Source organism: Saccharopolyspora hirsuta (assembly GCF_008630535.1).
GTDB classification, from domain to species: Bacteria; Actinomycetota; Actinomycetes; order Mycobacteriales; family Pseudonocardiaceae; genus Saccharopolyspora; species Saccharopolyspora hirsuta.
On sequence record NZ_VWPH01000010.1, the window covers coordinates 169955 to 227625 of the forward strand.

Here is a 57671-nt window from a genome sequence, read left to right on the forward strand (position 1 = left end):
CGCGCTGTCCCTGCTGGCCGACGGGCTGCCGGTCGACCCGGTGCTGACCCACACCTTCCCGCTGTCCGAGGCGGTGGCCGCCTTCGACATCGCCGGGGACCGCACCGCCGCCTCGAAGGTCCTGCTGGACCTGACCGCGGGGTGAACCCGCCCGTTTCCCTGCGCCGGGGCGGCCGCTGGCCGAGAATTGCCAGCGGCCGCCCCACCGGCGCTCACCAGCAACCCGCAGGAGTTTCACATGGGCACCTCAGCGCAGATCGGCGTCACCGGGCTCGCGGTCATGGGCCGCAACCTGGCGCGCAACTTCGCCCGCAACGGCTACACCGTCGCCGTGCACAACCGCACCCCGTCGCGCACCCGCGAGCTGCTGGCGGAGTTCGGCGACGAGGGCGAGTTCATCGGCGCCGAATCCGCCGCCGAGTTCGTCGCCGCGCTGGAGCGACCGCGCCGACTGGTGATCATGGTCAAGGCCGGGGACCCCACCGACGCGGTGATCGAGGAGTTCGCGCCGCTGCTGGAGGACGGCGACGTGATCATCGACGGCGGCAACGCGCACTTCGCGGACACCCGGCGCCGGGAACGCGACCTGCGCGAGCGGGGCATCCACTTCGTCGGCACCGGCATCTCCGGTGGCGAGGAGGGCGCGCTGCACGGCCCCAGCATCATGCCGGGCGGTTCCGCGGAGTCCTACGAATCGCTGGGCCCGATGCTGGCGAAGATCTCCGCCAAGGCCGCCGACGGCGCGCCCTGCGTCACGCACGTGGGCCCCGACGGGTCCGGGCACTTCGTGAAGATGGTGCACAACGGCATCGAGTACGCCGACATGCAGCTCATCGCCGAGGCCTACCAGCTGCTGCGCGACGTCGGGGGCCGCTCCCCCGCCGAGATCGCCGAGGTCTTCCGCACCTGGAACACCGGTCGGCTGGACTCCTACCTGATCGAGATCACCGCCGAGGTGCTGTCCCACGTGGACCCCGCCACCGGCGAGCCGTTCGTGGACGTGGTGGCCGACCAGGCCGAGCAGAAGGGCACCGGCCGCTGGACGGTGCAGCTCGCCCTCGAACTCGGCGTGCCGGTCTCCGGCATCGCCGAGGCGGTGTTCGCCCGCTCGCTGTCGGGCCACACCGCGCTGCGCGAGGCCTCGCGCGGGCTGGCCGGGCCGACCGCCCGACCGCTCAGCGGAGCGGCGGCCGACGCGTTCGCCGACCAGGTGGAGCAGGCGCTGTACGCGTCCAAGATCGTCTCGTACACGCAGGGCTTCCACGAGATCGCCGCGGGCAGCGCCGAGTACGGCTGGAACATCGACCTCGGTGCGATCGCGGGCATCTGGCGCGGCGGCTGCATCATCCGCGCCGCGTTCCTGGACCGCATCCGCGCCGCCTACGACGCCCGGCCGGACCTGCCGAGCCTGCTGTCCGACGAGACCTTCGCCGCCGAGATCGCCGACGCCCAGCAGGACTGGCGCGAGGTGCTGGGCGCGGCCACCGGCCAGGGCGTGCCCACCCCGGGCTTCGCGGCGGCGCTGGCCTACTACGACTCCCTGCGCGCCGACCGCCTCCCGGCGGCGCTCACCCAGGGCCAGCGCGACTACTTCGGCGCCCACACCTACCGCCGCACCGACCGCGAAGGAACCTTCCACACCCGCTGGGCCGGGGACCGCTCCGAGGTGCAGATGTAGGGTCCACTTCGGACGACACCTGCGCATCCGGAACGAGGTCGGAAAACCTCATCAGGTCGCTAGGCGATCTCGTTGAGCGCTGCGACGGCCCGGTCGACCTCCTCGGGGAAGTGCACGATGCTCGTTCCGATGCGCGGGTACGGCCGCAGCCCCGGGGCGGTGCTGATCCGCAGGCCGCGATCGGCCAGGTGCTGCACCACCCGCTCCGCGTCCACGCCCTCGACTTCGAAGCAGGTGATACCGGCCGACATCGCGGGATCCTGCGGAGTGTGCAGGACGACCTTCTCGACACCGCGGAGCCCGTCCTTGAGCTGCTGGCTCAGCTGCGTGATGCGCTCGGCTGCGGCTGCCCGGCCGATCCGCTGGTGGAAGTCCACCGCGACCGGCATCGCGAACAGGTGGTCGAACTGGATGAACGTGCCCGGCGTCAGGTTGGCGATGGTGTCCTCGCGGAACACCGGCACGATGGTCGGGCGCACGTGCGGCCAGGCGTCCCGCGGGCTCCAGATCAGGCCGGTGCCGCGCGGCCCGAGGAACCACTTGTGCGTGCCCGCGACGACGAAATCCGCGCCCAGCGACGGCAGGTCCGCGTCCACGGCGGCCAGGCCCTGCACCGCGTCGACGACCAGCAGGCAGCGGTCCTCCTCCGCGCGCCCCGAGTTCGCCTCCGCGACCACGGCGGCGAGCTCCGCGACCGGCATCCGCACCCCGGTGGTCGACTGCACCCAGGTGACGCCGACCGCGCGGGTCTCCGGCCGGATCTCCGCCCGCAACCGGGAGGCGATCTCGTCCACCGTCGCGTTCGCCGAGTTCTCGTAGAGCTTGCCCATCCGGGTCGTCACACCGTGCTTCTCCCCGGCCAGCACCGCCGAGCCGACGTGCGCCACGTGGTCCTGCTCGGTGAGCAGGAACTCCTGCCCCGGCTTCACCTTCAGTCCGTTGTAGACGAAACCGAGCCCGGTCGTCGTGTTGTGGGTCAGCGCGAACTCGTCCGGTGCACCGCCCAGGAACCCGGCCAGCGCGGTCCGCACCCGCTCGTAACCGGTCGGCCCGTCCGGCAGCTCCAGGCCGTAGACGTCCATCGGGTTGGCGTCCAGCTGCGCGCCGAGGTGCTCGATGGCCTCCCGCAGCACGCGCGGGTGCGAGGTCAGGAAGAAGGCGCTGAAGTTCACCACGGACGGGTCCAGGCGGAACTGCTCGCGCACCGCCCGCCAGTCGACCTCCCCGTTCGCCGCGGTGAACTTCGGCGGCCGCGCGACCGCGCTCGCCGCTGCGGGCGCCCCGATGCCCAGGGCCGCGGCCGCACCAGCTCCCACCAGGAATCCACGTCGATCAAACCCGCTCATCCGCCCGAGCTCCCCACCGATCGCCGAACCGGCCCGAACCCGCTGGTACCACGCCGAAAACCGTCGGCGCGCGCCTGGATCCCGCCTGCGGCGAAGCGGTTCGGGCAACGAGGGAACACACGCTAACAGCGCGCCGCAGCCCCGTCACGCGACTTAAGAGGAGCGCGAAAAACCCTGCAAGGACGGTGAAATCAAGCCAGTCCCGCGTCGTGCACCAGGATGGCCGCCTGCACCCGGTTGGTCAGGTCGAGCTTCGCCAGCGACCTGCTCACGTGCGCTTTCACGGTGGTCTCGCTCATCGACAGCTCGCGACCGATCTCCGCGTTGGACAGGCCGCGCGCCACGCAGAGCACGACTTCGCGCTCCCGCGCGGTCAGCACCTCCAGGCGCGCCCGCGCCGCCGGTTTGATGTCGGCGAACCTGCTGATCAACCTCTTGGTGACGGTGGGTGCGAGCATCGCGTTGCCGGCCGCGGCGGTCCGCACCGCAGCGACCAGTTCGTGCGGCTGGGCGTCTTTCAGCAGGAAACCCACCGCCCCCGCCTTGAGCGCGCTGTGCACGTAGTCGTCCAGGTCGAAGGTGGTGAGCATAACGATCCGCGGCGGCGAAGGCTGCGCGCCGATCTCCGCCGCGGCCGAGATCCCGTCCAGCACCGGCATCCGCACGTCCAGCAGCACGACGTCCGGGCGGTGGCGCAGCACGGCCTCCACCGCCTCCCGGCCGTCCGCCGCCTCGCCGACCACCTCGATGTCGTCAGCGGGTTGCAGGATCATCCGCAAACCCGTGCGCACCAACGTTTCGTCGTCGACCACCAGTACTCGGATCACGCAGCCCCTCCGACGGCTGGAAGTGTGGCGCGACCGACTATACTGCCGGGCAATCAACGCCGTAGCCGCCCACGCGACGAGGTGAGCGATTGATCAGCCTCCGGCACCTGACCAAGCAGTACGGCACCACCACCGCGGTCAACGACCTCAGCCTGGACATCGCCGCCGGGAAGGTGACCGGGTTCCTCGGCCCCAACGGGGCCGGGAAGTCGACGACGATGCGCATGATCATGGGCCTGGACCGCCCCACCTCCGGCGAGGCGCGCATCAACGGCAAGCACTACGCCGAACTGCCCTACCCGCTGCGCGAGGTCGGTGCCCTGCTCGACGCCCGCGCGGTGCACCCGCGGCGATCGGCGCACGCACACCTGCTGTCCTTGGCCCGCAGCAACGGGATTCCGCGCGGCCGGGTCGACCAGGTGCTCGACGAGGTAGGCCTGACCGCCGTTGCCGGGCGGCACGCGGGGACCTTCTCGCTCGGCATGGGTCAGCGCCTCGGCATCGCCGCCGCGCTGCTCGGCGATCCGCACACGGTGATCTTCGACGAGCCGGTGAACGGGCTGGACCCCGACGGCGTGCGCTGGGTGCGCTCGCTGGCGCGGTCGCTGGCCGCGGAGGGGCGGACGGTGTTCGTCTCCAGCCACCTGATGAGCGAGATGCAGCTGACCGCTGACCACCTGGTCATCATCGGTCGCGGTGAGCTCATCGCGGACGCCGCCGTCGACGAGGTCATCGAGCGCAGCTCGACCCGGTGCGTCGTGGTGCGCAGCCCCGAACCGTCCGCCCTGGCGTCGCTGCGCGATCGCCTGGCCGACAGCGGTTTCCGCGCGGATGCCGACGGCGACGGGCTCCGGGTGCTGGACGCCAGCCCCGAGCAGGTCGGCGACCTCGCCCACGAGCTGGGCGTCCGGTTGCACGAGCTGCGCGACGAGACCCCGTCCCTGGAGGAGGCGTACCTGCGGTTGAGCTCCAGCAGCGTGGAGTACAGCGGTGCCGTGCCCGCCGACCAATCCCGGGAGGGAGCGTGACCGTGCCCACCTCGACCTCGCAAGCCCCGCCACCGCGAACGGGCAAGCTGGGCGGTGCCGTCGCCTCGGAGTGGACGAAGTTGCGGTCGGTGCGCTCCACCTGGATCTGCCTGGCCGGGGCGGCCGCGCTGGCCGCCGCCTACTCGCTCATCATGGCCGCCTCGGCGCGGTCCCTGCAGTCGGCCGGTGGCCCGAACACCGCGATCACCTCGGCGCTCGACAACGCCACCACCGGGGTCCTGTTCGTCGCCGACATCGCCGTCGTCACGCTGGCCGCGATGGTCATCACCACCGAGTACGCCACCCGCACCATCCTGCCCACCCTGCAGGCCGTACCGCTGCGCCGCCGGGTGCTGCTGGCGAAGTCCCTGGTGCTGCTGCCGATCCTGTTCGTCAGCGGGGTGCTGCTCACCGGAATCGGGGTCGCGGCGGGCTCGGTGGTGCTGGGCGAGTTCGCCGATCCGCTGGAACCGGCGGGCGTGCTGGGCCGGGCGGTGGCGGTCGGCGCTTATCTGGCGCTCAGCGGTGTTCTGGTCGTCGGGCTCGGCGCGGTGGTCCGGCACGTCGCGGGCACCATCGCGGTGTCGATCGTGGTGGTCTTCGGCGTGCCGATGATGCTGCAGGTCACCTCGATCCCGCTGCTGGTGTCGGCGGCCGAGCTCTTCCCCGGACCCGCTGGCATGGTGCTGGCGGGGGTCGCGGACTTCAACGCCTACGGTCCGCTGACCGCGCTGCTCGTACTGATCGGTTGGGCCGTCGCGGGCTACGCCATCGGGTTCGCGGCACTGCGCGCCCGCGACGCCCTGTGAGGCATCAGCCCTCGAACCCCTGCAGGCGCAGCAACAACTTCGCGACCTCCGTGGCGGACACCCGCCCGCTACGCTCGACGTGCGCCGGGATCTCCGGCTCCGAGCACAGCAGGACCGGCCCGTCCGCCGCCGAGTCCGGCAGCCGCCCGTGCGAACCGCGCACCCAGCTGGCATCGGTGGGCACCACGTCCATCGCGTAGCGCAGGCCCAGCTTCTTGCGCGCCAACCCGCACAGGGCGCGGGCCTTGGCCCACCGGTCCGCCGGGTCGAAGAACAGCTCCGCCGGGTCGTAGCCCGGTTTTCGGTGGATCTCCACGCCCCGCGCGAAGTCCGGTCGGCGCGCCTCGTCCGTCCAGTAGTAGTAGGTGAACCAGGAGTCGGGGTCGGCGACCGCGACCAGCTCCCCGGCCCGCGGGTGGTCGAGCCCGTACCGCTGCTGGCTGGCGCGGTCGAGGACCTCGTCGACCCCGGGCAGCGAGCAGACCAGCGACCGGACCCGCTCCAGATCCGCCTCGTCGGCCACGTAGACGTGCGCCACCTGGTGGTCGGCGACCGCGAACGCGCGCGAGGTCCACGGGTCCAGGTACTCCATGCCAGCCTGGCAGTAGACCTCCAGGAACCCTTCGGCGCGCAGCGCGCGGTTGACGTCGACCGGGCGGTGGACCGGCGCGATGCCGTACTCGCTCAGCGCCACGACCGCGGCACCCGCTTCCCGCGCATCCCGCAGCAGCGGGGCGACCTCGGCGTCCACCGCGCGGGCCGCCCGCACGGCCTGCGGTGACTCCGGCCCGCACCGCTGCAGGTCGTAGTCGAGGTGCGGCAGGTACACCAGGAGCAGGTCCGGGGCGTGCCGGGTGAGCACGTGCCGGGCGGCGGAGGCGATCCACCGGGTGGAGTCGATCGAGGCGGTGGGGCCCCAGTAGTGGAACAGCGGGAAGTCCCCGAAGCGGTCGGTGAGCTCGTCGTGCAGCGCCGGTGGGCGCGTGTAGCAGTCGGGGGACTTGCGCCCGTCGGCGTGGTACACCGGCCGCGGGGTCACCGTGAGGTCGGTCGTGGCGCCCATCGCGTACCACCAGCAGAGGTTCGCCGCGGTGTAGGACGGTTTCGCCGCTCGGGCGGTCTCCCACAGCTTCTCCCCCGCCACCAGCTTGTTGTGCTGGCGCCACAGGTGCACCTCGCCGAGCTCCCGGAAGTACCAGCCGTTGCCGACGATCCCGTGCTGGGCGGGCATCAGCCCGGTGAGGAAGGTCGATTGCGCGCTGCAGGTGACCGCGGGCAGCACGGTGCCGAGCTCGGCCCGCCAGCCCCGGTCGGCCAGCGCCGCCAGGTTGGGCATGTGCTGCAGCAGTCCCGGGGTCATGCCCACGACGTCCAGCACCACCAGCTGCTTCACCGGGCACCTCCGATGTGCATCGCCAGCGCGTTGTCGCGCACCCAGCTCAGCTCGGCCGCGATCCCGCGCACCAGGTCCTGGCGGTGCCGGTTCGGCAGCACCGACCAGGTGTAGGTCTCGACCTCCCGGTGCGGCGGGCGGTCCGGGAAGACTCGGTCGACCTCGGCCAACGCCCGCCGGGTCACCTCGGTGGTCGTGGCCAGCGGGCCTTCCGGCACCAGGTGCAGCGGCACGTGGACGTGCACCCGCCACGGGCCCCGCCTCGGCAAATCCGGTGCGGGCAGGTCATCGGCGAACCGCACCCGGTCCGCACCCAGCTCCCGGACCTGGTGGAGGTAGCGGGCCTCGGCGAACTCGGCCAGCGCCGCCCCGGCGGCCGGATCGGCGGGGTCGGCGACGTGCAGGGCCGCCGAGATCTGCACCTTGAACACGCGCAGCCCGGCCTCGGCGATCCCGGACACGGCCCGCTCCGGCTCGGCGAACCCGACCGCGAGGTGGCAGGTGTCCAGGCACAGCCCGACCAGGTCCGGGTCGACCCGGGCGCGCAACCACCGGGTGGTGTCGGGCAGTTCGTCGAGCACGCAGCCCGGTTCCGGCTCCACCGCGAGGCGGATCGGCCGCCCCGTCCGGTCGCGCAGGTCGGCCAGGAACTCCTGGGCATCTTCGAACGCGGCCGTCGCGCGGTCGTCGTCGACCGCCGTCCAGCCGGTGCGCCAGCCCAGCGGCAGCGTGGAAATGCTGCCGAACTCCACGTCGTCATCCAGCAGCCCGCTCAGCACGACGGCGCAGTCCTCGGTGTACCGCAGGCGTGCGGGCTCGGCCCACGTCGGCCGGTACACCGAGTGCTTGACCACCTCGTCGTGGAAACCGCGGTGCGGGAAGGCGTTGAGGCTCAGCACGGACAGGCCGCGCGCGAGCAGCTCGGCGCGCAGCGACTTCACCGCGGCAGGGTCCTCGGCCAGTTCCCGGGCGAGGTCGGCGGCCAGCCACAGGCCGAGCCCCAGCCGGTCCGCGCCCAGCCGTTCGCGCACGGGCACCGCGTACCGGTCGAACTGGGCCAGCACCCCGCGCAGGTCCTCGGCCGGGTGGACGTTGGTGCAGTAGGACAGCAGCTCGGTCATCGCGCCGCTCCCCGGCCGGTCGGCTGCGCGGCGGGCCCGCCATCGCGCAGCACCGAGTTGCCGGCGAACTCCTCGGCGCCCCAGTCGGCCCCGGGCAGCTCGTCCAGCACGAGCCGACCGCTGGCACCGTAGAAGGCCACCGGGTTGCGCCAGCACACCTTGTCCACTTCGGACTCGTCGAAACCGGCGTCGAGCATGGCGCGGGCTGCCCGCCAGGTGCGCAGCGGGTCGGAGCGGCCCCAGTCGGCGGCGGAGTTGATCACCATCCGGTCGGTGCCGTACTCCTGCAGCAGCACCACCATCCGGTCGACGTCCATCTTGGTGTCCGGGTACAGCGAGAAGCCCATCCAGCAACCGGAATCGGCGACCTCGGCCACGGTGATTTCGTTGAGGTGGTCGACGAGCACGTGTTCCGGCGCGATGCCGGACTCGCGCACCACGTCCAGGCTGCGCCGGGTGCCGCGGGCCTTGTCCCGGTGCGGGGTGTGCACCAGGGCGGGCAGCTCGTGCTCGACCGCCAGCGACAGCTGCGCGGCGAACGCCTCGTCCTCCGCAGGCGTCATCGAGTCGTAGCCGATCTCGCCGACGGCCACCACCCCGTCCTTGGCGAGGTAGCGCGGCAGCAGGCCGAGCACCGGTGTGCACCGCGGATCGTTGGCCTCCTTGGGGTTGAGCGCGATCGTGCAGTGGTGCCGCACGCCGAACTGGGCGGCGCGGAACCGCTCCCAGCCGAGCAGGCCGTCGAAGTAGTCGGTGAAGGAGGCGACGCCGGTGCGCGGCTGGCCCAGCCAGAACGCGGGCTCGACCACCGCGCGGATGCCCGCCGCGCGCATCGCCTCGTAGTCGTCGGTGGTCCGGGAGGTCATGTGGATGTGGGGTTCGAAGATTCGCACGTCGCCTCGTCTCGTTCAGGCACCGGTGGTCGCGGCCGGGAACCGGTGGACGTCGGCGGGCACCGAGCGCCCGGCCGCCCGGCGCTCGGTGGCGTAGTCGGCCACCATTCGCGCCAGCTCGGCGTCGCTGCGGCGCTCCAGGTCCGCCACGGCCTCCAGCGGGACTCCGAGGAACAGGCACTTCAGCACGCCGTGCCGCCAGCTGTGCTGGTCGAGCTCCGCGGCGGCCGGGCCGGACAGCGCTGCGACCACCAGCCGGGGGTCGTTGCTGCGCAGCGCGGATTCGAGCAGCTGCCGGGTCGCTCCGGCGATTCCGGGCAGGGCGGACAGCCCGCGCAGCACCCCACGCCGCTCCGCGCCGTCGCCGAAGTCGTGGAGGTCGACCACTTCCGCGGCAAGGTCGTCCGGCCGCGCTTCGGCGAGCACGGCCAGCAGCCGGGTGCGGGCGTGGTCGTCGGTCGTTCCGTGCACCAGCCCCGAGGGGTCCACCTCCGGGCGCAACGGGCCGCGCCCGACGTGCCGGCCGGCGGCCGGGAACAACGAGCGGATCGCGGTGGGGTCGGCGCCGATCCGCTCTTCCGCCGCGCGCACCCACGGGTGGGCGGCCACCGCGGCGGCGCGCAGCGCGCTCATCGAGCGGTCCGCGACAGCCGGTGCCGCGTGGCTGTGCCGGGGCAGTTCGACCGCGGCCACCCCGGTGTAGCCGATCTCGGTCAGGGTCGCCAGGGTCGCGACCAGGTCGACCTCCCCGGCGCCGAACTCCAGGTGCTCGTGCACACCGGTGCGCATGTCGTCGAGCTGCACGTTGACCAGGTGCGGGGCCGACCGCCGCAGGCAGCTGGCGATGTCGTCGGACTCCACCGCCACGACGTGCCCGACGTCGAGGGTGATGCCCAGTCGGTCCGGTTCACCGAGCTCGCTGCGCAAGCGGAACAGGTCGTCCAGCCGTTCCACGAACATCCCGGGCTCCGGTTCGAACCCCAGCCGCACCCGCCGCCGGTCCGCCTCCTCCAGCACCTCGGCGACGCCGTGCACCAGCCGGTGCCACGCCGTCTCGGGGGTCACCCCGGGCGGTCGCGCGCCGGACCAGAACGACGTGCACTCCGCCCCGAGGTCACCGGCGATGCGCACCGCACGGGTGAGCAGTTCCAGCCGCGGTCCCGGTTCGTCGCACAGCAGCGTCGGGTGGTGCTTGCGCCGCGGGTCCAGCAGGTACCGCGCGCCGGTCTCCACCACGCAGCGCAGCCCCAGGTCGGACAGCTTGGCGGCCACCCGGTCCACCTGCGCGGCCAGGTCCCGCGCGAACGGGTCGAGGTGCGGGTGGTCCAGCGTCATCGCCACCGCGGTGTAGCCGAGTTCGGCGATCACCTCCAGCGCGTCCGGCAACCGGTGGTCGGCGAACCCGTTCGTGCCGTAGCCGAGCGCGTACCCGCTCATGTCACCGGCACCTTCTTCCCGAACCGGGACGCCAGGCCCTGCAGCGCGGCGACCGCCGCGGCGAGCTTGGGCGCCCCGGATCGCGCGATCAGCGCGCTCTGCAACGCGATCGTGCCGTGGATCCCGGCCGCGGTCGCGGCGCGGAACGCCTCTGCCGTCGGGGTCGCGAGCGCGGCTGCCTGCCGAGCGCCCACGTTGAGCGCGTAGCCGACGGCCGCGAAGGTCGCAGCCGGGTTGCGCCTGCGACCGGTCGTCACCGCCCCGGTCACCGCAGCGGTGAGACCGAGCGTTGCGGCGGCGGTCCCGCGCCCTGCACCGCGCACCTCCCCGGCCGACCCGATCGTCACGCTGCAGGCGTGCGCGGCGACGAGTCCCGCCGTGCCCCGGGCGGCGTGCTTGTTCGGCCCGTTCGCGCCGAGCAGCACGTCGAGTCCGCGACAGGCCGCCATCCCCAGCGGCGCCAGCGGGGTCGACCGCAGCACCAGGTCGTAGGTCCAGATGCACCCGGCCAGCGTGGCCGCCGCGGGCAGGGCGGACCGGCCGCCGCCCGCCGCAGCCAGCGCCAGGCCCGCGGCGGTCAGCCCGGCTCCGGCGGCGAGCGCCCGGTTCGGTGCGATCTCCCCGGCCGGGATGGGGCGCTCCGGGCGTTCCACGGCGTCGAGGTCGCGGTCCGCCCAGTCGTTGAGCGCCATGCCCGCCCAGTAGAAGGCCGCGGAGGACAGCGGGAGCAGAATCGTGCGCGGTCGCCACGGGGCACCGGACGCGGCGGCCCCGGCGATGGCGTCGCCGAGCACCGTCAGCGCGGCCGGTGCGCGGACCAGCCGGAGCCAGCGGTTCATCGCCGTCCCCCGAGTTCCGCGGCCCAGTCGACGAGCATCCGGGCTTGTTCGGCGAGCCGGTGCTCCGCGCACCCGATCGGGTTCTTGAAGAAGAACGCCAGTTCCGCCTGCGGTCCCGTGCGGCCGGCCGCCTGCGCTGCCGCGAGCAACCGCGCCAGGTCCAGCACCAGCGGCGCGGCCAGCGAGGAGTCGTAGCCGTGCCAGGTCAGTTGCAGAGTCATCTCCGCACCGAGGAAACCCCGGAACAGCACGTGGTCCCAGGCCACCTTGCGCTCGCCGAGCTCCGGGACGTTGTCGATGTGCAGCGGGCTGGACACCGCGTCGCCCAGCAGCTCGGCCAGACCGCGCTGCTTGGAGTCCAGCTTTCCCGCTGCCCGTTCGGGATCGCCGAGGTTCGCACCGTCGCCGCCCCCCAACAGGTTCGTGCCCGCCCAGGAGCGCACCTCCAGCGCGCGGCTGGTGAACACCGGAGCCAGCGCGGTGCGCAGCAGCGTCTGCCCGGTTTTGCCGTCAGCGCCCGCGTAGGGCACTGCGGAGTGCTCCGCCCACTGCGCCAGCGCGGGCAGCTGGATTCCCGGCGACGGCGTGAAGTCCGCGTACGCCGCGCCTGCGGTCAGCGCGGCGGCGGCGTTGACCGAGCTCGGCGGCAGCACCTCCCGCCCGGGCTGGTGCAAGGCGGCCCGCAGCGCGTCCAGGTCCTCATGCTCGGGCAGCAGCGGCACGGGTTTCTCCGTGCTGGCCACGTTGATCACCACGACGTGCGACAACCCGTTGCGCAGCTGGAAATCGCGCACGTCGGTGGCCAGCCGCTCGATCGCGGCGGCCTGGGTGCGGTCGTCGCGCACCGCGCTGTACCCGGGGCGGATCTCCGCCTCCACCGCGCGCAGCCCCGGCTCGACCGCGGTCAGCACGTGGGGCGGGAGCACTCCTTCGTCGGCCAACCGCGCGGCCCGCTTCGCCAGCGGGACGTCGACGACGTCGTGCCCGCCGAGCTCGATCTCACCCCAGTCGGGCACCGGCGCTGTGGGAAACTCGGGGGTCTCGGTCACGCACCCCACCGGGCGCACCAAGCCGGCGCGCAGCGCGAGCAGCCCGCACACCGCCGTGGTCGCCACCGAACCTCGGGCCCCGGTCAACCACAGGCCCACCCGTACCGAAGGCAAATGCCCCCCTCTCGCGTTCCCCGCCCCAGGAATACGCCTGCGCGCAGTGCGCATTTCCCCGCAACTCCGCCGCGACAATGGCGGCGCGACCCGGCGGGCACTTCCGCCAAAACGAGAACGGGGCCGACACTAACCGCCGCCCCCGGACCGCGGCAATATCCGCCAGAAAAACTCGCCAGTAAATTGCGGCACCGACTGGAGACGAGAGACGAATGGACCACGCACTACTCCACTAGCACCACACCAAGTGGCGCTCATGCTGGCTCTTACCAGCAGATTTCATCTTACCTTAAAATGGTTGCACCACCGGATGGATGATGATGATACTCTCCCCTGCAGCTGATCATCGGATTGCGATCGGAACCGCTCTACCTATACGAACAGCATGATCCACCGACAATCGAATGACAGGCTGGGGGGGCCAGTGCTACGGATTCAGTTCTCGGACCGGGACTTAACGCGAATCCGGATGTTGGTGCCAACTTCTCCGGTTCCGGAAACACTCCTGGCCGCCCGGTTGCTCTGGCGCCGCCGGGGCGGTGCCCGGTTCAACCCGTGGCGCCACTACGTACGCGGGCAACTGGGCCCGCGCGCCCACTCGCTGACCAGCGCGGTCCAGTCCGTGCGGATCACCGCCGAACTGTTCACCAGCTCCTCGCAGGGCCTGGACGAGGAGCTGCTGGGCCGCGTGTGCGGCCCGGAAGAGATCGCCGCCGTCCAGCAGTTCGGCCGCGTGGCGACCATCCCGCCCTGGCGGCGCATCCGCACCTTCCTGGAGGCCGAGCGCTCCTCCCGCTGCCAGGACCTGCTCGCCGGTGGCCTCGAGGGCATGCTGAGCTCGCTGCACCAGAGCATGGCCTGGAACCCGCCGAACCTGGAGATCGCCGGCCACCCGGGCGGGCGGATCATCCTGGACTCGTCCGGACTGCTCATCGTCCCGTCGCTGTTCCTCGTCGACCAGCCCACGTTGTTCTTCGGCCACCGCGCGACGCCGTCCTTCGACCGCGTCGGCCCGGACACGCCACCGGTGCTGACCTACCCGGTGCCGATCAACTCGGCGTCCGCCAAGCTGCTGTGGAGCATCTCCAACCACAGCAAGAAGAACCTGGGGGCCCTGGTCGGCGCCACCCGCGCGGAGGCGTTGCACTCGCTGGTCGACTCCTCCAGCACCGGCGAGCTGGGACAGCGCCTGGGGATCTCGGCTGCGGCCGCCAGCCAGCACACCACGGTCTTGCGCAACGCCGGGCTGATCACCACCCGCCGCGGCCGCAACACCGTCTCGCACTCGCTCACCCGGCTCGGGCTGGCACTGCTCAACGGGGACACCTTCGACGAAACCCCGCCCCAGGCCAGCTAGTCCCGACCTCCGCCCACGCCAACCCCAGGGGATCCCTTGCCGCAGCACATGATCGAAGCGGAGCACGTCAGCAAGCGCTACGGGGCGGTCACCGCGCTCGACGACGTCAGCCTCCAGGTCCCGGCCGGTTCGGTGCTCGGCCTGCTCGGTCACAACGGGGCCGGCAAGAGCACCCTGGTGCACATCCTCAGCACGCTGCTGCCCGCCTCGGGCGGGACCGCGCGGATCGCCGGGTACGACGTGGTCCGGCAGGGCCACCAGGTGCGCCAGCGCATCGGCCTGGCCGGGCAGTTCGCCTCCGTCGACGAGCAACTATCCGGTTGGGACAACCTGGTGCTGGTCGCCCGGCTGCTCGGCGCGCGCAAGAGCGATGCCCGCCGCCGCGCCGACGAACTCCTGGAGCTGTTCCAGCTCACCGCAGCGGCGCACCGCCCGGCGCACGGCTATTCGGGCGGGATGCGGCGCCGACTCGACCTGTGCGCGTGCCTGGTCGGGCATCCCGACGTGCTCTTCCTGGACGAGCCGACCACCGGGTTGGACCCGGCCAGCCGGGTGGGGCTGTGGCAGATGGTGGAGACACTCGTCCGCGAGGGCACCACGGTGCTGCTGACCACCCAGTACCTCCAGGAAGCGGACCGGCTCGCCGACTCCCTGGTGGTGCTCTCCGACGGCCGGGTCGCCGCGGCCGGAACCCCGGCGCAGCTCAAATCGGAGGTCGGGCAGCGCACCGCCACCGCGGTGCTGGCCGATCCGGCCGACGAGCACCGCGCTGTGCGGGCCCTGCGCGACGCCGGGCTCACCCCGACCTACGACCCGCAGCAGCACCGGATCAGCGCCGCGGTGGTCGCATCGCGGGAACTGGCCGCGGTGGTGCGGATCCTGGACGAGGCGCAGGTCGAGGTGGCCGAGCTCGGGCTCGGCGAACCCACCCTCGACGACGTCTACCTCGCCACCGCCGTGCAGCCGCCGAACGTCGAGGAGCGCACCCGATGACCGCCGAGCCGGACCTGCCGCACCGCCGCTGGCGCGGCGCCGCCTTCCCCGCCCAGGTCTTCCTGCTGGCGCAGCGATCGCTGCGCGCACTGCTGACCGACCCCCGGATCCTGGTGTTCAGCATGCTGCAGCCGCTGATCATGCTGGTGCTGTTCGGCCAGGTCTTCGGGCAGGTCATGGCCGCCCCGGCCGGGGGCAACTACATCAACTACCTGATGCCGGCGATCCTGATCACCACCAGCCTCGGCGCCGGGATCCAGTCCGGCATCGGCCTCATCGCCGACATCCGCAACGGCGTGGTGGCCCGGCTGCGCGCGCTGCCGGTCAACCCGAGCTCCGTCCTGTTCGGACGCAGCGTGGCCGACCTGGCTCGCAGCGCCTTCCAGCTGGTCGTGCTGCTCGTGGTGGCCTGGCTGCTGTTCGGCTTCGCCCCGGCGGGCGGCATCGTCGGCGTGCTCGGTTCGCTGCTGCTGGCGCTGCTGGTCAGCTGGGCGCTGACCTGGGTCTTCCTCGCGCTGGCCAGCTGGGTCCGCAAGGAGGAGATCATGCAGAACATCGGGTTCCTGGCGATGTTCCCGCTGATCTTCGTCTCCAGCGCGTTCGTCCCGCTGGACATGCTCCCGGACTGGCTGCGCCCGCTGGCCGTGGTCAACCCGCTGACCTACGCGGTCAACGCCTCGCGCCGGCTCGCGCTGGGGCAGCCGCTGGGGCTCGAGGTGGTGCTCGCGCTGGCCACCAGCGGTGCCCTGTGCGCGGTGTGCATCGGGCTGGCGGTGCGCGGCTACCGCAGGCCGCTGTGACCGCAGGTCAGGCCTCGGCCGCGTCGCCGATCGCCTCGGCCAGCTCCCGCACGGTGGGCCGCAGGTAGAAGTCCCGCAGCGGCAGCCGGGGCAGTCCCCGCTCGTCCATCGCGGTCGCGATCCGCACCGCCAGCAGCGAGTTCCCGCCGAGCTCGAAGAAGTCGTCGTCGACCGACACCGGTGCGTCGAAGACCTCCCGCCACACCGCCAGCATTCCCTCGGCGAGCTCGCCCACCGGCTGCCCGGTGCGCTCCCGCCCGGCGGCCGCCGTCCCGGGGCGCGGCAGCCGGTCGAGGTCCAGCTTCCCGTTCGCGGTCAGCGGCAGCTCCGGCACAGCGGTGACCGTGGCGGGCACCATGTAGTCCGGCAGCATCCGCGCGGCGCGGCGGCGGATCCCGGAGGTCTCCCCCGCCCCGGTCACCACGACGTAGGCGTCCAACCGGTCGGCGGCCGCGTCCCCGGAACTCGACCGCCCCACCACCACTGCGGCCGCGGTGACCGCGGGATCTTCCAGCAGCACCGCGCGGATCTCGTCCAGCTCGATGCGGTAACCGCGCACCTTGACCTGGTGGTCGAGCCGACCGAGGTGCTCCAGCGAGCCGTCCAGCCGGAGCCGCCCCTTGTCGCCGCTGCGGTAGGACCGCCCGCCGGTGTGCGCGTCGGCGACGAAGCGGGTCGCGGTCAGATCGGGACGGCCGTGGTAGCCCAGCGCCACCCCCGCCCCGCCGACGTGGATCTCCCCGGCCACCCCCGGTGGCACCGGCCGACCTGCGGCGTCCAGGACCTGCACCTGCCACCCCGGCAGCGCGGGGCCCACCGAGCGGGACCCGGCCAGTGCGAGTTCGCGGTCCACGGTCTGCCAGGTCACGTGAACCGTGGTCTCGGTGATCCCGTACATGTTCACCGCGCGGCAGCGGGATTCCGGGTACCGGTCGAACCACGGCAGCAGCATCCGGGCGTCGAGCGGTTCGCCGCCGAAAACGACCAGCCGGACCGCCAGCTCCCCCGGTGCGGCCCGGTCCGCGGCCAGCAGCTGGGCGAACGCCGAAGGCGTCTGGCTGAGCACGGTGACCCGCTCGGTGCCGAGCAGGTCGCGGAACTGCTCGGGGGTCCGCGACACCCAGTGCGGCACGACGACCAGGTGCCCGCCGGTGAGCAGGCAGCCCCAGATCTCCCAGACGGAGAAGTCGAAGGCCGCCGAGTGGAACTGGCTCCACACGTCGGCCGGGCCGAGCGCGAACTCCTCGCGGACCGCGCCGATCAGGCTCACCACCGAGCGGTGCGGCACCACCACGCCCTTGGGGCGGCCGGTGGACCCGGACGTGTAGATGACGTACGCGGGTGAGCCGGGCGGGACCGGATCGGCGGCCAGGTCCGAGGCAGTACCGGCCGCCCGCACCTGTTCGGGCGTGCGCAGGACCGGCCCCTCCCGCACCGGGAAGTCGGCGGCCGCCGTGACCACCACGTCCAGCTCCGCATCCGCTGCGGTGTAGCTCAGCCGGTCCGGCGGGTGCGCGGGGTCCATCGGGACGTAGGCGCCGCGCGCCTTGAGCACGCCGAGCAGGGTCACCACCAGTTCCGCGGACCGCTCCAGGCACACCCCGACGCGCTGTCCACTGCGGACTCCGAGCGCGCGCAGCCCGCGTGCGATGCGGTCGGATTCCGCGTCCAGCTCGGCGTAGGTCAGCCGGGTGCTGCCGTCCGAAACGGCCACCGCGTCGGGCTGTCGTGCGGCGATCTCCGCGAACGCCCCGGTCATGCTGCGGTTGTCGGCCGGGGCGGCGCCCTGGTCCGGTCGGCCGAGCGCGAGCAGCTGTGCGATCTCGGCGTCGTCGAGCAGCTCCACCGCACCGACCGGTGTCGACGGTGCCGCGACGACCTGCTGGTGCACCCGGTCGAGGTGTCGCGCGAACCGCTCGACCACCGCCGCCGCCGCGCTCGCCGTCCGGTAGTCGCAGCGCACGCACGGCGCCCCCGAGGCGTCTCGGGCGATCGAGACCGTGACCGGGAACGGCGGCGCAAGGCACGGGCGGGCCATCGCGGGGGCGAACGAGCCGTCCGCCACGTCGTCGAGCAGGATGCCCGCGCCCGTGGTGATCGCACCGGCCCCGGTCGGCTGGGACGTCCACTTGCGACACCCGTCCACCACGTCCTGCAGGCTGCCCGCACCGAGCAGATCGGCGGCCGGGAGCGGCACGATCTGGCCGGAACCCGGTGGCAGCACCGGGAACACCGGTGGTTCCGGTTCGCAGCGCGCCAGCACCACGGCGAACGCGGCGAGCCAGGTCCCCGCGTCACCGACAGCACCGGAGATCGGGTGCTCGCAGCTCGCCACCGGCGCACCGGCGCGTTCGTCCGGCAAGCCCCACTCCACGGGCTCCTGCGCCGGAAGGCGCATCGCCCCGGGAAGCCGGTTCGGCGAAGGTGAATTCGCCGGCGCCTCGGTGAGCAGGTGCGCCGCGAGCTGCCGCAGCTCGCGGCGGTCGAACCGCGACCGGTGCGCCACCAGCACGAGTTCGGCGGAGCCGTCGGCGAACTCCAGCAGCACCGGGCGCAGCCCGGCGCTCTCGGCGACCGGCCGGGCCAGCTCGGCCTCGCGCCAGCGGTCCGCCGCGGGACCGCTGGACGCGGTCGGCGGGTGCTCGACCCACAACCGGGCCTCGATGCCCGCTGCGGCCAGCCTGTCGCGGAGGACATCGGCGAGGACGGGTTCGCCGAACCGGACGCACACCGAGTGGCACCGGGCGCGGAGGGCGTCCGGGACGGGAGCTGCGGACACGGTCTGGTTCCTCCTCGGGCTCAGCGAGCGGTGAATCCGCCGTCGACGGTCAGCACGGTGCCGGTGACCTGGCGCGCGTCGTCCGAGGCGAGGTACACCGCGGCGGCGGCGACGTCCTCGGCCGCGAGCAGCTCGTTCGTCGGCTGCGCCTGGACGAAGGTGGTCTCGTGGTCGGATACCGCGACGTCGAGCGAGCGGGCGATCTCGGCGAGCATCCGCCCCTCCAGCTTCGGGTCGTCGCGGACCGAACCCGGGCACACCGCGTTGACCCGCACCTTCACCGGCGCGTAGTCCAGCGCCGCGGACCTGGTCAGGCCGATCAGCCCGTGCTTGGCCGCGGTGTAGCCGGCGAAGTGCCGGTAGCCGACGAGCCCGGCCGTGGAGCTGATGTTGATCACGCTGCCGGACCGCTGCCGCACCATCGCCGGGCCGAACGCGCGGAGCACCCGCCAGGCACCGGACAGGTCCACGTCGAGCATCAGCTGCCACTCCGCCTCGGTGACCTCGTGCACGGGCTTCCCGGACGGCGCGGCGATGCCCGCGTTGTTGACCACCGCGTCGACCTGGCCGAACCGGTCGAAGGCCTGCTCGGCCAACGCATGGACGGCAGCGCCGTCCCGGACGTCGACCTGGGCGGTCGTGGTCGCGACCCCGCTGTCCCGGCACAGCCGGGCGGTGTGCGCCAGCTGGCTCGCCGAGCCGAGCGGGTAGGGCACCCCGGGCAGATCCGCGCACACGTCGGCGAGCACGAGCGAAGCACCCTCGCGCGCGAAGGCCAGGGCGCACGCCCGCCCGATGCCGCGCGCCGCACCGGTGATCACCGCGACCTTGCCGGACAACCGCATCCCGAACTCCCCGCGCCGCCCGCTCACCCGCGGACCGCGTTGCGGATCAGGTCCAGCAGCCGGTCCACCGAGTCGGTCAGGTACATGTGCCCGCCGGGCAGCTCCACCAGGTCGAACTCGCGGGCGGTGGCCTTCGACCACTCCCCGGCCCGCTCGGTGTCGACCAGCTCGTCGTCGCGGCCGCGGAGGGAGGTGATCGGCGCCGGCAGCGGGGCCTGCGCGCTCGGCTCGTAGTTCTCGTGCATCTCCACGTCCGCCCGCAGCGTCGGCAGGATCAGCTCCCGCATCTCCGGGAACCGCAGCGCCGCGTGGTCGTAGCCGGCGAACTCCTGGACCCGGGCCAGGAACTCGTCGTCGGGCAGCCCGGTCGCGCGGCGGCTCCGCTTCGTCCACGGGCCCGGGGAGCCGCTGACGAACAGCCTCTGCAGCGACGTCCCCGGCGCGGTGGCCAGTCGTTGGGCGAGCTCGAAGGCCAGCACCGCCCCGAGGCTGTGGCCGAAGAGCACCACCGGTTCCGAACCAGCGCGCTCCAGCGCCTCCGGGAGCAGCGCCTCGACGGCCTGCGCGACGTCCCGGAACGCCGGCTCGCCGATCCGGCGCTCGCGGCCGGGCAGCTGCAGCGGCGCGATCTGCAGGTCGGTGCCGGCGCGGTCCTCCCACGGCCGGAAGTGCGCCGCGCCAGCACCGGCGAACGGCAGGCACAGCACAGTGGTTCGCGACATCGTTGTTCCCCTCACCGTCGGTGCGTGGCCTCAGGCCGACGCGGTCCTGGTCCTGTCTGGCAGTCCCCACCGGTGGCCATCGCCGTCGGCGGGAACGTCGCGGGGTTCCGGATCGCCGTGGAAGTCCCGTGCGGCGACGACGACTTCCGCACCGTCGCGCGGGTGCAGCTCGACCACCCCCCGGCCGGGATGCCGCACCGGCACGGGACGTCCCCGCCCGTCGTGGACGCGGAGCGCGCCGGGGATCGAGTGGCGCAGCAGCACCGGCCGTCCGGTGCCCCCGCGGACCCGGACCCACCGCGTGCACCCGTCGGCGCGGTCGGCGTCGACCACCAGCCCGCCGGGCAGGCGCAGCGAGGCCACCGAGGCGTCGCGCCAGTCACCGGGTGCGGCGGGGAACAGCGCCACCTGAGCGCCGTCGGCGCGCACGAGCATGTCCAGCAGCGCGCCGCTGGCCGCGGCGCCGACCTCCTGGTCGGCGGCCCGACCCGACCGGTAGAGCGTGTTCGCGAGCACCTCGGTGTCGGCTGCGACACCTCCGGTGAGGAAGCTGCGGAGGTGGTCCCGGGCTTCGTGCGGATCACCGATCAGCGCGGACATCGACGCGGCCGAGACGTGCGAATGCCCTTGCCAGGCCTCGCGCATTGCCGTCCAGTGCGCCAGGCTGCGCACCGCCACGTCGCGGCTCACCACGGCATCGCCCTCCGCAAGCGGGTGCAGCCACACCAGGTGCGACGGGTGCGGGTGGGAGGTGTGCAGCGGGGTTCCGGCGCCGACCAGCACACCGGATGCGCCGGTGTGGTACCGAACCAGGCGTTCCAGCAGGTCCGCCCATTCCGCGTGCCGCGGGTCGGTCAGCTGCAGGTGCTCGTCGGCCTGCAGCAGCCGCCGGGTGGCCCAGCGCAGCAGGGCGAGGTCGTGCGTGCTGTCGGCGACGTCCGCGTACGCCGGGGAGTGGGTGACCGGCAGGTGCAGCATCCCGTCGGCGCCCTCGACCAGGTGCTGCCGGTAGTAGGCCACCGCGCGCCGCAGCGCCGGGCGCACCGACTCGCGCAGGAGCTCGTCGTCGCCGAGGTGCTGCCAGGCCGACCACGCCGCTGGGATGTCGCGCGCCACCACCAGGTTCTGCGCGCGGCCGCCCTTGGACCCCACCCCCGGCAGCGGGACCGGCGCGTCGGACCGCCCCACCGCGAGGCCGAGATCGGCGTGATCGGTCCTGGTGAGCAGTTCGTGCGTGCGCCCGTCGGCCCGGTGCCCGCGGCGGGTGGTGGACGCCGCCAGGTAGAGCTGGGCGAGGTGGAAGCGCTGCACCGTCTTGTCCGGTACCGAGGTGAACCCGCGCCCGTGGAAGTCGTGCCACCACCGGCGGTGCTCGGCGACGAGCTCGTCGAGGTCGGTCGCGAGGACCGCGTCGCGGTCCTCGGGGGTCCCCGCGACCGCGACCAGCCGGTGCGTGCCCGTCCGCCGTTCCCGCCAGCACAACTCGCCGCCGGTGCCGTCCACCCACCCCGCGGCGTCCTCGCCCGCGCTTGTGGCCACCGACACGAGGACCGCGCCGCGGGTCCGCTCGGCCAGCACGCCGAGCTGCACGCTGCCCCGGGTGGTGGTGAGGTTCCCGGTGAGCTCGCCGTTCCACAGGTCCAGGTCCCACCGCAGGTCGGTAGGCGTGCCCGCGAGGACCAGGTCGAGGGAGCCGACCACCTGGTGCCAGCGGCCTCGCCCGTCGCTGAAGGCGAAGGACAGCCCCCTGCCATCGGCCGACCGGTGCACGTGGGCGGTCAGCGTCCCGTTGCCCAGCAGCGGCGCGGTGCGCCAGTCCTCCGGCAACGATCGCCACACCAGACCCGCGTCGCGCACCGCCGCTTCCCGCGCGCCCGGTGCCGCCGCAGCTGCGGGCGAGCGCAGCGGCCAGCCGCCGACCGACGACACCGCACCTGCCACGACCGCGCTCTGCAGGAGCGTTCTCCTCCGCAGCTCCATCACCGCGCACCCCTGACGGCGCGGATCGCACCACTGGTCGCGACCTCCTCCAGCGCGTCGGCCGCCGCAGCAGGTCCGCCGGTGGCGCGCGCTCGTTCGGACAGCGCCCGCAGCGCGGTGTGCACGCGTTCGTCGCCGACGACCCGCGTCACCGCACCCCGGATGTCCGCGACGCCGGCATCCGGGCTCAGGACCTCGCCGACACCGAGCTCGGACAGCCGCCGGGCGGTCGTGATCTGGTCCCCGGCCGAGGGCACCACGACCATCGGGATCCGCAGGGCGAGTCCTTCCAAGGCCGAGTTCATGCCACCGTGGGTGATGAACGCCGAACAATGCTCCAGCACCGCCGACTGCGGAACATACCGACGCGCCACCACGTTCTCCGGCAACTCTCCCAGCTCAGCCGGATCCGTGTGCGACGTCGCCATCACCACGAACCACTCCGAACCCCCGAACGCCCACGCCACCTTCCGGAAGAACTCGGCGTCGCGGGTGAAGACCGTGCCCGCCGAGACGTACAGGGTCCGGCCGGAGCGAATCCGCTCCCACGGCAGATCCACCTCGTGAAACTCCTGAAACTCCCCCGAATCCCGCCGCAACGGCCCCACGAACCGGAACCGCCCGTCGAACGACCACCGCATCGGCTGCAACTCCGGCAACACGTTCACCAACGCCAGCGGTGCGTCCGCGCCGGGCATCCGCAGCGCGGGATGCCACCGCAGCAGGCCGAGGGCGCTGATCAACCCCGCGACCGCAGGCCCGAACCTCCGGCGGGTGTCCGCAGCCACCACTTCCGCGTTCAGCGCATACGTCACGTTGAGCACCGCGTACGGCGTTCCGGCGAGCTCGGCCGAGAGCACTCCGATCCCGAGCACGTAGTCCACCAGCACCGCGTCCGGTCGCCACCTGGGCCAGGAGCGGGCGATCCGCGCGAGCAGCTGCCTGCGGCGCTGGCGGGCCCGGCGCAGTCCGCTCAGCGCGCCCGCGAACCGGGCGAGCCCACCGCGCAGCTGGACCGACGCGTTGCTCACCCCGGCCTCGAACTCCTCGACGGTGCAGCCGATCTGGCGGAACTGCGCGGCGAAACCAGGGGTGGTGGCCACCAGCACGTCCTCGCCGCGGGCCAGCAGTTCGGCGGCGATCGCGACCATCGGCCGGACGTGGCCGTGCTGCGGGTACGGCATGAGCAGGTAGCGCGTCATCGGTCCGCCGCCAGCTTCCGAAGCTCCTCGACCGCGGTGGCCAGGCCGTTGGCCTGCGCGACGCGGCCGGACAGCTGCTCCAGCGCGGCGGCCACCTCGTCGGCGGCGGCCACGCGGTCCACCGCTTCGCGGAAGGCCCTGCCGGGCGAGCCCGCCTCGACGATCACCCCCGCTCCCAGCTCGGCAACCCGCCGGGCGATACCGCGCTGGTCGTAGGCCCTCGGGACGAGCACCATCGGGATGCGCAGGGCGAGTCCCTCCAAGGCCGAGTTCATGCCACCGTGGGTGATGAACGCCGAACAATGCTCCAGCACCGCCGACTGCGGAACATACCGACGCGCCACCACGTTCTCCGGCAACTCTCCCAGCTCAGCCGGATCCGTGTGCGACGTCGCCATCACCACGAACCACTCCGAACCCCCGAACGCCCACGCCACCTTCCGGAAGAACTCCGCACCGCGGGTGAACAGGGTTCCGGTGGACACGTACAGGGTCCGGCCGGAGCGAATCCGCTCCCACGGCAGATCCACCTCGTGAAACTCCTGAAACTCCCCCGAATCCCGCCGCAACGGCCCCACGAACCGGAACCGCCCGTCGAACGACCACCGCATCGGCTGCAACTCCGGCAACACGTTCACCAACGCCAGCGCGGCGTTGCGCGTCACCCGCCGGCGCAGGCCGGGTTGGATGCGGGCGATGCCCGAGCGGCGCGCGAGCTCCATCACCCGCGGTCCGAACTTGCGGTTGACGTCCTCCAGCAGGATCCGCTCGCTGAGCGCGTAGGTGACGTAGAACGACACGAACGGGACCCCGGCCGCTTCCGCGGCCTTGATGCCCCAGATCGACATGATGTCGGTGACCACCACGTCCGGCCGCAACCGCGGCCAGGCCGCGCGCAGTTCCCCGGTCACCCGGAACCGCTCGCGCACGATGTCCCAGATCCGGCCGAAACCGCCGAGCTTGTGCGCCACCGTGGGGTTCTCCGGGACAGGACCGCGTTCCATGATGTCGAACTCGGCCACCTCGCACCCCACGTCGCGGAAAGGTCCGGCGAACGACGGGTTGATCGCGACCACGACCTCTTCCCCGTGCTCCACCAGTTCCGCGGCCAGCGCCACCATCGGGTGCACGTGACCGTGCAGCGGCAGCGGAACGAGCAGGTATCTGGCCACTGGTGAACCTCCCGAAACAGCGGGACCGACAGAATCCGCCTCATCCGGGGCGGTCGTGCGCCGACTTCTCGTCCTCGGTGGACGGTGCGCGAACCATCCACCCGGGTGTGACCGGTTTCCCCCGCGCCGCAGACTAACACCGCCGCGGGGCCGTCGTCGCCAACGTTAAGCGGCACCGAAAACCCACCGGAAACCGCTACGCAGCAGCGAAGAATCCGAGGATGCTCTTGTTGACCAGCTCCGGTTCCTCCAAGTACCCGTAGTGCCCGCAGTTCTCGATCACCTCGAACTGCGCGCCGGGGATCGACGCGGCGAGCTCCCGCCCGCTGCGCGGCGGGGTGAGCAGGTCGTCGGCGAAGGAGATCACGTGGCAGGGCACTCGGATCCCGCGGTAGGCGACCAGCCGGTCCGGCATCGGTTCCAGCGCCAGCTGGGCCCGGTAGCCCGGCCCGCTGTCCGAAGTGGAGAACTCCAGCAGGTCCAGCCAGTCCCGGGTGCGCTGGTCGTGCTCCGTGGTGGCCGGGGACAGCACCTGCATGGCCTGCACCACGGCGGCGTAGCGGGCGGGCAGCACCACGCCCGAGTCGTGCAGGGCCTTCTCCGCCTCGGCGCGGGCGATCTGCAGCGCATCGCTGCGCCCGCGGCTGGCCATCAACACCGCCTGCCGCACCAGGTCCGGGCGGGCCAGCGCGAGCTCCTGCGCCACGTGGGCCCCCATCGAGGTGCCCACGACCCGGACCGGGCCGAGTTCGAGCCGCTCCACCAGCCCCACCACGTCGGCCACCATGTCGTCCACGGTGAACCCCTCCGGGCACACCTCGCTGGGCGGGATTCCCCGGTTGTCGAAGGTGATCGCCCGGTACCCGGCGGCGATCAGCGCCGGCACCTGGTGCAGGTGCCACACCCGGCCGCCGCTTCCGGTTCCCATGATGAGCACCACGGGTTCGCCGGACCCGGTGTCGGTGTAGCTCAGCCTGATCCCGTTGATCGTCTCGATCGGCACGACGTCCTCCCGCTCTCACCGCTCGGAGATGACTTCCACCCGCAGCACCGGTGACGCGGCGATCTCGCGCTCGCCGAACCGGGCCGGGACCCACTGCCCGGCCGAGAACAACCGGGTCTGGTCGGCGTAGTGCGGTGAGGTGGGATCGGCCGACTGCGAGTAGGTCAGCAGCGTCGACGCACGGGGGGACTCCCCGGCGTCGAACTGCACGACCTGCAGGAAGCTGGAGCCGTGCGTGACCTCGGTGTTGCCCGCGGCCGGATCCCAGTGCGGGGTCAGCACGTTGAGGACCCCGGTCTGGTGCGGCGCGCCGTGCACCGGGATCTGCTCGCCGTTGCGCGTCACGTGCTGGTACTCGCCGAGCGGGGCGTCGAGCGGGATCCCAGCGGTCTGCAGCTCGGCGGCGGCATCGCCGAAAGCCGTTTGCACGGCCGGGTTCTCGACGGCCAGCGTGTTCGGCGTGTTGACCGGATCGACGGGGTCGAACGGCGTCCGCCACGGCCCGGTGGGCACCTCGGCCAGCTGCGCGACGAACCGCTCGAACAGCAGCGAACCCCGGCTGTCCAGCCGGAAGTCGTGCCCCCAGTCGGCCAGGGCCGGGCACGCGGCCGACACGTCGACCGGCCCGGAGCTCGACGGCGCCCGGCCACCGGGGAACGCCGCGCACATCCGCGCGGTGTCCGCCGCGGCCAGCTCGGCGACCCGGCTGTGGTCGGCGAACAGCACCTGCTTCATGTCCTCGGCGCTGAACCCGCGCTCCGGCAGGCCGTCGGTTCCGGACAACCGGCGCTCGACGGTCCGGATCGCTTCCCTGGTCCGGGCGGACCGCTCGGTCGCGACGTCACCCACCACGCGGGGGTAGTCCGCAAGGGGTGCCTCCGGGTTGGTCAGCCAGGGGCTGTCGTTGGCGTTGAGCACGTAGTCGCGCCTGGTCAGCTCGGGCAGCTGCGCCGGGCCGAGCAGCCCGGGTTCGACCGCCGCCGGATCGCTGCCCCACTCGCACTCGCTCCGGCCGCCGTCGAGCACCGGGATGCCGCTGCTGGGGAAGACCTGCGAGCCCAGCGGGGTGCTGCAGTCGGCCGCCAGCTCGTCGGTGACGTGCGGGACCGCCTGGACGTCGGAGTACAGCGCGTTGCCGGCGCGGTCGGTGGCGATGGTGTTGACCCAGGGCATGCCCTGGCTCGCTGCGAGGGCCCGGCTGACGTCCTCGGTGCTGCCCGCGCGGGCCAGGTCGAACCAGGTGTTGAGGGCGCGCAGGTTCGTCGCGTTCGCGTCCCGCAGCACGTGCGCGCTGCTCGCCCACGGCAGCGGCACGTTGCCCAGCTGCGTGACGACCGGGCCTTGCGGCGTCGTCCAGATGGTCCGCTGCTCCCGGCCGATCGTGCCGTCGGGGCGGCGGACGTCGAAGGAGACCGGCACCGGGGTCATCTCGCGGGCCCGCCCGTCGACCAGGTAGGTGGTCGGACTGCCCGGTGCCAGCGGCAGTTCGAACAACCCGAAGGTCGCCGCCGTGGACACCGTGTGGCTCCACGCCACATCCTGGTTGTGCCCGATCTGGATGCCCGGGAACCCGAGCAGGCTGGCGCCGGAGACGTTGACCTCGCCGGGGATGGTCAGCTGCGACTGCCAGAACCGCAGGGCGCCCTGCCAGTAGAAGTGCGGGTTGCCGAGCAGCACGCCGCCACCGCCCCGGGTCCCGTCCGCCCCGACCGCGATCGCGTTGCTGCCCATCGACTTCTCCGCGGGGAACAGGTCGAGGTGGGTGGGCACCTCGGGCAGCACCCCGGCCGGTGCGGGCCGGGCGGTGCTGATGCCGTCGATGGCCACCCCGCTGCCCATCGCGGTGGCCACCGCGTTCACGTGCCGGTAGACGTCCAGCTCGTCGATCGGCCGGACCCACTCGGCCCCCCGGCAGGCCGGGTCGGTGATGCCGTCCCGGCCGGTGTCGCGCAGGAACCGGTTGTACCCGGCGACGTAGCCGCGCACGAACTCGGCGACCTCCGGCTCGGGCCCGATGGGCGGCGCCTGCCCCACCAGCCGCTCCACCGCACCGGTGTCCTTGCGGTACTGGTAGTACGCGTCGCTGTTCGCGCTGGTGCTGGCCCTGCCCAGCGCCGGGTTCCCCGGTGCGTCGGGGCCGAAGTAGCGGGAGCGCTCGGCGTCGACCGTCACGTAGGCCTCCGCGATCAGGCAGATGTTGTCGCGGGCGGCCGCGTAGGCGTACCCGTAGCCCAGCCCGGCGTAGTCGTCGGCGACGACGTGCGGGATGCCGTACTCGGTGTAGCGGATCGTGGCCCGCTCGGTCCCGGTGGCCGCGGCCTGGGACGCTCCGAGGAACGCCGTCAGCACCAGCACCAGCACACCCGCGAGCGCGCGCCCGGCGCGCCGACGTCCTCGAAGCTGCCCCATCCGGTTGGTTCCCTTCCGCTCCATCTCGATCCGCTCCAGCAGCGGGTGCGGTGCACCCACCGCGCCACCTCACCCGGCGGCCGCGTCGCCTTCCATCGCGCGCACCAGGCTCCGCGGGCGCATGTCGGTCCAGTGCTCGTTGACGTAGTCCAGCGCCGCCTGCCGGTCGGCGTCGCGCAGGACGACCTCCCAGCCCGCCGGGACCTCCGCGAACGCCGGCCACAGCGAGTGCTGCCCCTCGTCGTTGACCAGCACCAGGTAGGTGCCCTCCGGGTCTTCGAACGGGTTCGTGCTCATCGTGCTCTCCCTTCCGCACTGCGCACCGGAATCCGGTGCGGCTCCTCGACTTCCGCGGCCGGTCGGGGGACCGGCGCGGGACGGTTCACCCGTCCACTCCGGCCGACCGGGCAGCGCGGTGGCGCTCCAGCCCGGCGGCGTCCGGTGCGAACCGCACCGGAAGACTGCTGATGCCGGTCAGGAAGTTGGAGTGGATCCGCTGGACGGGACCGGCCAGTTCGAAACCGGTGGCGAAATCGCGCAGCGCGGACAGCACTTCGGCCACCTCGACCTTGGCCAGGTACGCCCCCAAGCAGTAGTGCGGGCCGTACCCGAAAGCCAGGTGCTTGTTGGGCGAACGGGCGACGTCGAACACTTCCGGCTCGGCGAACACCCGCTCGTCCCGGTTCGCCGAGCTGTGCCACAGCGTCACGACGTCCCCGGCGCGGATGGTGCGGCCGTGCAGCTCCACGTCGCGCACCGCGCGGCGGCCGAAGTGCATGGTGGGGCTGGCCCAGCGCAGCACCTCGTCCACGACCGGGTCCAGATCGACCTGGTGGTCCTTCACCCGCCGCCACTGGTCCTCCCGGTCGGCGAAGGTGCGCACCGCGTCGATCATCGTCAGCCGACTGGTCTCGTCACCGCCGATGATCAGGCTGTAGCAGTTGAGGACCACGTCGTCCTCGGACAGCGGCTCGCCGTCGATGCTGCTGGTGGCCAGCACGCTGATCACGTCGTCGCCCGGATTCCGGCGGCGCTGCTCGCACTGCTCCCCGAAGTACAGCAGGATCTCGTTGCGGGCCAGCACCGAGTCCAGGTCCGTGCCGTCGGCGTCGTCCGAGCTCAGCGCGGACTTCGTCTGCTGCAGCAGGAAATCGCGGTCCGATTCCGGCACACCGAGCAGGTCGCTGATGGTCGCCATCGGGATGCGGCTGGCGATCTCGGCGGCGAAATCGCACTCGCCGCCCTCCACCGCCGCGGACACCAGCCGCCGGGTGTTGTCCCGCACCCGCTCGGAGATCCGGCTCAGCGCGCGCGGGGAGAACGCCTTCAGCAGGACCTTGCGGAGCTTCTGGTGCCGCGGCCCGTCGGTGACCGCCAGCATCCGGCCCGCCGCGGAGTCGCCCCCGGCCAGCAGGGTCACCAGCACGTTGCCCCGCTCCGAGCTGAACTGCTCGTCGTCGCGGTACACCGCCATGATGTCCGCGTGGCGGCTCAGGACCCAGAAGCCGGACCGGTCGCCGCGCGGTGGTTGCCAGTGCAGCGGTTCCTCGGCGCGCAGACGCCGCCAGAAATCACCGAGGTCGTGCTCCGCGAAGGTCCGCGGGTCGGCCAGGTCCGGGATCTCACCGTTCACGTTGCTCCTTCCGGCTTCCGTCCTCGTCACCCGCCGAGCTCCTCGTCCAGGCGGCGCCCGATCTCCGCCAGGGCGGGCGGGTCGGCGAGCAGGCCGTCGTGGGTGGCGTCCACCTCGTGCTCGGCGATCCGGCCGGTCACGTGCGGCCGCCAGTCCTCCGCCCGCCAGCGGCGGGCGCCCGGTTCGCGCCGCAGCGCGGTGAACACCAGCAGGTCGCCGTCGAACCGCTGCGGCTCGAAGGTGGTCATGATCCGGTTGTGCTGCACGAAGACCTCGGTGGTGGCCTTGAGCCCGGCCTCGCCCAGCGCGGCGAGCCTGCTGCCCTGCCTGCGCAGCTCCTCGGCGTAGCGGCTCAGCACCGCGTCGCGGTCGGTGACGAGTTCCTCCGGGTCGTAGCCGAAGCCGCTCGGGAAGATCGAGGCGAGGATCTCGTGCTCGGCCGGGGCGGCGGTCGGCCGGTCCTCGGGGGCCGGGAAGGAGTCGACGATCACCAGGTGGTCGACCTGCTCGCCCAGCTCCTCCAGCCGGGTCGCGATCGCGTGCGCCACCAGCCCGCCGAAGGACCAGCCGAGCACCCGGTAGGGGCCGGTCGGCTGCACAGCGCGGATCTGCTGGACGTACTCCGCGGCGAGCTCCGCGACGGACTCCGGGCGCCCGCCGCCGGTCAGCGCGGGAGCCTGCAGACCGTACAGCGGCTGGTCCGGGGACAGGTGCGCCAGCAGCCCGGCGTAGGACCAGCTGGTGCCGGATGCCGGGTGCACGCAGAACAGCGGCGGCCGGTGCCCGCCGGTGCGCAGCGGCAGCACCACGGCGAAGGGGTCGGCGGCGGAGTCCGATCCCAGCTCGGCGGCGAGTTCGGCCACCGTGGGGGCCTCGAACACGCTGCGCACCGAGAGCTCAGCGCCGAACACCAGCTGGATGCGGCGCACCAGCTGCGCGGCCAGGAACGAGTGCCCGCCGGAGCGGAAGAAGTCGTCGTGCACCCCGACCGACGGCAACCCGAGCACCTCCGCGAACAGTCCGCACAGGACGCTCTCCTCCGGGGTGCGCGGCAGCTGGTCGGCGGTGCGCTCGCCGTCCGGGTCGGGCAGCGCGGCGCGGTCCAGCTTGCCGTTGCGGCCCAGCGGGAGTTCGTCGAGGAACGCGAACGCACCGGGCACCATGTGGTCGGGCAGCGCCTGCCCGAGGTGCTTGCGCAGTTCGGCCGCCGCCACCGGCAGGTCCCGCTGCGGCACCACGTAGGCGACCAGCCGGGACTCGCCGTTGCGGCCGGGCCGCGGCACGACGGCGCACCGGGACACCGCCGGATGCCCGGCGAGCACCGCCTCGACCTCACCCGGTTCCACCCGGAAGCCGCGGATCTTGAGCTGCAGGTCCGCGCGACCGGCGTAGTGCAGCTGCCCGTCGCCGCTCCAGCGGGCGAGGTCCCCGGTGCGGTACATCCGGGTGCCCGGCGGGCCGAAGGGGTCGGCCACGAACCGCTCGGCGGTCATCCCCGGGAGGTCCCGGTAGCCGCGGGCCACCCCGGCACCGGCGATGTGCAGCTCGCCGACCGCGCCGGGGGCGACCGGGTTGAGCCAGCGGTCGAGCACGTACGCGCGCAGCCCGCCGATCGGCCGCCCGATCGGCGCTGGCCCGGATTCCCGGGACGGGGGCGTGCAGCCGACCACCACGTGCGTCTCGGTCGGACCGTAGTGGTTGTGCAAGCGCCGGTCCGGGTGCTGGCGGACGAACTCCGCGATCGCGGGCGTGCGGACCAGCGCCTCCCCGGCCTGCACGACGTCGCGCAGCGCGGGCAGGTGGCGGCCCCGCTCCACCGCGGCGGTGGCGACCGCCTCCACGACCAGCGCCGGGGCGAACAGCTCGGCGACCTCGTGCTCGTCGAGCCAATCGACCAGCGGGCCGGGGTCGCGGCGCACCTCCTCCGGGCACACCGCCAGCGTTTTCCCGGTCAGCAGCGCGGAGAACACCTCCTGCGCCGACACGTCGAACCCGATCGGCGCGAAGTGCGCCACCACGCGACCGGGCGCGGGTTCCAGGACCTCGCGCTGCCAGGCGAGCAGGTTGGCCATCGCCCCGGCGGTCATCTCCACCGGTTTCGGCCGACCGGTGGAGCCGGAGGTGTGGATCACGTACAGCGGGTGCTCCGGGCGCAGCCGGGTGCCGCGCTCGGCGTCGGTGAGGTCCGCATCGCGCTCCTGCGCCAGTTCGGCGACCAGGTCCGGGTCGTCCAGCGCGAACGGTGGCGGGACCTCGGCGGGCAGCTGCTCGGCCAGGTCCGAGGTGGTCAGCAGCAGCGGGGCCCGGAATCCCGCCAGGGTCGCGGCGACGCGCTCCGGTGGCAGCGCCGGATCGACCGGCACGTAGGCCGCGCCCGCCTTGACCGCCGCCCAGAGCGCGACGAGCTGGGTCGCCCCGCGCGGCAGGAACAGCGGCACGGCCTGCTCCGGCCCCGCACCCCGGGCGATCAGCCACCGGGCCAGCCGGTTGGCGCGGCTGTTCAGCTGCGCGTAGCTCAGCGCTGAACCGTCGAGCACCGCGGGCAGGTCCGGGCTCCGGCGCACCTGCGCTTCGAACTGCTCCGGCAGGCTCCGCCACGGCCGCTCGACGGCGGTGTCGTTCCAGCCCTCGAGCACCTGGCGCCGCTCCCCCGGCGACAGCACGTCGATCCGGCCCACCCGCACCTGCGGATTGGCGACCGCCGTCTCCAGCACCCGCAGCAGCCGGTCGGTCAGCGCGACCGCGGTGTCTTCGTCGAACAGGTCGGCGCTGTACTCCAGCGTCGCCCGCACCCCGGCCGGGCTGCCGTCGGCGGCGTGCTGCTCGACGAAGGTGCAGGAGAGGTCGAACTTGGCGACCGGCGAGCTGATCCGCTCCGTGGTCACGCTCAGCCCGGGCACCCGACCGGCGACCGCACCGACCGCGGAGCGGTCGTTGTTGTCCACCGTGAGGTGCACCTGGAACAGCGGGTGCCTGGCCAGCGACCGCTGCGGGTTGAGCACCTCGACCAGCCGCTCGAACGGCAGGTCCTGGTGCGCGTAGGCGTCGAGATCCGTGCTGCGTACCCGGTCGAGCAGTTCCCGGAACGTCGGGTCGCCCGAGAGGTCCGCGCGCAGCACCAGGGTGTTGAGGAAGAACCCGACGAGCTCGTCCAGCGCGTCGTCGGTGCGCCCGGCGACCGGGGTGCCGATCGGGATGTCCTCGCCCGCGCCCAACCGGGACAGCAGGGCGCTGACCCCGGCCTGCAGGACCATGAACAGGGTGGCGCGGGCGTCCCTGGCCAGCCCCACCAGCCCGGCGTGCAGACCGGGTGGGATGTCGAACGGGACCAGCCCGCCGCGGTGCGAGGCCACCAGCGGGCGCGGCCGGTCGGCGGGCAGCTGGAGCTCCTCGGGGAGCCCGGCGAGCTGCTCGGACCAGTAGGCCAGCTGCCTGGCGATCGGGCTGTCCGGGTCCTGTTCGGACCCGAGCTCGGCGTGCTGCCAGAGCGCGTGGTCGGCGTACTGCACCGGCAGCGGCTCCCAGTCGGGCGCGCGTCCGGCGCACCGCGCCGAGTAGGCCATCGCCAGATCCCGCCGCAGCAGCGGCATCGACCAGCCGTCCCCGACGACGTGGTGCATCACCAGCAGCAGCACGTGCTCCGCCGGTGCGTCGGAGGGTTCGAACAACCAGCAGCGCAGCGGTGGTTCGGCCGCGAGGTCGAAGCGGGTGCGCAGCGCGCGGCCCATCTCGTCGGGCAGCTGGGCCTCGCTGGTCGCCACCACGGCCACGTCCGGTTCGAACGGCTCCCGCACGACCTGGTGCAGACCCGCGTCGTCCTCGGCGAGGACCGTCCGCAGCGATTCGTGCCGCGCCACCACGTCGGCCAGCGCGGCGCGCAGGGCGTCGCGGTCGAGCCGCCCGCTCAGGCGCAGCGGCAGCCAGATGTTGTACGTGGCGGCCCGGTCGACGCGGTCCAGGAACCACAAGCGGCGCTGGGCGAACGACAGCGGCACCCGCGCCGGGCGCGGGGTCACCCGGCGCACCGGTCGCCGCACGCGGCCCGCCCGGCCCAGCAGCGCCGAGATCCCGGCCACCGTCGGGTTGTCGAACAGCTGGCGGATCGCCAGCTCCGCCCGCAACGTCGAGCGGATCCGGCTGACCAGCCGGGTGGCCAGCAGGGAGTTGCCGCCGAGCGCGAACAGGTCGTCGTCGATCCCGACCGACGAGCGGCCCAGCACCTCGGCGAACAGCCCGCAGAGGATCTCCTCCTGCGGGCTGCGCGGGCCGCGCCCGGTCCACCCGTGCTCGTCCGGCGCGGGCAGCGCGCGGCGGTCGACCTTGCCGGCCGGGGTGGTGGGCAGCTGCGCCACCGGCACGAAGAAGTCCGGGACCATGTAGGCGGGCAGGACCTCGGCGAGCTCGGCGCGGGCCCGCGCGGTGTCCGCCGCCTCCGGCACCACGTAGGCCACCAGCCGCTTGTCCCCCGGCCGGTCCTCGCGCACCACCACGGCGGCCGCCTCGACGTCCGGCCGCGCCGCCACCGCCGCCTCGACCTCGGCCAGCTCGATCCGGAACCCGCGGACCTTCACCTGGTCGTCGGCCCGGCCGGCGAACTCCAAGCTCCCGTCGCGGTTGCGGCGCACCAGGTCACCGGTGCGGTACATCCGGGCGCCCGGCTCGCCCCACGGGTCGGCGACGAAGCGCTCCGCGGTGAGCCCGGGGCGGTGCACGTACCCGCGGGCCAGTCCGGCGCCGCCGATGTAGAGCTCGCCGACCGCGCCTTCGGGCACCGGTCGCAACCGGGCGTCGAGCACCGCGAGCCGGGTGTTGTCCATCGGCCCGCCGATCGGCACCGCCTCGCCCACCTCCGCGGCCGAGCGCACCGCGTGGTGGGTGGCGTTGACGGTGATCTCGGTCGGGCCGTAGAGGTTGGTGACCGCGGTCCGCGGGCAGGCCTCGAGCACGCGCCGGAAAGCCGCCGCCGACGCGGCGTCGCCGCCGGTGCAGACCTCGCGCATCCCGGCGAGCAGCTGCGGGCGTTCTTCGGCGATCAGGTTGAACAGCGCTGTCGTCAGCAGCGCACCGGTCACCTCGTGCCGCTCGATGACGTCGGCCAGCACGCCGAGGTCGACCTCACCGGGCGGCGCGACCACCATCCGGTGACCCGCCAGCAGCGGGATCCACAGCTCGTAGGTTGCGGCGTCGAAGGCGTTCGCGGAGGTCATCAGCACCCGTTCGTGCGCTCCGCCGCGCCAGCGCCGGTCCCAGGCCAGCTCGGCGACCCCGCGGTGCGTCACGCCGACCCCTTTGGGCGTGCCCGTGGAGCCGGATGTGAACATCACGTACGCCAGCTGATCGGGTGCCACCGGCACCTCCGGGCTGGTGGACGGCTGCGCGGCCAGCTCCTGGTCGGTGTCCACCACCACGCGGCTCAGGTCGAGATCGGCGACCAGCTCGGCCATCCGGCTGTCGGTCACCACGACCTCCGCACCGACCTCCCGGACGACCTGGCGCATCCGCTCCAGCGGGAACGCGTGGTGCAGGGGCACGTACGCACCACCGGCTTTGAGCACCGCCAGCGCGGACACCGGGACGTCCGCCGAGCGCTCCAGCAGCAGGGCCACCGGGCTCTCCGGCCGCACGCCGAGGCCGATCAACCGGTGCGCCAACCGGTTCGCCCGCTCGTCCAGCTCGGCGTAGGACAGCTCGTCGGCGCCGGAGACCACCGCCAGCTCGCCGGGCCCGCGCCGCACCTGCGCGGCGAACAGCTCCGGCAGCGACCGCTCCGGCACCTCGGTGGCACCGCCAACGGCCACCCCGCTCGGCGCGGCGCGCACGCCCAGCTCGGCCACCGGCCGGTCCGGGTCGGCCGCGATGTCCTCGACCACGGCCACCAACCGGTCCAGCACTGCCCGCGCCTCGGCTTCGCCGAAGACGTCGGGGCGGTGGTCCAGCCGCAGCCACAACCGCTCCCCCGGGGCCCCGATCAGCGACAGCGGGTAGTGGTTGGCGTCCTGGCTGTCCACGGAGGTCACCCGCAGCCCGTCGCCGCCCGGCCCGGAACCGCCGCCGGAGGGGTAGTTCTCGAACACGGTCAGCGTGTCGAACAGGCCACCGCGCCGCCGCCCGACCTCGACCAGCCGCTGGATGTCGCCCAGCCCCAGGTACTGGTGCGCCAGCAGTCCGGCCTGCTCCTCCTGCAGCCGGTGCAGGAACTGCGCCGCGGTCTCCGCCGGGTCGAGCCGGACCCGCAGCGGGACGGTGTTGATGAACAGGCCGATCATGTCCTCCACGCCGGGGACCTCCGGCGGGCGGCCGGAGACGGTGAGGCCGGTGACCACGTCGTCCCGCCCGGTGAGTCGCGCCAGGACCAGGCCCCACGCGCCCTGCACCACGGTGCCCAGCGTCAGCTTCTCCCGCCGCGCCCACTCGGTCAGCGCGCGCGTGGCGGTGTCGGAGACGTGCCTGCCGAGCCGCTGCGGGACCACCGGCACCACGTCGGCCTCCGGGGCCACCAGCGTCGGCCCGGCCAGCCCCTCCAGGGCCGCGCGCCACGCCCGCTCCGCGGCCGATCTGTCCTGTTCGGACAACCACACCAGGTAGTCGCGGTAGGGCCGGACCGCGGGCAGGCCGCTGGTATCCCCGCCGGACCGGTAGAGCGCCACCAGCTCCCGCCACAGCAGCGGCATCGACCACCCGTCGAGCAGGATGTGGTGGAAGGTGAGCAGCAGCCGGTGGTCCTGCTCGCCGCGCCGCACGAGGGTGAACCGCAGCAGCGGTGGTTTGGCCAGGTCGAGCCTGGCGGCACGGTCCGCGTCGAGCACCCGCTGCTCCTCGGCCGCTCGGTCGCGCTCCGGGAGCCCGGACAGGTCCACCTCGTGCCACGGCAGCGCGACCGAGCGCGGCACGACCTGGACCGGTCGGCTCAGGCCCTGGTAGCGGAACCCGGCGCGCAGGTTCGGGTGCCGGGCCAGCAGGGCCTCGGCCGCCGCGCGCAGCGCCGAGGTGTCCAACGGGCCCGCCAGGTCCAGGGTCAGCTGGATCGCGTAGACGTCCGGCCCGACCTCGTCGTAGACGTGGTGGAAGAAGATCCCCTCTTGCAGGGGGGAAAGCGGAAGGATGTCCTGCAACTCCGCGCGGCTCACTGTTCGAGGTCCTCCCAGTCCGCTTCCAGCAGTTCGATCTCGCCCTGGCTCAACGACACCAGCGACACGTCCGAAGGCGTGTAGCCGCCAGCAGCCGGTTCGCAGGCGTGCTCGACGAGCACGTGCAGCGCCCGCCCCCACAGCTCGGCCAGCTCGGCGACGTCGGCTGCGGACATCAGGTCGCGCGGCCAGACCCAGTTGGACTCCAGCCGCGGGCCGTCCGGGCCGTCCCGGGTCACCGTCGCGACCTCGAGCAGGTGCGGCAGCCGCATCCCGGGCGCCTGCCCGCCGATCCCGGCCATGTCACCCAGCACGGCGAAGTCCGCGGCCCGTCCGGTGGAGGCCGATTCCGCCGACCGCCCGAGGTAGTTGAAGCCGATCTGGGCCCGCGGCAGCCCGCCCAGTTCGGCGGCGCCGCGCGGATCGGTGTAGCGCAGCAGCCCGTAGCCGAGGCCGCGGTCGGGCACCGCGCGCAGCCGCTCCTTGACGTGCCGGAGGAGCTGGCCCGCCGCCGGGCCTGCCGCCCACGCCTCGGCGTGGTCGAAGGCGGCGGTGTCCAGCAGGACCGGGTGCATGCTCGCGAACCAGCCCATGGTCCGGGTCAGGTCCACGCCGCCGACGATCTCCTCCTCGCGCCCGTGGTTCTCCAGGTCGACCAGCACGCCCGCAGCGGCGTCCCGGCGCCAGCGGCCCAGCGCCAGCGCGAGCGCGGCCAGCAGCACATCGGTGACCCCGGTGTGGAAGACCTCGCCGACCTCGGTCAGGACCGCTTCTGTGAGCTCCACCGGCACCTGCCGGGTGATCCGCTCGCAGTCGGCGTTGGTGGCGCTGATCGCGGGCCCGGTCTCCCACAGCTGCACCGACTTGCGGTGCTGCTCGCTCCAGTGCGCCAGCTCGGTCCGCAGCTGCGGCCGCCGCCCCCACTCCAGCAGGCGGGTGGCCCAGCGCCGGAACGAGGTCCGCACCGGCTGCAGGGCGACGTCCAGCCCGTCGCGCACCGCCTGCCACGCCTCCTGCAGGTCGGGCAGCAGGATCCGCCACGACATCGGGTCGACCGCCAGGTGGTGAGCATCGACCAGCAGCACTCCCGGCCGGTGCTCGCCCAGGTCGAAGTGCACGACCTGCAGCAGCACCCCGTCGGCCAGGCAGAGCCGTTCGCGCGCGGCGGTGGCGTGCGCGACCAGCTGCTCCGCCAGCTCGACATCGTCCGATGTGGACAGATCCACCCGGTGCACGCAGCCCGCGGCGCGCACCGATCCGGGCGGGCGGACTTCGAGTTCCCAGTCCTGCCCGGCACCGGGCCCGCCCGTCTGCGGGTCGGCGCTGAAGTGCATCCGCATCCGCAGCGCGTCGTGGTGGTCGAGCACCGCCTGCACGGCGGCGCGCAGCTGCTCCAGGTCGCAGTTCTCCGGCGCCCGCAGCACCTTCCACTGGTTGAGCTGGTCCACCGGGCCGCCGAGCTCGGCGAACCAGTGCAGGACCGGGGTGAGCGGGACCGCGCCGACCCCGTCGGCCGGGTCCTCGTCCGCCGACTCTTCGGCCCGCTCGGCGATACCGGCCAGCGCGGCGGGCGTCTGCTGCTCGAACACGTCCTTGGCGGCGAAGACCAGCCCGGCTCGCCGGGCGCGGCTGGTGAGCTGGATGGACATGATGCTGTCCCCACCGAGCGCGAAGAAGCCGTCGTCGACGCCGACCTCCGGCAGCCCCAGCACCTCGGCGAACAGCTCGCACAGCACGACCTCCACCGCGGTGCCCGGGGCCCGGCCGGTGCTCTCCGCCCCGTAGTCGGGCACCGGCAGCCGGGCGCGGTCGGTCTTGCCGTTGACCGTCAGCGGGATCGACTCCACCGGCACCAGCGTCGCGGGCACCATGTGCTCGGGCAGCCGCCGGGCCAGGTGCTCCCGGATCCCGGCCAGATCCGCCTCCGCCGTGCGCGGCACGAGGTAGCCGACCAGCCTGCGGTCGCCCGGCCGGTCCTCGCGGACCAGCACCACACCCCGAGCCACGTCCGGGTGCTCGGCCAGCACGGCCTCGATCTCGCCGAGCTCCACCCGGAACCCGCGGAGCTTCACCTGCTCATCGGCCCGGCCGACGAACTCCAGCGCCCCGGCGCCGGTCCAGCGCACCAGGTCACCGGTCCGGTACATCCGGGTCCCCGGTTCGCCGAAGGGATCGGGCACGAACCGCTCGGCGGTCAGCCCGGGCCGGTGCAGGTAGCCGCGGCCGACGCCGGACCCGGCCAGGTACGCCTCGCCCACCACTCCCGGCGGGACCGGCCGCAGCGCGCTGTCGAGCACGTAGATCCGATCCCCGCAGATGGGCCGCCCGGCGTCGGGTGCGGCAGTCCCGCGGAGCGGTTGGCTCATCGTGGTCAGCACCGTCGACTCGGTGGCGCCGTAGACGTTGATCAACCGTCGGCCCGCGTCCCACCAGCGCCGGGCCAGGTCGGCGGAGAAGGACTCCCCACCGATCAGCACCCCGCGCACCCCGGGCACCTGCTCGGGGTCGAGCGTGCTCAGCAGCGCGGGCGGCAGCGTCAGGTGGGTGATCCCGTCGCGGCGCACCACCTCGGCCAGCTCGGCACCGCCGACGTGCCCGTCGACCGGGCCGAGCACCAACGTGGTGCCGGTCAGCAGCGTCATCGCGAAGTCGCCGACCGCGGCGTCGAAGTTCGGCGACACCAGCTGCAGCAGCCTGCTGTCGGCGCCGAGCTGGAGCCGCTCCGCGTGCGCCGCGGCCAGGCTCGCCAGACCGCGGTGGTCGAGCACCACGCCCTTGGGGCGCCCGGTCGAACCCGAGGTGTAGATCGCGTACGCCGCTGATTCGGGGCGCAGCGGTGCCGTCCGCTCCGCGTCGGTCGGGCGACGGCCCGGCCGGGCCGCGATCTGCGCGCGGGTCGCGGGGTCGTCGAGGACTTCGACCGGGATGTCGCCGGTGGGCAGTGCGCCCCGGAGGTCACCGGTGGTGACCACCAGCGCCGGCCGGGCGTCGCCGAGCATGAACTCGAGGCGGTCGCGCGGGTAGTTCGGGTCGATCGGCAGGTGCGCCGCACCTGCCTTCTGCACGCCGAGCAGTGCCGCCACGAGGTCTGGTGTGCGCGGCAGCGCCAGCGCCACGAACTGCTCCGGGCCGACGCCGCGCGAGATGAGCTGGTGGGCGAACCGGTTCGCCCTCTCGTCGAGCTCCGCGAAGGAGATCTCCTCGGGGCCGGCGACCACCGCGGTGCGACCGGGGGTGCGCACCACCTGCGCTTCGAAGAGCTCGGCCCAGGTGGCCGGTGGTTCCGCGGGTCCGGCCGCGCCCCACCCGACGAGCACCCGCTCCCGCTCGACCGGGTCGAGCAGGTCCACTTCGGACAGCCGCCGCGCGGGGTCTGCGACCTGCGCGCCGAGCAGGGCGAGGAACCAGCGCCCGAGCGATTCCGCGGTCCGGTGGTCGAAGAGGTCCGAGCTGTACTGCAGGGTGGCCACCAGCCCGTCCGGGGTGCCGTCCGCCGCGTGCTGCGGCGCGAAGCCGAACAGCAGGTCGAAGTTGGCCGCTCCGGTGTCCAGCGGGTAGTCGGTGACCGACAGCCCGGAGCGACCGGTCCCGACCGGTGCCGCGCCGCGCGTGTTGTCCAGCGACAGCATCACCTGGAAGAGCGGGTGCCGGGACCGGGACCGCTCCGGTTGCAGCGCGTCCACGACGCGCTCGAACGGAACGTCCTGGTTGGAGTAGGCCGCCAGGTCGGTCTGGCGCACCCGCGCCAGCAGCTCGCCGAACGTCGGGTCGCCGGAGACGTCGTTGCGCAGCACCAAGGTGTTGACGAAGAAGCCCACCACGTCATCGGTCGCGGGCTCGGTGCGCCCGGCGACGGTCGTGCCCAGCGGCACGTCCACCCCGGCCCCCAGCCGCGACAGCAGCCCGGCCAGGGCGGCTTGCAGCACCATGAACAGGCTCACCCCGTGGGCCTGCGCGACCGCCACCGCGCGCTCGTGCAGCTCGGCCGGGATCTCCAGGCGGACCCGGCCGCCCCGGTTCGACGCCGTCCCGGGGCGCGGCCGGTCGGTCGGCAGCGCGATCTCCTCCGGAATTCCGTCCAAAGTGGATCGCCAGTGCGCGAGCTGCCGGGCGAGGACGCCGTCCGGGTCCCCCTCGGCGCCGAGCAGCTTCCGCTGCCACACCGCGTAGTCGGCGTACTGCACTCCGGGCGGTCCCCAGCCCGGCTCCCGCCCCTCGCACCTGGCCCGGTACGCCTCGGTGAGGTCTCGGGCCAGCAGCCGGACCGACCACCCGTCCGCAGCGATGTGGTGCATGCTCAGCAGCAGCACGTGCTCCGGTTCCGGGCCGTCGGTGCCGCGCACCGCGAACAGGGCCGGGCGCAGCGGGATCTCCCTGGTCAGGTCGAAACCGCGGCGGGCCGCGGCGGTCAGCCGCTCCGCCAGCTCCGCCTCGGTCACCTCGCCGAGCTCCCAGCGCAGCTCGACATCGGCGAGCACCAGCTGGTGCGGTTCGTCGCCGTCGTCCGGGAAGATCGTGCGCAGTGCGGCGTGCCTGCCGACCACGTCGTCCACCGCCGCGAACAGCGCCGCCCGGTCCAGCTGCCCGGACAGCCGCAGCGCCAACGGCATGTTGTACCCGGCCTCGCCCGCCTCGAGCCGGTTGACGAACCACAGCCTCCGCTGACCGAAGGACAGCGGCACCCGCTCCGGCAGCGGAGTGGGCTCCAGCCGCGCCCGGTCGCTGCCACCGGCCAGTTCCAGGGCCCGCGACAGCTCCGCCACCGAGGGGGTGTCGAAGACCTGCCGGACGGTCAGCTCGGCGCCGAGCACGGCGCGGATCCTGCCGACCAGCCGGGTGGCCAGCAGCGAGTGCCCGCCGAGCGCGAAGAAGCTCTCCTCCACCGCGACGTCTGCCACCCCGAGCACCTCGGCGAACAGCCCGCACAGGATCTCCTCGCGGGCATCGCGCGGCGCGCGCCCGGCGGCCGGGCTCGGCGGCGCCGGGGCGGGCAGCGCCGTCCGGTCGAGCTTTCCGCTGGCGTTGAGCGGCAGCTCCGGCAGCACCACGAACGCGGCGGGCACCAGGTGTTCCGGCAGCCGCCGCGCGACCGCGTGCCGCAGCTCCTCGGCGTCCGCGCCCGACCCGGCGACCAGCACGGCGTAGGCGACTAGCTGCGCGTTCCCGGGCCGGTCCTCGCGCACGACCACCGCGCAGCGGTCCACCTCCGGGTGCCCGGCCACCGCAGCTTCGACCTCGCCCAGCTCGATCCGGAACCCGCGGACCTTCACCTGGTCGTCGGCCCGGCCCAGGAACTGCAGATCCCCGTCCCGGGTCCAGCGCACCAGGTCGCCGGTGCGGTACATCCGCGCCCCGGCTCCGCCGAACGGGCACGCCACGAAGCGCTCCGCGGTCATCGCGGGCAGCCCCAGGTAACCGCGGGCCGTCCCGGAACCGGCGACGTAGAGCTCACCTGGCACGCCGGGCGGTACCGGGCGCAGCAGCGCGTCGAGGACGAAGACCCGCGCGTTGCGCACCGGGCGCCCGATGTGCGGGGTGCTCCCAGCTGTCAGCGGACCGCTGATCGTGGCCGCGACCGTGACCTCCGTCGGGCCGTAGGCGTCGAGCACCCGCCGCCCGCCGCGGGCCCACCGCGCGACGAGCTCGGCACCGACCGACTCGCCGCCGATCACGGTGCACCGCAGTGCCGGTGCCTCGGTCTCCGGCACCGTCTCGAGCAACGAGGCCGGCAGCATCACGTGCGTGATCCGCTCGCCGGTCAGCAGCTCGCCGAGCTCGGCACCGGCGATCCGCCCGGCCGGGGCCAGCACCAGCGCGGCACCGGACGACAGCGCCATCACCACGTCCGCCACCGACACGTCGAAGTTCGGCGACACCACCTGCAGGACGCGGCTTTCGGCGTCGAGCTCCAGCCGCTCGTGGTGGCTGACCGCCAAGGCGCGCAATCCCGAGTGCGTGACCGCGACGCCCTTCGGCGTCCCGGTCGAGCCGGACGTGTGGATGACGTAGGCCAAGTCGCCCGGGCGGGGTGCACCCGGCAGGTCCGCGCCGCCCGGCTCGGTCCCGTCGACCGGCAGCAGCAATCGCGGGTCGCAGCCAGCGATCCCGTCGCGCAACCCGGTGGCGTCGGTGAGCACAGCGACCGGTGCTGTTGCGGTGAGCAGCAGCTGCACCCGCTCCGCCGGGTGTTCGCGGTCGAGCGGCTGGTACGCCGCACCGGCCTTCTGCACTGCCAGCAGCGACACGATCCAGTCCGGGCAGCGCGGCAGCGCGACCGCCACCACTTGCTCCGGTCCGGCGCCGCGGGCGCGCAGCCGCCGCGCCAGCAGGTCGGAGCGCGCGTCCAGCTCGGCGTAGGACATCCGCTCGCCCGCCTGCTCCACCGCGACCGCCTCGGGCGTGCGGCGCACCTGCTCCGCGAACAGCTCCAGCCACGACGACTCCGCGACGGCGGACCCGCCGTCGCGGCTCCACCGGTCGAGCACCAGCGCCCGTTCCTCCGGCGCCAGGGAGTCCACTTCGGACAACCTGCGCCCCGGGTCGGCGGCGACCGCGGCCAGCACCCGGCCGAAGCGGTCCACCAGACCTCGCGCGGTCTCGCGGTCGAAGAGATCGGTCGCGTACTCCAAGGATCCGCGCAACGCGACCGCGGCGCCGTCGGCGCTGCGCCGTTCCCGCACGGCGAACGCCAGGTCGACCTTCGCGGTACCGGTGCCGACGGGGTGTCCGCGCACCGCCAAGCCCGGCCAGTGCTCCACCGCCGCGGACGCGTCGATGTTGTTGAACGCCAGCGACACCTGGAACAGCGGGTGGCGCGCTGCCGAGCGCTGCGGGTTGAGCGCCTCCACCAGCTGCTCGAAGGTCACGTCCTGGTGGGCGAAGGCGGTCAGGTCCGCTTCCCGGACCCGGTCCAGGAGCTCGGCGAAGGTCGGGTCGCCCGAGGTGTCGGTGCGCAGCACCAGGGTGTTGACGAAGAACCCGACGAGGTCGTCGACCGCCTCGTCGTGCCGCCCGGCCACCGGGACGCCCAGCGGGATGTCCTCGCCCGCCCCCACGGCGGACAGCGTGGCGGCCAATGCCGCCTGCAGCACCGCGAACGTGCTGCACCGGGCGCGCACCGCCAGCTCCTGCACCGCCCGGCCGACCTGCTCGGGGAGCTCGAAGTCCACGTGCGCACCGCGGTGGCTCGCCACCGCGGGCCGGGGCCGGTCCGCGGGCAGCGGGAGCTCGTCGGGAATCCCGTCCAGCGCACTGGTCCAGTACGCCAGCTGCTCGCCGAGCAGCCCGTGCGGGTCCGATTCGGAGCCGAGGAACTCCTGCTGCCACAGCGCGACATCGGCGTACTGCACCGGCAGCGGGGTCCGGTCCGGCGCCCGCCCGGCGGCCCGCGCCCGGTACGCGTCACCGAGATCGGCCACGAGCAGCGGGATCGACCAGCCGTCGCACACGATGTGGTGCAGGACGAGCGCCAGCACGGCCTCCTGCTCGTCCACCGTGAACAGCGTCGCGCGGATCGCCGGGGCAGCGGCCAGGTCGAACGGGTGCCGGGCCGCCTCGGCCACCTCATCGTCGAGGCGGTCTTCCGCGGTCGCCACCACCTGCAGCTCCACCCCGGCGTCACCGGCGTCGAGCACGATCTGGTGCGGGCCTTCGGCGTCCTCGGCGAACACAGTGCGCAGCACCTCGTGCCGGGCCACCACGTCCGCCAGCGCGCTCTCCAGCGCCGCCCGGTCCAGCCGCCCGGACAACCGCACGGCGATCGGGATGTTGTAGTGCGGCCCAGCACCCTCGTACTGGTCGAGGAACCACAGCCGCCGCTGGGCCGCCGAGAGCGGAATCCGGCTCGGGCGCGGGCGCACCGCCACCACCGGTGGCCGCGCTCCGCGGGCCCGGTCCAGGGCACCGGCCAGCCCGGCCACCGTGCGGGTCGCGAACAGCTGCCGCAGCGGGAGTTCCACCCCGAAGGCGCTGCGGACCCGGTTGACCAGCCGGGTGGCCAGCAGCGAATGCCCGCCCAGCTCGAAGAAGTCGTCGTCGATCCCGACCGCGGGCAGCGACAGCACCTCCGCGAACAGCGCGCAGAGGACCTCTTCGCGCGGGTCGCGGGCCGCCCGCCCGCCGGGCGCGCGGGAAAGCGCGGGCGCGGGCAGGGCCGCGCGATCGAGCTTGCCGTGCGGGGTGCGCGGCAGGTCCGGCAGCGCGATCACCGCCGAGGGCACCATGTGCTCCGGGAGCACGGCCGCCACGGCACCGCGAAGCCGGTCCACGTCGATCTCGGCGGCCCCGTCGGGCACCACGTAGCCCACCAGGCGCTGGTCGCCCTCGCGGATCTCGCGCACCACGACCGCGCAGCGCCGCACCCCGGGCTGGGCCAGCAACGCGGCCTCGACCTCGCCGAGCTCGATCCGGTGGCCGCGCAGCTTGATCTGGTCGTCGGCGCGGCCGACGTAGACCAGCTCGCCGCCCCGGTCCCGGCGCACCAGGTCCCCGGTCCGGTACATCCGAGAACCGGGCAGGCCGAACGGGTCGGCCACGAACCGCTCGGCGGTCAGCTCCGGACGGCCGAGGTAACCGCGCGCGAGCTGGGGACCCGCCACGTGGAGCTCCCCGACGACCCCGTCGGGAACCGGGTGCAACCCGGCGTCGAGCACGTAGGCGCGGAGGTTCCGGAACGGCCGCCCGATCGGCACGTCCCCGGGCGGCGTCGGGGCGCCCGGCGGCAGCCGGTGCTCGAGGCAGTTGACCGTCAGCTCGGTCGGGCCGTAGACGTTGCGCACCTCGACGTCCGGGTGCCGCTCGCGCCACTCCCGCAGCGCGGGACCGCGCAGCGCCTCGCCGCCGATGAGCAGCAGTTCGGCTGGAGAAGCCGCGGCCGGCAACGAGTTCAGCAGCTCCAGGTGGCTGGGGGTGACCTTCAGCAGCGCCGGTGGCCGGTGGCCGCCCACCCCGTCCTCGGTCAGCTCCGCGAACCGCACCTGGCCGCCGCTGACCAGCGGGGTGAACATCGCGGTGATCGTCAGGTCGAAGGCGACCGAGGAGTGCACCAGCGATCCTTCGGCCGCCGCCGCGTACGCCCCGCTCCCCCGGGACAGGTACGCGCCGAGGCTGCGGTGCTCCACCACCACGCCCTTCGGCCGACCGGTGGAGCCCGAGGTGTAGATGACGTAGGCCGGTTGCGCCGGAACCACCCGGGTTCCCGCGAGGTTCGCCGGGTCGCGGCGGGCCAGTGCGGCGCGCGAGGCCGGGGTGTCGAGCAGCAGCCGCACCCCGGAACCCCGGGTCGGCCGCGGGCACCGGTCGGTGTGCTGTGACGTGGTGATCAGCAGCTCCGGCCGCGCGTCGTCGAGCAGGTGGGCGATGCGCTCGGCCGGGTAGTCGGGGTCCACCGGCACGTACCCGGCACCCGACTTCAGCACCGCGAACAGCGCCACCAGCAGGTCCACCGAGCGGTGCAGGCAGACCGCCACCAGCGAACCGGGGGCGACCCCTCGCTCGACCAGCAGCCGCGCCAACCGGTTCGCGCGGATGTTCAGCTCCGCGTAGGTCAGCACTTCACCGCCGTGCGCGACCGCCGGGGCGTCGGGCGTGCGCGCCACCTGCGCCTCGAAGAGCGCGGGCAGCGTCGTTTCGCCGACCTGCTCGGCGGTGTCGTTCCAGTCGACGACGATCCGCTCGCGCTCGGCGGGGTCGAGCAGGTCGACGGTGGCCAGCCGCTGTCCCGGCGCCCGGTGGACCGCGGTGAGCAGGCGGAGGTACCGGCGCACGATCGACTCGGCGGTCTCCGGGTCGAACAGGTCGGTGCTGTAGACCAGCGTCCCGCGCAGCCCGGCCGGGGCACCGTCGGCACCACGGGTCTCGGTCAGCCCGAACGACAGGTCGAACTTGGCCGCACCGGTCCCGGTGGGCAGCGCGGAGGTGGTCAGCCCGGGAAGCTGCGGCCCGCCGGTGCGGTCACCGGAGTCGAAGGTCAGCATCACCTGGAACAGCGGGTGCCGCGCGGCTGCGCGCTGCGGGTTGAGCTCCTCGACGAGCCGCTCGAACGGCACGTCCTGGTGGGCGTATGCGGCCAGGTCGGTTTCGCGGACCGCGGCGAGCAGGTCCTCGATGGATGCATCTGCGGGCACTTCGGTGCGCAGCACCAGCGAGTTGACGAACAGCCCCACCAGGTCTTCGGTCGCCTCGTCGCCGCGACCGGCCACCGGGACGCCGATCGGGATGTCCGCGCCACCGGTGAGCCTGGACAGCAACGCCGCCAAACCTGCGTGCAGCACCATGAACACCGTCGCGTGGGTGGTGCGCGCGAGCTCGGTGAGCCCGGCGTGCAGGTCGGCCGGGATCTCGAACTCGACGGTCGCGCCGCGGTGCGAGGGCACCGCGGGGCGGGGCCGGTCCACCGGCAGGCCGATCTCCTCCGGCAGCCCGGCCAGCTGCGACCTCCAGAAGTCCAGCTGCTCGGTGAAGACCTCGGCATCCGCCAGCAGATCTCGTTGCCACCCGGCGTAATCCGCGTACTGCACCGGAAGCGGCGACCAGTCCGGGGCGCGGCCCGCGCACCGCGCGCCGTAGGCCTCCCCCAGCTCCCGCGCCAGCACCCCGACCGACCAGCCGTCGCACACGATGTGGTGCGCCACCAGCAGCAGGACCGACTCCTCGTGCCCGAGTTCGAAGAGCCGCGCCACCAGCGGGGTTTCCCGGGCGAGGTCGAAGCGGTACCGCGCCGCGTCGGCCAGCACCTCCGGCAGGTCGTCGTCGCTGGTGGGCACCACCTGCAGCACCGGACCGGTCTCCGCCGGGGGCAGCACCACCTGGTGGGCGCCCGACTCGTCCTCCTGGAAGACGGTGCGCAGCGACTCGTGCCGGGTGACCACATCGGACAGTGCCGCCCGCAGCGCACCCCGATCGACCGCGCCGGAGAGCCGCAGCGCCAACGGCATGTTGTAGGTGGGGCTCGGCCCCTCCAACCGGTGCAGGAACCACAGCCGCTGCTGGGCGAAGGACAGCGGAATCCGCTCCGGGCGCGGTGCCGCCCGCAGCTGCGGACGCGCCCCGCCACCGCTGTCGAGCAGCGCGGCGAGCCCGGCCGGGGTCGGCGCGTCGAACACGCTTCGCACCGGCAGCTCCACCGACAGCACCGACCTGATCCGGCTGACCAGCCTGGCGGCCAGCAGCGAATGCCCGCCGAGGGCGAAGAAGTCGTCCGCCACGCCCACCTCGGGCACCCCGAGCACCTCGCCGAACAGCCCGCAGAGCACCTCCTCGCGCGGCCCTCGGGGTGCGCGAGAGCGACTGTCCGGTGCGTAGGACGGCTCCGGCAGCGCCGCGCGGTCCAGCTTGCCGTTGGGCGTCAGCGGCATCGCGTCGAGCTCGACCACGGCGGCCGGGACCATGTACTCCGGGAGCACTTCGGCCACTGCGGCGCGCAGCACCGCCCCGTCGACAGGTCCGGCGGCGGGCACGACGTAGCCGACCAACCGCTGGTCTCCCGGCCGGTCCTCACGGACGACCACGGCTGCCTGGTCGACGGTCGGGTGCGCGGCCAGGGCGGCGGCGATCTCGGCCGGTTCGATCCGGAAGCCGCGCACCTTCACCTGGTCGTCGACCCTGCCCCGGTACTCCAGCTCCCCGCGCCGGTTCCAGCGGACCAGGTCGCCGGTGCGGTACATCCGTTCGCCGGGTTCCCCGAACGGGCAGGCCACGAACCGCTGCGCGGTCAGCTCGGGCCGACCGGAGTAGCCGCGCGCGAGTCCCGGCCCGGCCAGGTACAGCTCGCCGGGCACGCCCACCGGGACCGGCCGCAGGTCGCGGTCCAGCACGTAGACCCGGGTGTTGCGGATCGGGCGCCCGATCGTCGGTGTGTCCGCGGAGACCGCGGCGGCCGTGGACCAGATGGTGGTCTCGGTCGGACCGTAGAGGTTGGTCACCGACGCCGCCCGGTCGTGCAGGGCGCGGGCCAGCCCGCCCGGCAGCGCCTCCCCGCCGACCAGCACGCGAACGCCGGACAGCGCGGGCGAGTGCGCCCCGTCCCCGATCGCTTCCTGCCACAGGCTCGGCGTCGCCTGCACCACCGTGATGCGCTCGTCGGCGATCGCCCGCCGCAGCGCCGCCGGGTCCCGCACCACCTCGCGCGCCGCCAGCACCACCGTCGCGCCCGCCAGCAGCGGCGCGAAGAGCTCCAACCCGGCGATGTCGAAACCGACCGTGGTCACCGCCAGCAGCCGGTCGTCCGCGGCCAGCGGCGCGACCTCGCCCATCGCGGTGAGGAAGTTCAGCAGCGCGGTGCGGGTCACCACGACGCCCTTGGGGAGCCCGGTCGAGCCCGAGGTGTAGATGACGTAGGCCGGGTGCGCGCCGGGAACAGCGCGGCCCGGGTCGTCGGCCGGAGCCGACGCCAGCTCGGCGGCGGTGGCCTCGTCGTCCAGGATCACCGGCCGCGCGGTCGCGGGCAGGGTCGCCGCCAGCTCGCGCGTGGTCACCACACAGGCCGGTGCCGCGTCGTCGAGCACGTGCCCGATCCGTCCCGCCGGGTGGTCCGGGTCGATCGGCAGGTAGGCCGCGCCGGTCTTGAGCACGGCCAGCAGCACGACGAGCAGATCCGCGGTGCGCGGCAACAGAACGCCGACCACGTCCTCGGGACCGGCCGGCCGGGCCAGCAGGTGGTGCGCGAGCCGGTTCGCCCGCAGGTTCAGCTCCGCGTAGGTCAGGGCGGTTCCGGCGAACTCGACCGCGCAGCGGTGCGGATCCCGCGCGGCTCGGGCCTCGAACAGCTCGACCACCGAGCGCTCCCCGAGCGGGCCAGCGGTGTCGTTGCGGTCCACCAGCAGCCGCTGCCGCTCGGCCCGCCCCAGCACGTCGAGCGCGCGGACGCGGCGCTCCGGGTCACCGACCGACAGCGCGAGCACCCGCAGGAACCGGTCCACCAGCTCCTGCGCGGTCGCCGCGTCGAACAGCTCCGCGCTGTACTCCAGGCTGCCGTCCACACCGGACGCCGCACCGTCCGCGGCGTAGCGCTCGCGCAGGCTGAACGCCAGGTCGTAGCGCGCCGTCGTGGTGGCCACCTGGTAGGGCTGGGCCGTCACCCCGGTCAGCACCGTGGTCGGTTCGGCCTCCTGCGGCGGGACCATCGACAGCAGCACCTGGAACAGCGGGTGCCGGGACAGCGTGCGGGTCGGGTTGAGCACCTCGACGAGCCGCTCGAACGGCACGTCCTGGTGGGCGAAAGCGGCCAGGTCGGTCTCCCGCACCCGGCCGAGCAGGTCGGCGAAGGTCGGGTCGCCGGACAGGTCGTTGCGCAGCACCAGGGTGTTGAGGAAGCAGCCCGCGAGGTCGTGCAGCGACTCGTCGGCCCGCCCCGCGACGGGCGCACCGATCGGCACGTCGTCCCCGGCTCCCGAACTGGACAGCGTGACCGCGAGCGCGGCCTGCACGACCATGAACGGGCTGGTGCCGGTGCGCCGGGCCAGCTGCTCCACCCTGGCGTGCAAGTCCGCCTCGATGCGGAACCGGACGTGGGCGCCGCGGTGGTCGGGTGCGGCCGGGCGCGGCCGGTCGGTGGGCAGCGGGAGCTCTTCGGGCAGGCCCGCCAGCGCTGTCCGCCAGTGCGCCAGCTGCCTCCCCAGCGGGGACCGCGGGTCGGCCTCGTCGCCGAGACCGTCCCGCTGCCACACCGCGTAGTCCGCGTACTGCACCGGCAGCGGCGCCCAGTCCGGCGCTGTGCCCGCGCACCGGGCGGTGTAGGCGGTGCCGAGGTCCTCGGCGAGGACCGGGATCGACCACCCGTCGGCGGCGATGTGGTGGGTCAGCACCAGCAGCACGTGCTCGGTCGGCCCGGTGGAGAACAACCAGGCCCGGACCGGTGGCTGCGCCGCCAGGTCGAAGGGGGAGCTCGCCGCGTCCGCCAGCGCGGCGTCGAGTTGGTCGGCGCTGCAGCGCACTTCGACGAGCTCCGGCCGGAACTCGTCGAGCACCACCTGGTGCTCGCCGTCGGGGCCGTCGGCGAACCGGGTGCGCAGCGGCTCGTGCCGGGCGACCAGGTCGCCGAGCGCGGCGCGCAGCGCGGGCACGTCCGGGCTCCCGTCGATGCGCAGCGCCAGCGGCATGTTGTAGGTGGTGTCCGACGGGTCGAGGCGGTTGAGGAACCAGAGCCGCTCCTGGGCCGAGGACAGCGGGATCCGCTCCGGGCGGGTGCGGCCCAGCAGGCCGGGGCGCGCCCGGTCGCCGCCGTCCAGCGCCCGGTCCAGCGCTGCCGGTGTCGGGTTCTCGAAGATCTCGCGCACGGACAGGTCCACCCCGAGCGCCGCCCGGACGCGGTTGACCAACCGGGTGGCCAGCAGCGAGTGCCCGCCCTGTGCGAAGAAGTCGTCGTCGACGCCGATCCGCTTCGCGCCCAGCACGTCGGCGAACAGCCCGCGCAGGACCTCCGCCCGGGGTCCGGCGTCCGCCCGGGCCCCGCCGGCCGGTGTCGCGTCGGGCAGCGCCCCGCGGTCGACCTTGCCGTTCGGGGTCAGCGGCAGCTCGTCCAGCACGGTGAACGCGGTGGGCACCAGGTGGTCCGGGAGTTCGGCGGCCAGCTGTCCGCGCAGCGCCGCGGTGTCCAGCGAGGTCCCCGGGTTCGGCACGACGTAGCCGATCAGCCTGGCGCTGCCGCCCTCGCCGCGGACCGCGGCAGCCGCCCGGTCGACACCCGGGTGCCGTAGCAGCGCCGCCTCCACCTCGCCGAGCTCGATCCGGTAACCGCGCACCTTGACCTGGTCGTCGACCCGGCCGAGGAACTCCAAGTTCCCGTCGGGGCGGAACCGCCCGAGGTCCCCGGTGCGGTACATCCGGTCGCCCGGCGGGCCGAACGGGTCGGCGACGAACCGCTCGGCGGACAGCGCCGGACGGTTCAGGTAGCCCTGCGCCAGCTGGGCACCGGCCAGGTACAGCTCGCCCGGCACACCCTCCGGCACCGGGCGCAGCGCGCTGTCCAGCAGGTAGAACCGGGTGTTCCACACCGGGCGGCCGGAGGGCACCGCACCGCCGGGAACCGGGTCGGCGGGGTCGATGCGGAAGGTGCCGGTGCCGACGGTGGCCTCCGTCGGGCCGTACTCGTTGATCACCGCAGCCCCCGGGTGCGCCGCCCGCCACTCGGCCACGGCCGCGCCGGGCAGCCCCTCGCCGCCCACCACGAGCTGCCCGGTGGGCTGGAGCCCGCGCGGGAGCCCCCGCAGGATCGGCAGGTGCGCGGGGGTCACCTTCAGGAAGGTCGGCGGTTCACCGGCGGCCGCGTCGGCCAACTCCGCCACCCGGACCTGACCGCCCGCGGTCAGCGGCCCGAACAGCGAGGTCACGGTGAGGTCGAAGGAGACCGGCGAGTGCAGCAGCGTCCGCCCGGACAGGCCGGGGTAGTTCTCCCGCGCGAAGGCCAGGTAGTGGTTCAGCGCGCCGTGGTCGACGACCACGCCCTTGGGGGCTCCGGTCGAGCCCGAGGTGTGGATGATGTAGGCCGGGTGTCGCGGGGTCAGCCGCGGCCGTTCGGAACCGTCCAGGTCGGCCCCCGGGTGCTGCTCGACCTCGGCGCGCACCGACGCCAGTTCGACCACGCGCTCGTCCGGGGCGCCGGGGACGGCGCCGGTGCCGGTCACCACGACCGGCGGCGCGGCGTCCTCGACGAGGAAGCGGATGCGCTCCTCCGGGTAGGCCGGGTCGACGGGGAGGTAGGCGGCCCCGGACTTCAGCACCGCCAGCAGCGCCACGATCAGCTCCGCGGACCGGGGCAGGACGACCGCGACCACCGATCCCGGACCGCTGCCCCGCTCGACCAGCAGCCGCGCCAAGCGGTTCGCCCGCGCGTTGAGCTCGCCGTAGGTCAGGGAAGCGCCCTCGGACACCACCGCGGTCGCCTCCGGGTGACGCGCTGCCCGGGCCTCGAACAGCTCCGGCACGGTGGCTTCGGGCACCTCCCGCGCTGTTTCGTTCCACCGCACCAGGACGCGTTCGCGCTCCTCGCCGCCCAGCAGCCCGATCCGCCCCACCGGGGCTCCGGGGTCGCGCGGGATCGCCTGCAGCACCCGGACGAACCGCCGGGACACCGCCTCAGCGGTCGCAGTGCCGATCACCGCCGGTTGGTGGTCGAGCTGGAACCGCAGCGGCCGCCCCGGGCTGGCCACCAGCGCCAGCGGGTAGTGCGTCGCGTCCTCCCCGGCAGCGCGCAGGATCCGCACGCCGCCGCCGAGCTCACGCGCGCCCGCACCGCTGTCCGGGTAGTTCTGGAACGTGCACAGGGTGTCGAACAGCGGGCCGGAAACTCCGCTCCACCGCAGCACCTCGGGCAGCGGGACGTGCTGGTGGGCCAGCAGCGCGAGCTGCTCGTCCTGGAGCCGCCGCAGCATCGCGGCCACCGGTTCGTCCGGGCGCAGCCGCAGCCGCAGCGGCACGGTGTTGGCGAACAGGCCGACCATCGACTCCACGCCGTCCAGCTCCGGTGGCCGCCCGTTGACCACCACGCCCGTCAGCACGTCGTCGCGGCCGCTGAGCTGGCCGACCACCTGCGCCCAGGCCCCCTGGACCACGGTGTTGAGCGTCAGACCGCTCTCCCTGGCGCACGCGGTGAGCGCTTCGGATTCCCCCTCTGACAGTCCGAAGTGGACGCGCTCCGGGAGTTCCGGGGCACGTCCGGCGGTACCCGCGACCAGGCACGGTTCCCGCACCCCGGCCAGGGAGCGGCGCCAGGCGTGCTCGTCTGCGTCGGCGTCGCGCTCGGCCAGCCACGCGAGGTAGTCGCGGGTCGAGCGCACCGGCGGCAGGACCGCCGGGTCGCCGCCGCTGTCGTGCAGCCGGAACAGCTCCCGGCCCAGCACCGGCAGCGACCAGCCGTCGACAACGATGTGGTGGAAGGTCAGCACCAGCTGGTAGCGCTGCGCGCCGGTGCGCGCCAGCACGAACCGCAGCAGGGGCGGCCTGCCCAGGTCGAAGCGCTCCAACCGCTCGGCGGCGGTCAGCGCGGCCAGGTCGGCCTCGCCGCGACCGCGCAGGTCGACTTCGCGCCACTGCAGCGGCACCTCGCGCAGCACGACCTGCGCCCACTCCCCCGACTTCCGGCGGCGGAAGCAGGAACGCAGCGCCGGGTGCCGCTGCAGGAGCGCTTGCGCGGCGGCGCGCAGGCGGCCGGGCTCCACCCGCCCGTCCAGCTCCAGCACGGACTGCCCGGTGTAGACGTCGGTCGTCGCCCGGTCGTACTCGTGGTGGAACAGCAGACCTTCCTGCAGCGGGAACAGCGGCAGGATGTCCTCGATGGTCGGGCGCACGTCAGCTCCCCCACTCGGCACGCAGTTCGTCTTCGAGGTCTTCGATGTCGGCTTGCCCGATGTCGGCCAGCGCCACGTCCGACGGGGTCAGCCCGCCGGCGTCCGGCCGCGCGGCGTGCGCCGCGAGCGCTTCCAGGGCGGCGAACCACAGCTCGGCCAGCTCGGTCACCTCGGCCCCGGTCAGCACCCCGGTCGGCCAGGTCCAGCCGGTCACCAGCCGCGGCCCGCCGTCGCCGTCCGCGGTGGCGGCGTTGATCTCCAGCAGGTGCGCCAGCGCCCGGTCCGGGTGCTGGTCCGGGCCGGTGTCGAGGCCGATCTCCAGGTCCCAGTCCGCGGTCGCCCCGACCGGGAACCGGCCCAGGTAGTTGAACGCGATCTGCGGTGACGCCGGACGGCGGAGGGCTTCGCAGGTGTCCGGGTTGAGGTAGCGCAGCATCCCGAACCCCACGCCGTGGTCCGGGAAGGCGCGCAGCTGCTCCTTGGTGTGCCGCACGAGGTCACCGGCCGCGGGACCACCGGCGAGCACCTCGTCGGCGTCGAACCGGCCGGGGTCCAGGCGCACCGGGTGCAGGCTGGTGAACCACCCGACGGTCCGGGACAGGTCCGCGCCGAGCAGGTCCTCCTCCCGGCCGTGGCCCTCCAGGTCCAGCAGCAGCTCGGTGTGCTCGGTGGCGGTGCGCCGTCGGCGCCACCGCGCGACCGCGAGGGAGAACCCGGCCAGCAGCACCTCGTCCACCCCGGCTCGCAGTGTCGCCGGGACCGCGGTCAGCACGGCCTCGGTCACCTCCGGCCCGAGGTCCAGGGTCAGCCGCTCCGCGCTGCCGCTGGTGTCCTGCGCCGGATCCAGCGCGCGGGCGCCGAGCAGCGGGTCCGGGGTGTCCAGGGTGCGAGACCAGAACTCGGACTCGGCCGCGCGCGCCGGGGTGCTGGCCTGCTCGACCAACCCCTGCGCCCAGGTCCGCAGCGAGGTGCCCACCGCGGGCAGTTCCGGCTGCTCACCGGCCGCAGCCCGCCGGTAGGCGTCCTGCAGGTCGGAGCGCAGGATGCGCCACGACACGGCGTCGATCACCAGGTGGTGCGCCACCACCAGCAGCAGGCCCGGTTCGTCGGGGCCGCGGTCGAACAGGACCGCCTGGAGCATCGCCCCGCGGGCCGGGTCGATCCGCTCCCGAGCGGCGGTGCCCTCCGCCAGCAGCGCCTCGCGGCGAGCGGTCTCGTCGGCCTCGGCCAGCTCGATCCGCCGCACGCAGCTCGCGGCCGGGACCGAGCCCGGTTCCGGGATCTGCGGCTCCCACCGCTCGGCCCGCAGGTCCACCACCATCCGCAGCGCATCGTGCCGGTCCAGGACCGCCTGCCACGCCGCGACGAGCGCGTCCAGGTCGAGACCGGCGGGCATCCGCAACACCTGGGACTGGGTGAAGTGCTCCGCCGGTCCGCGCTGCTCGGCGAGCCAGTGCCCGATCGGGGTCAGCGGCACCGGACCGGTCCCGACGTCGGCCGGGGCCGCGGCCCGGGATTCGGAGACGACCCGGGCGAGGGCTTCGGCGGTCTGCTTCTCGAAGACCTCGCGCAACGGCAGCACCAGGCCGATCTGGCGGGCGCGGCCGACCAGCTCGATGGACAGGATGCTGTCCCCGCCCAGGGCGAAGAACTCGGCGTCGGCAGCCACTTCCGGCAGCCCGAGCACTTCGGCGAACAACCGGCACAGCTGCTCCTCTACCGGTCCGCTCGGCGCGCGGCCGGTGCCGCCCTCCGGTGCGGTCGGCGCGACGGGATCCGCGACGAGGTCGAGCACGCCGCCCCGGGTCCAGCGCGCACGGCGACCGGTGCGGTGCATGCGGGCGTCCGGTCCGCCGAACGGATCGGGTTCGCCGTCCGCGCCGCCGGTCACCCACAGCTCGCCCACCACACCTCGGGGCACGAGGTTCCGGGCGCTGTCCAGGACGTAGCAGCCGCGCACCTCGGTGCCCTCCTCGGACAGCTCGGCGACCACGGCAGGGGCCCTGCCCCAGTCCAGGATCTCGGTCGTCTCCTCCGGGGAGAGCAGCTGGACGGAGCCGACCGGCTGGTGCGGATCCGCGCAGACCTGCTCCAGGACGCGGCGGAAGCGGCGGGCCAGGGCCACTGCGGTGTCGTGGTCGAACAGGTCCGCGCTGTACTGCAGAACGCCTTCCACGCCCGCCGGGGTGCCATCCGGGTTCCGCTGCTCGCGCAGTTCCACGGCCAGGTCGAACTTCGCCGACCCGGTGTCGGTGGGCAGACCGGTGACCGAGAGCCCGGGCATGCCGTCCACCGCCCGCAGCGCCGAATGCCGACCGCTGCTGTCGAAGGTGAGCATCACCTGGAACAACGGATGCCGGGACAACGACCGCTGCGGGTTCAACACCTCCACCAACCGCTCGAACGGCACATCCTGATGCCCAAAAGCACCCAGATCCACCTCACGAACCCGCCCCACCAACTCCACGAAGGACGGATCACCCGACACATCCCCCCGCAACACCACCGTATTCACGAAGAACCCGACCAAACCCTCCAACACCTCATCCGACCGACCCGCCACCGGCGACCCGACCGGAACATCCACACCCCCACCCAACCGCGACAACAACACCACCAACGCCGCCTGCACCACCATGAACAAGCTCGCCCGCGACGTGCGCGCCACGTCTTCCAGAGTGCGGTGCAGCTCCGGGGGCAGCTCCAGCTCCACGGTGCCGCCGCGCTGGGTGGCCACTTCCGGCCGCTGCCGGTCGACCGGCAGCGGCAGCTCCTCGGGCAACCCGGCCAACGCGGTGCGCCAGTACTCCAGCTGACCCGCCACCACACTCCCCGGATCCTCCTCCGAACCCAGGAAGTCCCGCTGCCACAACGCGTAGTCGGAGTACTGGACAGCGAGTTCCGGCCAGGCGGGCGAACGTCCCGACAGCCGCGCCTCGTACGCCGCGGCCAGGTCGCGTGCGATGATCGGCAGCGACCAGCCGTCCACCGCGATGTGGTGCATCAGCAGCAACAGCACGTGCTCGTCCGGTGCCAGCTCGTACAGCCGGACCCGCAGCGGTGGCTCGGCGGCCAGGTCGAACTGGTGCCGGACCTCCTGCTGCAGCACGGCGTCCAGCTCCTCGCGCCGCAGCTGCACCACCGGCAGGTCCAGCTCCAGCGCGCCGGGTGCCAGCACGACCTGGTACGGGCCGCGGGCGTCCTCGGTGAACACCGTCCGCAGCGACTCGTGCCTGCCGACCACATCGGACAGCGCCGCCCGCAGCGCCGCGATGTCCAGCCCGCCCCGCAACCGCAGCGCGGCGGGCACGTTGTAGGCCGCGCCCGGCTGGACCTGGTGCAGCAGCCACAACCGCCGCTGGCCGAACGACAGCGGAACCCGCGCCGGTCGCGGCCGCACCGCGGTCACCGGGGCGGCGGGCGCGCCGGTGTCCCCGAGGGCGGCGAGCGCTGCGGCCAGCCCCGCCGCGGTCGGGGTCTCGAAGATCTGCTTGATCGGCGGGTGCACGCCGAGCACCGACCTGATCCGACCGGCCAGGATCGTCGCGGACAACGAGTGCCCGCCGAGGGCGAAGAAGTCGTCGTGGATGCCGACCCGGTCGGCGCCGAGGACGTCGGCGATCAGACCGCACAGGATCTCCTCCTGCGGGGTCCGCGGCAGCTGGTCGGCGGGGGCGAGCTGCGCCGCGGCGGGCTCGGCGGTGTCCTCGTCGAGCAGCTCCACCTCGCCGCGCCGGGTCCAGCGCGCCGGGCGGCCGGTGCGCAGCAGCACGCTGCCGGGAGTCCCGTGCGGGTCGGGGACGAACTCGGCGGCGCCCGACCTCACCTGGTCC

At 73.7% G+C, this 57671-nt stretch carries 28 protein-coding genes (2 of these 28 running past the window's edge); 7 read left to right on the top strand and 21 right to left on the bottom strand.

Features of this window, described 5'->3' with window-relative positions; translation table 11 throughout:
• A protein-coding gene (locus tag F1721_RS22440; protein ID WP_150068718.1) for an L-idonate 5-dehydrogenase crosses the window boundary here: on the top strand, nucleotides 1-145 show its final stretch. It extends 878 nt beyond the left edge of the window; 145 of the gene's 1023 nt are visible here — the last part of the coding sequence; its start codon lies beyond the left edge, outside the window; it ends in the stop codon at nucleotides 143-145.
• Between the two features lie 93 nt (nucleotides 146-238).
• The gene (gndA, locus tag F1721_RS22445) at nucleotides 239-1678 is read left to right on the top strand and encodes an NADP-dependent phosphogluconate dehydrogenase (RefSeq protein ID WP_150068719.1); all 1440 of its coding nucleotides are present in this window, start codon (nucleotides 239-241) and stop codon (nucleotides 1676-1678) included.
• Nucleotides 1679-1737: 59 nt separating this feature from the next.
• Here the strand turns inward: gndA and F1721_RS22450 are convergent, their stop codons facing one another.
• The gene (locus F1721_RS22450) at nucleotides 1738-2994 is read right to left on the bottom strand and encodes an aminotransferase class V-fold PLP-dependent enzyme (RefSeq protein WP_211840569.1); all 1257 of its coding nucleotides are present in this window, start codon (nucleotides 2992-2994) and stop codon (nucleotides 1738-1740) included.
• 221 nt (nucleotides 2995-3215) lie between these two features.
• On the bottom strand, nucleotides 3216-3851 hold the full coding sequence (locus F1721_RS22455) for a response regulator (RefSeq protein ID WP_150068721.1): 636 nt from the start codon (nucleotides 3849-3851) through the stop codon (nucleotides 3216-3218).
• A gap of 89 nt (nucleotides 3852-3940) precedes the next feature.
• Here F1721_RS22455 and F1721_RS22460 point away from each other — a divergent pair, with 89 nt between their 5' ends.
• Complete coding sequence (locus F1721_RS22460) at nucleotides 3941-4879, top strand: ABC transporter ATP-binding protein (RefSeq protein ID WP_150068722.1); 939 nt, start codon at nucleotides 3941-3943, stop codon at nucleotides 4877-4879.
• Entirely contained in the window at nucleotides 4876-5688 is an 813-nt protein-coding gene (locus F1721_RS22465; RefSeq protein ID WP_170301569.1) for an ABC transporter permease, read from the top strand. The genes F1721_RS22460 and F1721_RS22465 overlap by 4 nt, the downstream gene beginning before the upstream one ends.
• Nucleotides 5689-5692: 4 nt before the next feature.
• Here the strand turns inward: F1721_RS22465 and F1721_RS22470 are convergent, their stop codons facing one another.
• From F1721_RS22470 to F1721_RS22495, 6 genes are read right to left on the bottom strand one after another with little or no spacing between them, the layout of a single operon-like run.
• Nucleotides 5693-7081, bottom strand: coding sequence for an alkaline phosphatase family protein (locus F1721_RS22470; protein ID WP_150068724.1), 1389 nt, complete (start codon nucleotides 7079-7081; stop codon nucleotides 5693-5695).
• On the bottom strand, nucleotides 7078-8193 hold the full coding sequence (gene eboE, locus F1721_RS22475; protein WP_150068821.1) for a metabolite traffic protein EboE: 1116 nt from the start codon (nucleotides 8191-8193) through the stop codon (nucleotides 7078-7080). The genes F1721_RS22470 and eboE overlap by 4 nt, the downstream gene beginning before the upstream one ends.
• Before the next feature lie 5 nt (nucleotides 8194-8198).
• Nucleotides 8199-9095 (bottom strand): TatD family hydrolase, encoded by an 897-nt coding sequence (locus F1721_RS22480; RefSeq protein WP_150068725.1) that lies wholly within the window; start codon nucleotides 9093-9095, stop codon nucleotides 8199-8201.
• Nucleotides 9096-9110: 15 nt separating this feature from the next.
• Nucleotides 9111-10532, bottom strand: coding sequence for an EboA domain-containing protein (locus tag F1721_RS22485; RefSeq protein ID WP_150068726.1), 1422 nt, complete (start codon nucleotides 10530-10532; stop codon nucleotides 9111-9113).
• The gene (locus tag F1721_RS22490) at nucleotides 10529-11371 is read right to left on the bottom strand and encodes an SCO3242 family prenyltransferase (RefSeq protein ID WP_150068727.1); all 843 of its coding nucleotides are present in this window, start codon (nucleotides 11369-11371) and stop codon (nucleotides 10529-10531) included. Before F1721_RS22490 ends, F1721_RS22485 begins: the two co-directional genes overlap by 4 nt.
• Nucleotides 11368-12513, bottom strand: a complete 1146-nt coding sequence (locus F1721_RS22495) for an inositol-3-phosphate synthase (protein ID WP_246155258.1) — start codon at nucleotides 12511-12513, stop codon at nucleotides 11368-11370. Before F1721_RS22495 ends, F1721_RS22490 begins: the two co-directional genes overlap by 4 nt.
• Before the next feature lie 496 nt (nucleotides 12514-13009).
• On the opposite strand from F1721_RS22495, the gene F1721_RS22500 reads away from it, so the two are divergent.
• The 3 genes from F1721_RS22500 to F1721_RS22510 are packed head-to-tail and all read left to right on the top strand — an operon-like array spanning nucleotide 13010 to nucleotide 15684.
• A complete protein-coding gene (locus F1721_RS22500) occupies nucleotides 13010-13891 on the top strand; it encodes an ArsR/SmtB family transcription factor (RefSeq protein WP_150068729.1) in 882 nt (293 codons plus the stop codon).
• A gap of 36 nt (nucleotides 13892-13927) precedes the next feature.
• A complete protein-coding gene (locus F1721_RS22505) occupies nucleotides 13928-14884 on the top strand; it encodes an ATP-binding cassette domain-containing protein (protein WP_246155245.1) in 957 nt (318 codons plus the stop codon).
• Nucleotides 14881-15684: an ABC transporter permease gene (locus F1721_RS22510; protein WP_150068730.1), complete on the top strand. Its 804-nt coding sequence runs from the start codon at nucleotides 14881-14883 to the stop codon at nucleotides 15682-15684. Before F1721_RS22505 ends, F1721_RS22510 begins: the two co-directional genes overlap by 4 nt.
• Nucleotides 15685-15691: 7 nt before the next feature.
• Here the strand turns inward: F1721_RS22510 and F1721_RS22515 are convergent, their stop codons facing one another.
• From F1721_RS22515 to F1721_RS22575, 13 genes are all read right to left on the bottom strand, one after another.
• A complete protein-coding gene (locus tag F1721_RS22515) occupies nucleotides 15692-18463 on the bottom strand; it encodes a non-ribosomal peptide synthetase (protein WP_211840570.1) in 2772 nt (923 codons plus the stop codon).
• Between the two features lie 20 nt (nucleotides 18464-18483).
• Nucleotides 18484-19308 (bottom strand): SDR family oxidoreductase, encoded by an 825-nt coding sequence (locus F1721_RS22520; protein WP_150068731.1) that lies wholly within the window; start codon nucleotides 19306-19308, stop codon nucleotides 18484-18486.
• A 23-nt stretch (nucleotides 19309-19331) separates the two neighbouring features.
• On the bottom strand, nucleotides 19332-20030 hold the full coding sequence (locus F1721_RS22525; protein ID WP_150068732.1) for a thioesterase II family protein: 699 nt from the start codon (nucleotides 20028-20030) through the stop codon (nucleotides 19332-19334).
• Between the two features lie 30 nt (nucleotides 20031-20060).
• A complete protein-coding gene (locus F1721_RS22530; RefSeq protein WP_425474414.1) occupies nucleotides 20061-22010 on the bottom strand; it encodes a glycosyl hydrolase family 95 catalytic domain-containing protein in 1950 nt (649 codons plus the stop codon).
• Nucleotides 22010-23212: a nucleotide disphospho-sugar-binding domain-containing protein gene (locus F1721_RS22535; RefSeq protein WP_150068734.1), complete on the bottom strand. Its 1203-nt coding sequence runs from the start codon at nucleotides 23210-23212 to the stop codon at nucleotides 22010-22012. Before F1721_RS22535 ends, F1721_RS22530 begins: the two co-directional genes overlap by 1 nt.
• Complete coding sequence (locus tag F1721_RS22540; protein WP_150068735.1) at nucleotides 23209-24384, bottom strand: nucleotide disphospho-sugar-binding domain-containing protein; 1176 nt, start codon at nucleotides 24382-24384, stop codon at nucleotides 23209-23211. Before F1721_RS22540 ends, F1721_RS22535 begins: the two co-directional genes overlap by 4 nt.
• 196 nt (nucleotides 24385-24580) lie before the next feature.
• Nucleotides 24581-25387, bottom strand: coding sequence for an alpha/beta fold hydrolase (locus tag F1721_RS22545; protein ID WP_150068736.1), 807 nt, complete (start codon nucleotides 25385-25387; stop codon nucleotides 24581-24583).
• Between the two features lie 15 nt (nucleotides 25388-25402).
• On the bottom strand, nucleotides 25403-27856 hold the full coding sequence (locus F1721_RS22550) for a penicillin acylase family protein (protein WP_246155246.1): 2454 nt from the start codon (nucleotides 27854-27856) through the stop codon (nucleotides 25403-25405).
• A 9-nt stretch (nucleotides 27857-27865) separates the two neighbouring features.
• Nucleotides 27866-28093 carry an MbtH family protein gene (locus F1721_RS22555; protein ID WP_150068737.1) on the bottom strand — a complete coding sequence of 76 codons (228 nt, stop codon included), beginning with the start codon at nucleotides 28091-28093 and terminating at the stop codon, nucleotides 27866-27868.
• Nucleotides 28094-28178: 85 nt separating this feature from the next.
• On the bottom strand, nucleotides 28179-29429 hold the full coding sequence (locus F1721_RS22560; RefSeq protein ID WP_150068738.1) for a cytochrome P450: 1251 nt from the start codon (nucleotides 29427-29429) through the stop codon (nucleotides 28179-28181).
• A gap of 26 nt (nucleotides 29430-29455) precedes the next feature.
• On the bottom strand, nucleotides 29456-36556 hold the full coding sequence (locus F1721_RS22565) for an amino acid adenylation domain-containing protein (protein ID WP_170301570.1): 7101 nt from the start codon (nucleotides 36554-36556) through the stop codon (nucleotides 29456-29458).
• Complete coding sequence (locus F1721_RS22570) at nucleotides 36553-53838, bottom strand: non-ribosomal peptide synthetase (RefSeq protein ID WP_170301571.1); 17286 nt, start codon at nucleotides 53836-53838, stop codon at nucleotides 36553-36555. The genes F1721_RS22565 and F1721_RS22570 overlap by 4 nt, the downstream gene beginning before the upstream one ends.
• A 1-nt stretch (nucleotide 53839) precedes the next feature.
• Nucleotides 53840-57671, bottom strand: partial view of a non-ribosomal peptide synthetase gene (locus tag F1721_RS22575; RefSeq protein WP_150068741.1) — the end only. 7877 nt of this gene lie beyond the right edge of the window; 3832 of the gene's 11709 nt are visible here — the last part of the coding sequence; its start codon lies beyond the right edge, outside the window; it ends in the stop codon at nucleotides 53840-53842.

Coding starts and splice junctions, on each gene's coding strand:
- F1721_RS22535 (WP_150068734.1), bottom strand. CDS start 23,212: ATGACGCGCTACCTGCTCATGCCGTACCCGCAGCACGGCCACGTCCGG.
- F1721_RS22490 (WP_150068727.1), bottom strand. CDS start 11,371: ATGAACCGCTGGCTCCGGCTGGTCCGCGCACCGGCCGCGCTGACGGTG.
- gndA (WP_150068719.1), top strand. CDS start 239: ATGGGCACCTCAGCGCAGATCGGCGTCACCGGGCTCGCGGTCATGGGC.
- F1721_RS22520 (WP_150068731.1), bottom strand. CDS start 19,308: ATGCGGTTGTCCGGCAAGGTCGCGGTGATCACCGGTGCGGCGCGCGGC.
- F1721_RS22510 (WP_150068730.1), top strand. CDS start 14,881: ATGACCGCCGAGCCGGACCTGCCGCACCGCCGCTGGCGCGGCGCCGCC.
- F1721_RS22485 (WP_150068726.1), bottom strand. CDS start 10,532: ATGAGCGGGTACGCGCTCGGCTACGGCACGAACGGGTTCGCCGACCAC.
- F1721_RS22555 (WP_150068737.1), bottom strand. CDS start 28,093: ATGAGCACGAACCCGTTCGAAGACCCGGAGGGCACCTACCTGGTGCTG.
- F1721_RS22530 (WP_425474414.1), bottom strand. CDS start 22,010: ATGGAGCTGCGGAGGAGAACGCTCCTGCAGAGCGCGGTCGTGGCAGGT.
- F1721_RS22525 (WP_150068732.1), bottom strand. CDS start 20,030: ATGTCGCGAACCACTGTGCTGTGCCTGCCGTTCGCCGGTGCTGGCGCG.